Source organism: Kitasatospora sp. NPDC036934 (genome assembly GCF_055608425.1).
In genome coordinates this window covers 114482-170298 of sequence record NZ_JBVJQR010000016.1, presented here as the reverse complement: position 1 = coordinate 170298, position 55817 = coordinate 114482, and the positions used below count along the sequence as shown (strand labels likewise).

Annotated in this window: 50 protein-coding genes (2 of these 50 running past the window's edge); 23 read left to right on the top strand and 27 right to left on the bottom strand. The window is 74.5% G+C overall.

The annotated features are described in order from the left end of the window. From ACZ7BZ_RS25105 to ACZ7BZ_RS25095, 3 genes are all read right to left on the bottom strand, one after another. Positions 1-3133 carry the 5' portion of a UvrD-helicase domain-containing protein gene (locus ACZ7BZ_RS25105; RefSeq protein WP_470360234.1) on the bottom strand. 95 nt of this gene lie to the left of the window's left edge, so the window shows 3133 of its 3228 coding nt (coding positions 1-3133); it begins with the start codon at positions 3131-3133; the stop codon falls past the left edge of the window. Between the two features lie 235 nt (positions 3134-3368). After that, positions 3369-6764 carry an ATP-dependent helicase gene (locus ACZ7BZ_RS25100; RefSeq protein WP_470360233.1) on the bottom strand — a complete coding sequence of 1132 codons (3396 nt, stop codon included), beginning with the start codon at positions 6762-6764 and terminating at the stop codon, positions 3369-3371. A gap of 21 nt (positions 6765-6785) precedes the next feature. Continuing rightward, on the bottom strand, positions 6786-7163 hold the full coding sequence (locus tag ACZ7BZ_RS25095; RefSeq protein ID WP_470360232.1) for an MGMT family protein: 378 nt from the start codon (positions 7161-7163) through the stop codon (positions 6786-6788). Positions 7164-7297: 134 nt separating this feature from the next. Here ACZ7BZ_RS25095 and ACZ7BZ_RS25090 point away from each other — a divergent pair, with 134 nt between their 5' ends. Beyond that, positions 7298-10027: a flippase-like domain-containing protein gene (locus ACZ7BZ_RS25090; protein ID WP_470360231.1), complete on the top strand. Its 2730-nt coding sequence runs from the start codon at positions 7298-7300 to the stop codon at positions 10025-10027. Between the two features lie 91 nt (positions 10028-10118). Here ACZ7BZ_RS25090 and moeZ read toward each other — a convergent pair whose 3' ends face one another. The 5 genes from moeZ to ACZ7BZ_RS25065 form a co-directional block, all read right to left on the bottom strand. Then, positions 10119-11297, bottom strand: coding sequence for an adenylyltransferase/sulfurtransferase MoeZ (gene moeZ, locus ACZ7BZ_RS25085; RefSeq protein WP_380463498.1), 1179 nt, complete (start codon positions 11295-11297; stop codon positions 10119-10121). A gap of 229 nt (positions 11298-11526) precedes the next feature. Beyond that, on the bottom strand, positions 11527-12516 hold the full coding sequence (locus ACZ7BZ_RS25080) for an NAD-dependent epimerase/dehydratase family protein (RefSeq protein WP_470360230.1): 990 nt from the start codon (positions 12514-12516) through the stop codon (positions 11527-11529). A 158-nt stretch (positions 12517-12674) separates the two neighbouring features. Continuing rightward, positions 12675-13826, bottom strand: coding sequence for a hypothetical protein (locus tag ACZ7BZ_RS25075; protein ID WP_470360229.1), 1152 nt, complete (start codon positions 13824-13826; stop codon positions 12675-12677). Further along, on the bottom strand, positions 13826-15634 hold the full coding sequence (locus ACZ7BZ_RS25070) for a DUF3492 domain-containing protein (protein WP_470360228.1): 1809 nt from the start codon (positions 15632-15634) through the stop codon (positions 13826-13828). The genes ACZ7BZ_RS25075 and ACZ7BZ_RS25070 overlap by 1 nt, the downstream gene beginning before the upstream one ends. Positions 15635-15957: 323 nt before the next feature. After that, positions 15958-16860, bottom strand: coding sequence for an alpha/beta fold hydrolase (locus ACZ7BZ_RS25065; protein WP_470360227.1), 903 nt, complete (start codon positions 16858-16860; stop codon positions 15958-15960). Between the two features lie 219 nt (positions 16861-17079). Here ACZ7BZ_RS25065 and ACZ7BZ_RS25060 point away from each other — a divergent pair, with 219 nt between their 5' ends. From ACZ7BZ_RS25060 to ACZ7BZ_RS25050, 3 genes are all read left to right on the top strand, one after another. Beyond that, positions 17080-17721 carry a TetR/AcrR family transcriptional regulator gene (locus ACZ7BZ_RS25060; RefSeq protein WP_380463488.1) on the top strand — a complete coding sequence of 214 codons (642 nt, stop codon included), beginning with the start codon at positions 17080-17082 and terminating at the stop codon, positions 17719-17721. 164 nt (positions 17722-17885) lie between these two features. Next, positions 17886-18113: a DUF3107 domain-containing protein gene (locus ACZ7BZ_RS25055; protein WP_350506147.1), complete on the top strand. Its 228-nt coding sequence runs from the start codon at positions 17886-17888 to the stop codon at positions 18111-18113. Between the two features lie 138 nt (positions 18114-18251). Beyond that, positions 18252-18578 carry a hypothetical protein gene (locus ACZ7BZ_RS25050; RefSeq protein WP_470360226.1) on the top strand — a complete coding sequence of 109 codons (327 nt, stop codon included), beginning with the start codon at positions 18252-18254 and terminating at the stop codon, positions 18576-18578. Between the two features lie 11 nt (positions 18579-18589). On the opposite strand, the gene ACZ7BZ_RS25045 is transcribed toward ACZ7BZ_RS25050, so the two are convergent. After that, positions 18590-19318 (bottom strand): ferritin-like fold-containing protein, encoded by a 729-nt coding sequence (locus tag ACZ7BZ_RS25045; RefSeq protein WP_380463484.1) that lies wholly within the window; start codon positions 19316-19318, stop codon positions 18590-18592. 699 nt (positions 19319-20017) lie between these two features. On the opposite strand from ACZ7BZ_RS25045, the gene ACZ7BZ_RS25040 reads away from it, so the two are divergent. The 5 genes from ACZ7BZ_RS25040 (at position 20018) to ACZ7BZ_RS25020 (ending at position 25438) form a co-directional block, all read left to right on the top strand. Continuing rightward, on the top strand, positions 20018-22018 hold the full coding sequence (locus ACZ7BZ_RS25040; protein ID WP_470360225.1) for a DEAD/DEAH box helicase: 2001 nt from the start codon (positions 20018-20020) through the stop codon (positions 22016-22018). Between the two features lie 141 nt (positions 22019-22159). Beyond that, complete coding sequence (locus ACZ7BZ_RS25035) at positions 22160-23038, top strand: alpha/beta fold hydrolase (RefSeq protein ID WP_470360224.1); 879 nt, start codon at positions 22160-22162, stop codon at positions 23036-23038. A gap of 378 nt (positions 23039-23416) precedes the next feature. Continuing rightward, complete coding sequence (locus ACZ7BZ_RS25030) at positions 23417-23575, top strand: hypothetical protein (RefSeq protein WP_188305309.1); 159 nt, start codon at positions 23417-23419, stop codon at positions 23573-23575. 305 nt (positions 23576-23880) lie between these two features. Beyond that, complete coding sequence (locus ACZ7BZ_RS25025) at positions 23881-24519, top strand: DUF6758 family protein (protein WP_380457836.1); 639 nt, start codon at positions 23881-23883, stop codon at positions 24517-24519. Between the two features lie 58 nt (positions 24520-24577). After that, positions 24578-25438, top strand: a complete 861-nt coding sequence (locus ACZ7BZ_RS25020; RefSeq protein ID WP_380457838.1) for a PHP domain-containing protein — start codon at positions 24578-24580, stop codon at positions 25436-25438. A 34-nt stretch (positions 25439-25472) separates the two neighbouring features. On the opposite strand, the gene ACZ7BZ_RS25015 is transcribed toward ACZ7BZ_RS25020, so the two are convergent. Further along, on the bottom strand, positions 25473-26114 hold the full coding sequence (locus ACZ7BZ_RS25015) for a suppressor of fused domain protein (RefSeq protein WP_380457840.1): 642 nt from the start codon (positions 26112-26114) through the stop codon (positions 25473-25475). A 403-nt stretch (positions 26115-26517) separates the two neighbouring features. On the opposite strand from ACZ7BZ_RS25015, the gene corA reads away from it, so the two are divergent. After that, complete coding sequence (gene corA / locus ACZ7BZ_RS25010; RefSeq protein WP_470360223.1) at positions 26518-27639, top strand: magnesium/cobalt transporter CorA; 1122 nt, start codon at positions 26518-26520, stop codon at positions 27637-27639. A gap of 19 nt (positions 27640-27658) precedes the next feature. Here the strand turns inward: corA and ACZ7BZ_RS25005 are convergent, their stop codons facing one another. Further along, positions 27659-28588, bottom strand: coding sequence for a DMT family transporter (locus ACZ7BZ_RS25005; protein ID WP_470360222.1), 930 nt, complete (start codon positions 28586-28588; stop codon positions 27659-27661). A 196-nt stretch (positions 28589-28784) separates the two neighbouring features. On the opposite strand from ACZ7BZ_RS25005, the gene ACZ7BZ_RS25000 reads away from it, so the two are divergent. The 4 genes from ACZ7BZ_RS25000 (at position 28785) to ACZ7BZ_RS24985 (ending at position 32609) form a co-directional block, all read left to right on the top strand. Then, positions 28785-29324 carry a pyridoxamine 5'-phosphate oxidase family protein gene (locus ACZ7BZ_RS25000; protein ID WP_470360221.1) on the top strand — a complete coding sequence of 180 codons (540 nt, stop codon included), beginning with the start codon at positions 28785-28787 and terminating at the stop codon, positions 29322-29324. 138 nt (positions 29325-29462) lie between these two features. Continuing rightward, entirely contained in the window at positions 29463-30767 is a 1305-nt protein-coding gene (locus ACZ7BZ_RS24995) for a magnesium transporter MgtE N-terminal domain-containing protein (protein ID WP_470360220.1), read from the top strand. Continuing rightward, complete coding sequence (locus ACZ7BZ_RS24990) at positions 30757-31392, top strand: DUF1003 domain-containing protein (RefSeq protein ID WP_465740786.1); 636 nt, start codon at positions 30757-30759, stop codon at positions 31390-31392. Before ACZ7BZ_RS24995 ends, ACZ7BZ_RS24990 begins: the two co-directional genes overlap by 11 nt. A 56-nt stretch (positions 31393-31448) precedes the next feature. Next, on the top strand, positions 31449-32609 hold the full coding sequence (locus ACZ7BZ_RS24985) for an Mrp/NBP35 family ATP-binding protein (protein ID WP_470360219.1): 1161 nt from the start codon (positions 31449-31451) through the stop codon (positions 32607-32609). A gap of 184 nt (positions 32610-32793) precedes the next feature. On the opposite strand, the gene ACZ7BZ_RS24980 is transcribed toward ACZ7BZ_RS24985, so the two are convergent. The 4 genes from ACZ7BZ_RS24980 to sigE all read right to left on the bottom strand — a co-directional run bounded on the left by ACZ7BZ_RS24980 (position 32794) and on the right by sigE (position 35989). Next, positions 32794-33471: a hypothetical protein gene (locus ACZ7BZ_RS24980; protein WP_470360218.1), complete on the bottom strand. Its 678-nt coding sequence runs from the start codon at positions 33469-33471 to the stop codon at positions 32794-32796. A gap of 201 nt (positions 33472-33672) precedes the next feature. Continuing rightward, positions 33673-34107 carry a sec-independent translocase gene (locus ACZ7BZ_RS24975; RefSeq protein WP_380457856.1) on the bottom strand — a complete coding sequence of 145 codons (435 nt, stop codon included), beginning with the start codon at positions 34105-34107 and terminating at the stop codon, positions 33673-33675. Between the two features lie 125 nt (positions 34108-34232). Next, positions 34233-35264 carry an anti-sigma factor family protein gene (locus ACZ7BZ_RS24970; protein WP_470360217.1) on the bottom strand — a complete coding sequence of 344 codons (1032 nt, stop codon included), beginning with the start codon at positions 35262-35264 and terminating at the stop codon, positions 34233-34235. Continuing rightward, entirely contained in the window at positions 35261-35989 is a 729-nt protein-coding gene (gene sigE / locus ACZ7BZ_RS24965; protein ID WP_470360249.1) for an RNA polymerase sigma factor SigE, read from the bottom strand. Before sigE ends, ACZ7BZ_RS24970 begins: the two co-directional genes overlap by 4 nt. A gap of 288 nt (positions 35990-36277) precedes the next feature. Between sigE and ACZ7BZ_RS24960 the strand changes: the two genes are divergently transcribed. After that, a complete protein-coding gene (locus ACZ7BZ_RS24960) occupies positions 36278-36910 on the top strand; it encodes an O-methyltransferase (RefSeq protein WP_189915839.1) in 633 nt (210 codons plus the stop codon). Between the two features lie 117 nt (positions 36911-37027). On the opposite strand, the gene ACZ7BZ_RS24955 is transcribed toward ACZ7BZ_RS24960, so the two are convergent. Next, on the bottom strand, positions 37028-37195 hold the full coding sequence (locus tag ACZ7BZ_RS24955) for a DUF3117 domain-containing protein (protein ID WP_188303543.1): 168 nt from the start codon (positions 37193-37195) through the stop codon (positions 37028-37030). Positions 37196-37490: 295 nt separating this feature from the next. Here ACZ7BZ_RS24955 and ACZ7BZ_RS24950 point away from each other — a divergent pair, with 295 nt between their 5' ends. Next, on the top strand, positions 37491-38291 hold the full coding sequence (locus tag ACZ7BZ_RS24950) for an enoyl-CoA hydratase-related protein (RefSeq protein WP_470360216.1): 801 nt from the start codon (positions 37491-37493) through the stop codon (positions 38289-38291). Here ACZ7BZ_RS24950 and ACZ7BZ_RS24945 read toward each other — a convergent pair. Continuing rightward, positions 38288-38878: a DNA-3-methyladenine glycosylase I gene (locus ACZ7BZ_RS24945; protein ID WP_470360248.1), complete on the bottom strand. Its 591-nt coding sequence runs from the start codon at positions 38876-38878 to the stop codon at positions 38288-38290. The two genes, ACZ7BZ_RS24950 and ACZ7BZ_RS24945, sit on opposite strands and share 4 nt — an antisense overlap. A gap of 5 nt (positions 38879-38883) precedes the next feature. Continuing rightward, positions 38884-39312, bottom strand: coding sequence for a DivIVA domain-containing protein (locus ACZ7BZ_RS24940; RefSeq protein ID WP_470360215.1), 429 nt, complete (start codon positions 39310-39312; stop codon positions 38884-38886). Between the two features lie 180 nt (positions 39313-39492). Between ACZ7BZ_RS24940 and folP the strand changes: the two genes are divergently transcribed. Beyond that, positions 39493-40305, top strand: coding sequence for a dihydropteroate synthase (gene folP / locus ACZ7BZ_RS24935; RefSeq protein WP_470360247.1), 813 nt, complete (start codon positions 39493-39495; stop codon positions 40303-40305). Between the two features lie 178 nt (positions 40306-40483). Here the strand turns inward: folP and ACZ7BZ_RS24930 are convergent, their stop codons facing one another. Together ACZ7BZ_RS24930 and dapE are read right to left on the bottom strand one after the other, a co-directional pair. Then, entirely contained in the window at positions 40484-41293 is an 810-nt protein-coding gene (locus ACZ7BZ_RS24930) for an LOG family protein (RefSeq protein ID WP_380457864.1), read from the bottom strand. A 119-nt stretch (positions 41294-41412) separates the two neighbouring features. Further along, positions 41413-42489 carry a succinyl-diaminopimelate desuccinylase gene (gene dapE, locus ACZ7BZ_RS24925; RefSeq protein WP_465740793.1) on the bottom strand — a complete coding sequence of 359 codons (1077 nt, stop codon included), beginning with the start codon at positions 42487-42489 and terminating at the stop codon, positions 41413-41415. Positions 42490-42647: 158 nt separating this feature from the next. Between dapE and ACZ7BZ_RS24920 the strand changes: the two genes are divergently transcribed. Next, positions 42648-43715 (top strand): VldE C-terminal domain-containing protein, encoded by a 1068-nt coding sequence (locus ACZ7BZ_RS24920; RefSeq protein ID WP_470360214.1) that lies wholly within the window; start codon positions 42648-42650, stop codon positions 43713-43715. Positions 43716-44024: 309 nt separating this feature from the next. Further along, entirely contained in the window at positions 44025-44828 is an 804-nt protein-coding gene (locus ACZ7BZ_RS24915; protein WP_380457870.1) for a hypothetical protein, read from the top strand. A 58-nt stretch (positions 44829-44886) separates the two neighbouring features. On the opposite strand, the gene dapC is transcribed toward ACZ7BZ_RS24915, so the two are convergent. Both dapC and fdxA read right to left on the bottom strand, forming a co-directional pair. Continuing rightward, a complete protein-coding gene (dapC, locus tag ACZ7BZ_RS24910; RefSeq protein ID WP_470360213.1) occupies positions 44887-46035 on the bottom strand; it encodes a succinyldiaminopimelate transaminase in 1149 nt (382 codons plus the stop codon). Positions 46036-46055: 20 nt separating this feature from the next. Further along, positions 46056-46382, bottom strand: a complete 327-nt coding sequence (gene fdxA, locus ACZ7BZ_RS24905) for a ferredoxin (RefSeq protein WP_030287402.1) — start codon at positions 46380-46382, stop codon at positions 46056-46058. 133 nt (positions 46383-46515) lie between these two features. Here fdxA and ACZ7BZ_RS24900 point away from each other — a divergent pair, with 133 nt between their 5' ends. After that, positions 46516-47517, top strand: coding sequence for a GNAT family N-acetyltransferase (locus ACZ7BZ_RS24900; RefSeq protein WP_470360212.1), 1002 nt, complete (start codon positions 46516-46518; stop codon positions 47515-47517). A 31-nt stretch (positions 47518-47548) separates the two neighbouring features. After that, entirely contained in the window at positions 47549-48457 is a 909-nt protein-coding gene (locus ACZ7BZ_RS24895) for a SirB1 family protein (protein WP_470360211.1), read from the top strand. A 17-nt stretch (positions 48458-48474) separates the two neighbouring features. On the opposite strand, the gene ACZ7BZ_RS24890 is transcribed toward ACZ7BZ_RS24895, so the two are convergent. The 5 genes from ACZ7BZ_RS24890 to ACZ7BZ_RS24870 all read right to left on the bottom strand — a co-directional run bounded on the left by ACZ7BZ_RS24890 (position 48475) and on the right by ACZ7BZ_RS24870 (position 54485). Further along, on the bottom strand, positions 48475-49104 hold the full coding sequence (locus tag ACZ7BZ_RS24890; RefSeq protein WP_380457878.1) for a response regulator transcription factor: 630 nt from the start codon (positions 49102-49104) through the stop codon (positions 48475-48477). 106 nt (positions 49105-49210) lie between these two features. Then, entirely contained in the window at positions 49211-50461 is a 1251-nt protein-coding gene (locus tag ACZ7BZ_RS24885) for a sensor histidine kinase (protein WP_470360210.1), read from the bottom strand. An 8-nt stretch (positions 50462-50469) separates the two neighbouring features. Continuing rightward, the gene (locus ACZ7BZ_RS24880) at positions 50470-51192 is read right to left on the bottom strand and encodes an ABC transporter permease (RefSeq protein WP_470360209.1); all 723 of its coding nucleotides are present in this window, start codon (positions 51190-51192) and stop codon (positions 50470-50472) included. Then, complete coding sequence (locus tag ACZ7BZ_RS24875; RefSeq protein ID WP_470360208.1) at positions 51189-52151, bottom strand: ABC transporter ATP-binding protein; 963 nt, start codon at positions 52149-52151, stop codon at positions 51189-51191. The genes ACZ7BZ_RS24880 and ACZ7BZ_RS24875 overlap by 4 nt, the downstream gene beginning before the upstream one ends. Before the next feature lie 180 nt (positions 52152-52331). Continuing rightward, positions 52332-54485 (bottom strand): S9 family peptidase, encoded by a 2154-nt coding sequence (locus tag ACZ7BZ_RS24870; protein WP_470360207.1) that lies wholly within the window; start codon positions 54483-54485, stop codon positions 52332-52334. Between the two features lie 311 nt (positions 54486-54796). Between ACZ7BZ_RS24870 and ACZ7BZ_RS24865 the strand changes: the two genes are divergently transcribed. Together ACZ7BZ_RS24865 and mshB are read left to right on the top strand one after the other, a co-directional pair. Then, positions 54797-54991, top strand: a complete 195-nt coding sequence (locus tag ACZ7BZ_RS24865; RefSeq protein WP_030062563.1) for a DUF2304 family protein — start codon at positions 54797-54799, stop codon at positions 54989-54991. Positions 54992-55046: 55 nt separating this feature from the next. Then, positions 55047-55817, top strand: partial view of an N-acetyl-1-D-myo-inositol-2-amino-2-deoxy-alpha-D-glucopyranoside deacetylase gene (gene mshB, locus ACZ7BZ_RS24860; protein WP_470360206.1) — the 5' portion only. Its footprint extends 159 nt past the window's final position; the window shows 771 of its 930 coding nt (coding positions 1-771); its start codon is at positions 55047-55049; its stop codon lies off the right edge, out of view.

Sequence of the window (55817 nt, the reverse complement as noted above, 5' to 3'; positions counted from 1 at the left end):
ACGCCGTGACCTGCTCGGGATCGACGCCCGCCGACTCGGCCCAGGCCAGCCGGTAGACCGCGAGCTGCAGCGGGTCGGCGGTCTCCTCCCGATGGGTCTTCCAGTCCACCACTTCGTAGCGTGACGCACCACCGGATTCCGACACTCCGTCACCGTCCCGGTAGACCGCGTCGATCCGGCCGCGCACCACCCGCCCCGCCAGCACCAGTTGGAACGGCGCCTCCACCCGGTAGGGCCGGCGCTGGGCGTACGGGGTGCGCAGGAACGCCTCCTTGAGCCGCTCCAGGTCCTGCTCGTCCTCGATGCCGTCGTCGTCGGCGCCGGGCAGCGCGCCGGGCTCGATCAGCAGCAGCGGCTCGATCCGGGACTGCACCCAGGCGTGGAAGCGGGTGCCGCGCCGGGCGGCGGGCTGCGGCGGGCGCGGCATCGGGCGGGCCAGGTCGTGGGCGAAGCCGTCCGGGTCGGCGGCCAGCCGCAGCAGCTGGGTGGCGGACAGCGCGGCCGGCAGCGGCACCTCGCGGGCGGTGCGCCGGGAGCGCTCCAACTCCCCCAGCAGCGCGGTCAGGTCGCGGTCCCAGGAGGCGACCTGGCGCTGGTCCTCGACGGCCATCGGCTCCGGATCACCTGCGGGCGCCCCCGCGAGCCGCCGCCGGACCACCTCGGCGACCCGGCGGCGGGCGTGCTGGGCGGCCGGGTCCAGCGGCAGCGGCCAGGGGTGCTCGACGGCGGCGGCCAGCGCCGGGTTCCCGGCGCCCTTCTCCGGCTGCTCGGCCCAGTGCTCGACCTCGCCGGCGCCGGGCTGCTCGCAGTGCGCGCGCAGCTGCTCCAGGAAGACGGACGGGCCGCGGACGGTCTTCTGGCTGGGGCCCCACCAGTGCCCGGAGGCCAGCAGCAGGGACTTCGGCCGGGTGAACGCGACGTAGCCCAGGCGCAGTTCCTCGGTGCCCGAGTGCTCGGCCAGCTCCTTCTTGAACGCGGCCATCGACTTGGACGTCCAGCCGCCCCGCACGTCGGGCAGGGTCGCGGAGTCACCGCGCAGGGCGTGCGGGAGCACGCGCTTGGTGCTGGTCCAGCGTTCGCGCGGGGAGCCGGACGGGAACGCGCCCTTCACCAGGCCGGGGACGGCCACCACGTCCCACTCCAGGCCCTTGGACTTGTGCGCGGTGAGCACCTTCACGGTGTCCTCGCCGCCGGGCAGGCTGCTGTCCAGTCCGCGCTCGTACTCCTGGGCGGCGCGCAGGAAGCCGAGGAAGGCGGCCAGGCCCGGGTCGCCGTCCAGGTCGGCGAAGGAGGCGGCGACGTCCAGGAAGGCGTGCAGGGTCTCCCGCCGGCGGGCGGCCAGCGCCTGCGGGGAGGCGGCGAGTTCGACCTCCAGGCCGGTGACGGTCAGCACCCGGTGCAGCACGTCCATCAGCGGGTCGGCCAGCGAGCGGCGCAGCTCGCGCAGCTCGGCGGCCAGCCGGGCCAGCCGTACCCTCGCCTCGGCGGAGAACGGCAGGTCGTCGGGCTGGTCGCCCTCCCCACCGGAGGGGGCCGTCAGGAAGGTCTCCACCGCGTCGGCCAGCGAGACCACCTCGGTCGGGTCGGCCTCGGCGACGGCCGCGGCCAGCGCCTCGACGCCCTCGGGCCGCTCGGTGCGCACCAGTTCGGCGGCGCGCCGGCCGAGCAGGGCGAGGTCACGCGGGCCGATCCGCCAGCGCGGGCCGATCAGCAGCCGTACCAGGGCGGCGTTGGCGGTCGGGTCCTGGAGCACCTCGCAGACGGCCACCAGGTCGGCCACCTCGGGCAGTTGCAGCAGCCCGCCGAGGCCCACCACCTCGACCGGAACCTCGCGGGCGACGAGCGCGGCGTGGATGTCGGGGAAGGCCGCGCCGCCCCGGCACAGCACGGCGATCCGGCCGGGCGCGGTACCGGTGCGCACCAGGTGGGCGATGGAGTCGGCGAGCCAGTCGATCTCCTCGGCGTGGGTGGGCAGCAGCGCGGCCCGCGCGTAGCCGTCCAGTTCGGCGCCGGGGGCCGGGCGCAGCGCCTCGACGCCCTCGTGCATGGCGCGCAGCGGGGCGGCGAGTTCGTTGGCGAAGGCGAGCAGTCGGCCTCCGCTGCGGCGGTTCTCGCTGAGCGCGTAGCGGTCGGCGGGGCGGCCGTCGGCCTGGGGGAAGTGCCGGGGGAAGTCGTCGAGGTTGGCGACGGAGGCGCCGCGCCAGCCGTAGATGGCCTGGCAGGGGTCGCCGACGGCGGTGACCGGGTGGCCGCCGCCCTTGTGGTCGGGGCCGGCGCCGAACAGGCCCGCGAGCATCAGGCGCTGGGCGACGGAGGTGTCCTGGTACTCGTCGAGCAGGACGACCCGGTACTGGCCGCGGAGCAGTTCGCCGACCTCGGGGCGCTGCTGGGCGAGGCGGGCGGCGGCGGCTATCTGGTCGCCGAAGTCCATCAGCCCGGCGGCCTGCTTGCGGCGGCGGTAGTCCTCGACCAGGCGCAGCAGTTCCAGCCTGGCGCGGGCGGTGGCGGGCACGGCTCGCAGGTCGTCGTTGCCGAGCTTGACGGTGGCGAGGGTGTCGAGCAGCTCCTCGTCGTGGGCGCGCAGGGTGGCGGGCTCGACCAGGTGCTCGGCGAGTTCGCCGTCCAGGGCGGTGAGGTCGGCGACGAGGTTGGCGAAGGTGCCGGTGAGGGCGGGGAAGGGGCCGCGGGCGGTGCGCAGCACCTTGGCGGCGAGCTGGAAGCGGGTGGCGTCGGCGAGCAGTCGGACGTCGGGTTCGATGCCGATCCGCAGGCCGTGTTCCTTGAGCAGCCGGCCGGCGAAGGCGTGGTAGGTGGAGATCTCGGTTTCGCCGAGCGGATCGGTGTCGTCCCGGTCGGCGACGCCGGCCCTCAGCAGGGCGGTGCGGACGCGTTCGGCGAGTTCGCCGGCGGCCTTGTTGGTGAAGGTGAGGCCGAGCACCTCCTCGGGCCGTACCGCGCCGGAGCCGACCAGCCAGACGACCCGGGCGGCCATCACGGTGGTCTTGCCGGAGCCGGCGCCGGCCACGATCACGGCCGGGGCGAGCGGGGCGCCGATGGCAGCCATCTGCTCCCGGTTGAACGGGATGCCCAGCAGCTCCTTGAGCTGGTCGGGATGGCTGAGCACGGCGGTCACCCCGCAACCGTAACCGGCGGAACCGACAGGCCGGGCGCCCGGGCGCCGTGACCCCCGCTACTCCCCGCCCCGGGCGGAACGGAGCGCCCGGAGGCGAGCGGGCGAGTCACAGCAGCTGCGCGAGCGGGGCGAGTGACAGCCGTCGCGCCCCGAGCCGAACGAGGGAGTGCCGGAGCGACGACCGTCGGCACCGGAACTGGGCGCCCGGGGGCGAGCGGGCGGGTCACAGAGCGGGTTACAGCAGCTGCGCCCCGTCGCGCTGGGCGGAGCAGCTGCGGCGGAAGGAGCAGCGGTCGCAGCCGCCGCCGGTCTGCGGGACGAAGCGTTCGGCGAGGACCTTGCCGGCGGCCTTGGCGAGCAGGTCCTCGATCCACGGGTCGCCCTCGGGCGGTTCCTGGCGCTGCACCTTGGGGGCGTCCGGGTCGGCCTTGGCGGCGGCCTCGCGCAGGTGGACGAGTTCGGCGCCGCCGGTGGCCGGGGGGTGTTCGGTGAAGCCGGGCAGCTCGTTGAGGGCGCCGGCCCGGACGGCGAGCTGGTAGACGGCGAGCTGCTTGTGCTCGGGCATGGACTTGTCGGTGGGGATCTGCTTGCCGGTCTTGAAGTCGACCACGTAGGCGCGACCGGCCCGGTCCTTCTCGACCCGGTCCATGGAGCCGCGGATGCGCACCGAGACGCCGCCGACGTCGAGGGTGACGTCGAAGCCGTGCTCGGTGGCGACCAGGTCGCGGCCGCGTTCCAGGACGTGCCAGTTGAGGAAGCGCTCCAGGGCGGCGCGGGCCTCGGTCTTCTCCTGGTGGGACTTCCAGGGGGCGTCGAAGGCGAGGGCGTCCCAGACGGTGTCCAGGCGGGCCATCAGGACGGCGAGGTCGGCGGGGGTGCGGCCGGAGCCGACCTCATCGGCGAGGGCGTGCACCACGTTGCCGAAGCCCTGGGCGGCGCTCCCGGCGCCGCGGGCCTTGACCTCCTTGTCCAGGAACCACTGCAGCGAGCAGTTCTCCAGCTGTTCCAGGCCGCTGCCGGACAGCCGGACGGGCGCGTCGGCGCTGCGCAGCGGCTCGGGGGCGGTGGTGGCGTCGTCCAGGCCCCACCAGCGGTCGGGGTGGGCGGCGGGCACCAGCGGCAGCCCGTCCTCGTCGGAGGCGGCGGCGAGGACGGCAAGGCGTTCGGCGGCGGCGCGGCGCAGTTCGGGCGAGCGGGCCGGGTCGACGGTGACGGCGCGCAGTTCGGCGACCAGGGCGGCCACCGACAGCGGGCGGCGCGGGCGGTGGGTGACGTCCTCGACGGTGACCGGCGGGGTGCGGCGCACGACCTTGCCGGTCGTGGGGTCGACGTCCTCGCGGTAGAGCTCGCGCAGGAAGCGGGAGGGTTCGTCGCCGTCGTCGGCGGGTGCCTTGACGGCGGTGACGATCAGCCGTTCCTTGGCGCGGGTGGCGGCGACGTAGAAGAGCCGGCGTTCCTCGCCGAGCAGGGCGGCCGGGGAGAGCGGTTCGGCGAGGCCGTCGCGGCCGATCCGGTCGGCCTCCAGCAGGGAGCCGCGGCGGCGCAGGTCGGGCCAGAGGCCGTCCTGGACGCCGGCGACGACGACCACGCGCCACTCCAGGCCCTTGGAGCGGTGGGCGGTCATCAGCCGTACGGCCTCGGGGCGGACGGTGCGGACGGTGAGGGTGTCGGCGGCGATGTCCTGGGCTTCGAGTTCGGCGAGCAGGTCGAGGGCGCTGCGGTGGCCGGTGACCTGTTCCTCGGCGCGGGCGGCGGTCTCGAACAGGGCGCACAGCGCGTCCAGGTCGCGGTCGGCGTTGCGGCCGGCGGCGCCGCCGCGCAGGGCGGCCCGTTCCAGGCGTTCGCGCCAGCGGCGGCTGCCGTCCCAGAGTTCCCACAGGGCGTCCTCGGCGGTGCAGCCGCCGGCCAGCAGTTCGCGGACCTTGCGCAGCAGGGTGCCGAGGTCGCGGGCGCGGCGGGCGGTGGCCGGGTCGAGGGCGATCAGCCGCTCGGGTTCGGCGAGGGCCTCGCGGATCAGCTCGCCGGCCGGGCGGGGGGCGGCGGCGGGCCGGCCGTCGGCGCGCAGCGCGGCGCGTTCCTCCTCGCGCAGGGCGCGGCCGAGCCGGCGCAGGTCGGAGCCGTCGAGGCCGCCGAGCGGGCCGGTGAGCAGGGTGTGGGCCAGGTCGGTGGTGAGCGGGTCGGGGGTGTCCGGACCGGGGGTGTCGAGGAGGGCCTGCTTGTCGCGGGCGGCCTGCTCGGCGCAGACCCGCAGGGCGAGCAGCAGCTGGGCGACGGCGGGTTCCTCGCGCAGCGGCAGGTCGTCGCCGTCGATCTCCAGCGGGACGCCGGCCGCGCCGAGCGCCCGCCGCACGCCGGGGATGGAGCGGGCGCCGGCCCGTACGAGCACGGCCATCTCGCCCCAGGGCACGCCGTCCTCCAGGTGGGCGCGGCGCAGCAGGTCGGCGATCGAGTCGAGTTCGGCGCCGGGGGTGGGGTAGGTGTACACCTCGACCCGGCCGCCCTCGCGGGAGGGCAGCAGGGCGCGGTGCTGGGCGAGTTTGTCGGCGGGCAGCCGGCCCATCGGCATCCGGCGGGCGAGTTCGCGGGAGGCGGCGAGCAGGACGGCGCCGGAGCGGCGGGAGACCCGCAGCACCTTGACCTCGGCGGGGGTGCCGTCGGCGCGGCGGAAGGCCTGGGGGAAGTCGAGGATGCCGTTGATGTCGGCGCCGCGGAAGGCGTAGATCGACTGGTCGGGGTCGCCGACGGCGACGAGGTCGCGGCCGCCGCCGGCGAGCTGGCGCAGCAGCCGGACCTGGGCGGGGTCGGTGTCCTGGTACTCGTCGACGAAGACGACCTCGTAGCGGCGGCGCAGTTCCTCGCCGACCTCGGGGCGTTCGGCGAGCAGCACGGCGCGGTGGACGAGTTCGGCGTAGTCGAGGACGCCGCGCAGGTCGAGCACGTCGAGGTAGTCGGCGAGGAAGTGGGCGGCGGCGGCCCAGTCGGGGCGCTGGACGCCCTGGGCGAAGCGTTCGAGTTCGGCCTCGCCGAGGCCGAGTTCGCGGCTGCGGGCGAGGACGGCGCGGACTTCGTCGGCGAAGCCGCGGGTGGTCAGGCAGGCGCGCAGGTCGAGCGGCCAGGCGATCCGGCTCAGGCCCAGTTTGGCGTCCTCGGCGCCGCCGGCCAGCAGTTCGCGGACCATGACGTCCTGTTCGGGGCCGGAGAGCAGCCGCAGCGGCTCGGCGTAGTCCTCCGGGTCCTGGTGGGCGCGCAGCAGGGCGTAGCAGAAGGAGTGGAAGGTGGTGGCCTGCGGGGCGGCGGCGGTGCCGCCGAGCCGGCCGGACATCCGGTCGCGCAGTTCCACGGCGGCCTTGCGGCTGAAGGTGAGGACGAGGATCCGCTCGGGGTCGGTGCCGTCCTGGATCCGCCGGGCGACCGCCTCGACCAGGGTGGTGGTCTTGCCGGTGCCCGGTCCGGCGAGGACGAGCAGCGGGCCGCCGGTGTGCTCGACCACGGCGCGCTGGTAGGCGTCCAGCGCGGGCGGGTCGGGCTGGGCGAGCGGGCTGCGCACGAGCCGGTAGGGGGAACTCACGAACGTCCTGGGGTTGTGCAGAGGGGCATGGCCGGGGCGGGCCCGCGGAGGGCCCGCCCGCATCGAGCCTACGATCCTGCCCCGTCAATCCCGTCCGCGCGGACGGTTCGGTGAAATCTCCTCGCCGTCCCAGCGGGCCCGTCTGAGGTCGACCCGGGGCGGGTCGGCGAGTTCGCGCAGCGGGGTGCCCTCCTCGCCGTAGTGGGCGAGGGCGCGGTGCTCGTGGCCGGGCAGGAAGCGGCCGTCCGCGCGGATCACCCGCCACCAGGGCACCGAGCCGCCGTACAGGGCCATCACCCGGCCGACCTGGCGGGGTCCGCCCTGGCCGAGGTACTCGGCGACGTCGCCGTAGGTCATCACCCGGCCGGGTGGAATCCGCTCGGTCAGGTCGAGCACCAGTTCGGCGAACGGTGGTAGGGCGTCCGGGACGCCGTCGTCTGTTACGTCCGTCACCTGCGGCATTCTTCCTCACAGGGAAGCGCGCGAAGCCCCGTACGAACGACCCGCCGCGCCCGATCCGGCCCCTGTCCAGCACGGGGGGTCGGGGCATGCCACCATCTTCGGGGCGGTGAGTGGTGATACGAGGACAAGACCAGATGACCGGGACGGCTGACGTGGGCGTGGACAGGGACTCCGACGAGTCCGGCTCTGTCGTGCCCCCGGCGCCCGGTGACGAGTCCGAAGGGCGGCCCGGAAGCGGGCCGACGCCGGAAGTCTCCCTGATCAAGGACCTGACGATCAAGACCCCCACGCCCGAGAAGTCTCCGGAGACGTCCCCCGAGGCCGTGCCGGAGCCGCCCGCCCCGGCGCCGGCGGCCCCGCGGACCGAGTACCACGACCCGCTGGACGACGCCCCCCACCTGGACGTCGACGAGCCGCTGCTCGCCGCCCGCGCGCACCGCCCGTCCGACCTGATCCGCTTCCTGGCCGGGGTCTTCGGGATAGTCGCCGTCTTCGTCCTGGCCGGCATCGCCACCTCGACCACCACCGGCATCGAGCAGGACATCGCCACCAACGCGCCGCACTTCTCCGCGGTGCTCTCCACCATCACCGGCCTGGTCTCCAGCGTCGCGGTGCTGGCGGTGCCGCTGGCCTTCGCCGTCGAGCGGCTGATCAAACGCGACGGCCTGCGCGTCGCCGACGGCGTGCTCGCCTCGGTGCTCGCGTACGGCGTCTCGCTGGGCATCGACTGGTGGGTGGCCGAGGGCGCATCCGAGCACATCCGGGACGCCCTGACCCGGCTGCCGCTGGACAGCAACGGCACCCTCACCGACCCGGTGCACGGCTACCTCGCCCCGGTGATCGCCTACATGACCGCCGTCGGCATGTCGAGCAGACCCCGCTGGCGGGTGGCCCTTTGGGTGGTGGTGGTCTTCAGCGGGATCACCGAGCTGCTCGGCGGCTACACCACCCCGCTGTCGCTGATGCTCACCGTGCTGATCGGCTGGTCCGTCGCCTACGGCACGCTGTACGCGATCGGCTCGCCCAACATCCGGCCCACCGGCCAGCACCTGATGATCGGCCTGCGCAAGGTCGGCTTCACCCCGGACGGCGCCCACCGCGCCCCGGACGCCCCCGGCGGCACCCGCCGCTACTACGTCACCCAGCAGGACGGCCCGCCGCTGGACGTCCACATCATCGACCGCGAGCAGCAGGCCTCCGGCTTCTTCTACCGCGCCTGGCGCCGGCTGCGGCTGCGCTCGGTGGCCGTGCGCCGCAGCCCCCAGTCACTGCGCCAGGCGCTGGAGCAGGAGGCTCTGATCGCGTACGCGGCGGCCGCCTCGGGCGCCCGGGCGCCGCAGTTGGTGGCCACCTCCGAGCTGGGCCCGGACGCCGCGATCCTGGTGTACGAGAACGTCGAGGGCCGAACGCTCGACGAGCTCGCCGACGAGGAGGTCACCGACCGGGTGATGGCCTCGCTGTGGCAGTCGGTGGCCGCCCTGCACGAGCGCCGGATCGCCCACCGCCGGCTGACCGGCGAGTCGCTGCTGGTGGTGGACGACGCCACCGCCTGCCTGGTCAACCTGTCCGGCGGCGACATCGCCGCCACCGACCTGACCCTGCGCATCGACGTCGCCCAGCTGCTCACCACCTTCGCCCTGCGGATCGGCCCCGAGCGGGCCGTCGCCACCGCCAACGCGGTGCTCGGCGCGGACCGGGTCGCCCAGGCGCTGCCGCTGCTCCAGCCGGTCGGGATGAGCCGCTCCACCCGGGTCGACCTCGCCAAGCTCACCAAGGAGCGCAAGGCCGCCGCCCGGGCCAGGGCCCTGGAGCAGGTCGCGGCCGGCGAGCGCACCCAGGAGCAGGCCGAGGAGGACATCGCGGTGGCCGGCGAGGACCTGCTCAGCCGCATCCGCGGCCAGATCCTGCAGATCGCCCCCGAGGCGCCGATGGAGCCGGCCAAGCTGGAACGGCTGAAGCCGAAGAGCCTGATCATGGTGATCGCGCTCACCTTCGCCGCCTACCTGGCGCTGACCACCATCAAGCCCGCCCAGCTCAAGCTCTCCCAGATGAACTGGGCCTGGGCGGCGGCGGCCCTGCTGGCCGCCGCGTTCAGCTACGTCGCCGCCGCGATGAGTCTGACCGGCTTCGTCCCCGAGCGGCTGCCGTTCCGGCGCACCGTCGCGGCCCAGCTGGCCGGCTCCTTCGTGAAGCTGGTCGCCCCCGCCGCGATCGGCGGCATCGCGCTCAACACCCGCTACCTGCAGAAGGCCGGCATCCGCCCCGGCCAGGCGGTCGCCTCGGTCGGCGCCTCCCAACTCGCGGGCCTGGCCGGGCACCTGCTGCTGCTGTTCAGCTTCGGCCTGATCACCGGCAGCCAGACCAACGGCGACCTCTCCGCCTCCCGGGCGGTGATCATCGGGGTACTGACCGCCGCGGTGCTCGCCCTGGTGGTGGCCGCGGTCGCGCCGCTGCGCCGCTTCGTGCTGGGCCGGCTGCGCTCACTGTTCTTCGGCGTGGTGCCGCGGATGCTCGACCTGATGCAGACGCCCAGCAAGCTGGTCACCGGCTTCGGCGGCATCCTGCTGCTGACCCTCTCCTTCACCGCCTGCCTGGACTTCTCGGTGCAGGCCTTCGGCGGCGACGTCAGCTTCTCGGCCGTCGCGGTGGTCTTCCTGACCGCCAACGCGGCCGGCTCGGCGATCCCCACCCCGGGCGGCATCGGCCCGGTCGAGGTGGCCCTGATCGGCGCCCTGACCGTCGCGGACGTCTCCCCCGCGGTCGCCACCCCGGCGGTGTTCCTCTACCGGGCGCTGACCTTCTGGCTGCCGGTGCTGCCGGGCTGGATCGCCTACAACGTGCTGCAGCGCAGGCAGGCGCTCTGAGGGGACGTACGGTCCGAGCACACGTACGGGGAGGGGCCCCACCGCGCTCGTCCGCGGTGGGGCCCCTCCCCGTACGTCACGTCCCGACGGTCTAGTAGACCGGCTTGTGCGGCTCGATCTGGTTCACCCAGCCGAGCACCCCACCGCCCAGGTGGACGGCATTGGCGAAGCCCGCGGCCTTGACCACGGCCAGCACCTCGGCCGAGCGCACGCCCGACTTGCAGTGCAGCACGATCTTCCGGTCCTGCGGGAGCTTCTCCAGGGCGTCGCCCATGAGGAACTCGTTCTTCGGGATCAGCACCGCGCCGGGGATGTTGACGATCTCGTACTCACCGGGCTCGCGGACGTCGATGAGGTAGATGTCCTCCTCGTCGTCCTGCCACTGCTTGAGCTGCTTGGAGGTGATGGTCGACCCGGCCGCGGCGGCCTGCGCCTCCTCCGACACGACGCCGCAGAAGGCCTCGTAGTCGATCAGCTCGGTGACCGTCGGGTTCTCCCCGCAGACGGCGCAGTTCGGGTCCTTGCGGACCTTCACCTGGCGGTAGTTCATCTCCAGGGCGTCGTAGATCATCAGCCGGCCGACCAGCGGGTCCCCGATGCCGGCCAGCAGCTTGATCGCCTCGTTGACCTGGATCGAGCCGATGGACGCGCACAGCACGCCCAGCACGCCGCCCTCGGCGCAGGACGGGACCATGCCCGGCGGCGGGGCCTCCGGGTAGAGGCAGCGGTAGCAGGGGCCGTGCTCGGCCCAGAAGACGCTGGCCTGGCCGTCGAAGCGGTAGATCGAGCCCCACACGTAGGGCTTGCCGAGCAGCACCGCGGCGTCGTTCACCAGGTAGCGGGTGGCGAAGTTGTCGGTGCCGTCCACGATCAGGTCGTAGCCGGAGAAGATCTCCATCACGTTGGAGTTGTCGAGGCGCTCCTCGTGCAGGACCACGTCGACGTAGGGGTTGATCTCCTTGACCGAATCGCGCGCCGACTCCGCCTTGGAGCGGCCGATGTCGGCCTGGCCGTGGATGATCTGGCGCTGCAGGTTCGACTCGTCGACCACGTCGAACTCGACGATGCCCAGCGTGCCGACCCCGGCCGCGGCCAGGTACATCAGCGCGGGCGAGCCGAGGCCGCCGGCGCCGACGCACAGCACCTTGGCGTTCTTCAGCCGCTTCTGCCCGGCCATCCCGACGTCCGGGATGATCAGGTGGCGGGAGTACCTGCGGACCTCGTCAACGGTGAGCTCGTCGGCCGGTTCGACCAGGGGTGGCAACGACACGGGGACTCCGATGGGTGTCTTCTTCAGGCGGCCAGGGCCAGCCTCGGACGGGGTTGTTGCACCGCCACTCAGGTGGCTCTCTAGGCCAACAGTGTCACGCCCCGCCGGTATTCCGAGACAGCTCGTCCGATGGGCGAGACGGCCCGCGCCGGATCGTGGAACCGCCCACCGGGCCCCCGGAAGCCCCCCGGGCCCGTGGTTGCGGGCCCGGGGCGCCCCCGCGTCCGGCTCACACCCGGCAGGCCGTCTCCAGCCAGACGTCCCCGAGCGACTCCTCCAGCGGCACCTGTGTCCGCCAGCCGAGACGGTCCCGGGCGGTGCGCACGTCCGCCTGCCGCCACGGCACCGGCTCGCCCGGGGCGGGCCGGCCCTCCGGCCGGTGGCCCTCCGCGCGGTGGCCGGGCAGGTGGTGGCCGGCCAAGTGGTCGCCGCCCGGCCCGCCGACCTGCGCGGGCAGCAGGACCGGCCGGTTCTCCTCCACGATCGCCCCCTCGAAGCCCGAGGCCCGGACCAACAACTGGGCCGCGTCCCGGGCCCGCACGGCGTGCCCGCTGCCGACGTTGATCACCCCGGTGGCGGCCGAGACCGCGGCCGCCTGGATCGCCCGGGCGACGTCCCGCACGTCCACGAAATCCCGGTATCCGGACAGGTCCGGCATCCGCACCTGGTTCTCGTCCCGCTCCAGCGCCCGCCGCAGGCCCTCGGCCAGGCGCCCGAACAGCGAGGCGGTCGGCGCCCCCGGGCCCACCACGTCGAACACCCGCAGCACCGCCGCGTCCAGCCCGGAGGCCAGCACCAGCTCCGTCCCGGCCAGCTTGGAGACCCCGTACGGGCCGACCGGCCGCGGCTCGGACTGCTCGGACACCGGCACCCCGCCGGGCACCGGCCCGTACTCGGCGGCCGAGCCGACGTGCACCAGCCGGGCCGGCTCCCGGCTGCGCCGGATCGCCTCGCAGACCGTCGCGACGGCCAGCGTGTTCGACCGGATCAGGGTCCGCGAGCTGCCGTAGGTGGCGCCCGCGCAGTTGATCACCACCTGCGGCGCGACCGCGTCCAGGAAGCGGGCCAGCGCGCCCGGACTCCCGGTGGTCAGGTCGAAGCGGATGTCGGCCGAGTCGCGCCGGCCGAGCACCGTCACCTGCAACTCCTGGTCCATCAGCAGACGATCGGTCACCCGGCGGCCGATGAAGCCGTCGGCGCCCAGCAGCAGCACCCTCATCGGGGGCGTCCTTCCACGAAGCGAGGTCGGGGACGACCTGGCGAACTGAAAACAGTGAGAACAGCGAACGAGATCTGACAGGTGTTCATCGAGCGGCGGTTCCTCGGACGGGGGTTCATCGGGCGGTCCACGGCCTGGCGGGGTTCGCCGGGCCGGGCTCAGCGGTGCGAGCCGGCCCGGCCGAGCACCGCCCAGCCGTGGACCGCCAGCACCGCCGCTACCGCGCCGCCGCCCAGCAGGACGGCCGACGGCCAGGAGCGGCCCAGGGCGAGCAGCACCGCCGCGGCGGCGGGCCCGGCCACCGCGCCCAGCGCTGCGGCCGTGGCCCGGCCGCACCGGGCCAGCAGCGCGGGCAGCACCAACAGCAGGCCCAGCACGCCCTGCGCGGCCCATGCGGCGGGGCCGGCCCGCTCGGCGGCCAGGTGCAGCAGCCCGCCGCCGTGGCCGGGCCCGGGGCGCGGCGCGACGACCGCCAGAACGGCCAGCGCCGCGTAGGTCAGCACCCCGAGCACCGCCAGGTGCAGCGCGACCGCGACCGGCAGTACCGGCCGCATCCGGGCCCGGAACCCGGCCAGCGTGCGGGCCGCCCCGAGGTGGCCCCGACCGACCTGCCGGTACCAGCGGGCCGCCCGCTCGGCCGAGCCCGCCGAGACCCCGGCGGCCAGCACCAGCGCGGCGGCCAGCGGCCGGTCCGCGCCCGGCGCCGCCAGCGGGAGCAGCAGGAGCGCGGCCAGGCCCAGCCCCTGCCCGAGGGCGGTCGGGCCCGGCCCGGAGCCCGTCGGCCTGGTCGGTGTACGGGCCGGGCCGAGCGCCGCCGGGCGGGCCGGTCCGCCGGGCGGCGGGCCGGGCTCGGCCGGGGCCGGGGCGGTCAGCGCGGGCAGCAGCACCAGCGGTACGGCGGCGGACAGCAGCACCGGCCACCGGGCGCCGAGCGTCACCACCCCGGCACAGGGCAGCGCGGCCAGGGCGGCCGCGGTCAGCGCCGCCCGGGCGGCGGGCCCGCACTGCCGGGGCCCGGGCGGCTCCGGTGCCGGCGGCCGGCGGGGCACCCGGGCGTACAGTTCCTCGGCCAGCGAGAACAGGTCGACGTGCCGGCAGCGGGCGGCGGTGTCCGGGCCGTAGCCGGCCTCCTCCAGTCCGGCGGCGATCTCCAGCGGGTCGACGGCGCGCTCGCACAGCTCCCGGTGCGCGGCCATCACCTCGCGCACCGGGTCTGCGCTCGGGCCGGTCCGCGGGCCGCCGGCGCCCGCCCGGGGTGCGGGCCCCGCCTCCGCGCGGCCGGGGGTCCGCGGCTGGGCCGGGCCGGTCATCAGACGGCCTCCGCGAGGGCCGGCCCGGCCGGTCTCGCCGGATCGGGGCGGGCCGCAGCCGGGGCGTCGGCCCGCGCGGCGAGCGCGGCGGGGCGGCTCGGGCCCGGAGTGACGGCCTCGGTGGCTTCGCCGTCGTCCTCCCCGCCCTCGCCCCGCCCTTCGCGCTCCCGCCCCTCACGCTCGTCCCGCTCGCCGCGCGGGCCGTCGCTGAGCCAGTACTCGGCGGGGCGGGCGAACGGGCGCGGCCCCCGGGCGTCCCCGTCGGCGCCGCCGCCGACGGGGAAGGCCGGGTACTGCGAGACCAGTTCCAGGTAGATCTCCCGGAAGGCACCGATCACCGGCTCGGCGGCGAAGCGTTCCTGCGCCCGCAGCCGCCCGGCCAGGCCCAGCCGGGAGCGCCGTTCCTCGTCGCGCAGCAGCGCCAGGCAGGCCCCGGCCAGCGCGCGCGGGTCGCGGGCGGGCACCAGCAGCCCGGTGGGGCCGAGTACCTCGCGGGCCACCCCGACATCGGTGGACACCACGGCCCGGCCGCTGAGCATGGCGTCGGCGAGCAGCCGGGGGCTGCGCTGGGAGAGCGCGGAGAAGACCACCACCGTGCCGCCCTGCCAGGCCTCGGCGAGCGAGCCGGGCCGCCCGGCGAAGTCCACCGCCGCGGCCGCCCCGAGCCGCTCGGCGACCGCCGCGCAGTGCGCCAGGTAGCCGGGGGCCGCCTCCTCGCCGTGCACCACCAGCCGGGCCGCGGGCAGTTCGGTGCGGACCCGGGAGAAGGCGTGCAGCATCAGTTCGGTGTCCCGCCCCGGCTCCAGCGCTCCCGCCCAGACCAGGGTGGGCCGCCGCGGTTCCGGCCCGGCGGCCGGGCGGTCCACCGCCGGGGTGCCCTCGTACACCACCCGGGTGCGCGCCGGATCGGCCCCGCAGCGGCGCTGCCACTGCTGGTCGTGGGCGCTACCCGGGGTGAGTATCGCGGCCCGCCGGTAGGTCTCCTCGGTGAGCGCCCGGAAGTAGGACAGCAGCAGCGCCCGGACCGGCCACCGGTAGGGCGCCTGGTGACTCGCTCGCCGCTCGCCCTCCTCGCCCGCCGTCGGGCCGGAGGGGCCGGCGCTTCCGGCACCGGCGCGCCCCTGGGCTCGGGGCGCGCAGCCGAGGTACTGCTCGCGCAGGTGCAGCCGGTGCTCGGTGACCACGAACGGCACCCCGTGCAGCTGCCGGGCGACCAGGGCGGGCAGCACTGCCGGGCCGCCGCCGACCACGTGGCACAGGTCGGCGCCGCCGAGGCCGCCCGACCCGGTGCCGTACCAGGGCGCGGAGAGCGGGCGCAGGCACTGCTCCAGCAGGTCCGCGGCGACCAGGACGTCGCACACCAGCGGCTGTCCGGCCGAGGTGTCCGCACCGGGCAGCCGCCAGGTCCGTTCCAGCACCCGGCGGGCGTGGGCGGAGGCGAGGAAGGCGGGCAGCGTGCCCGAGGCCTCCCGGGCCAGCGCCGCCAGCCGGTACAGCCCGGCCCCGAAGCCGGCCCGCTCCCCCGGCAGCACCAGCGCCCGCACCAGCTCCTCGTACGCCCGGGCGTACTGGCGTCTGCGCAGCGCCCCGGGCGCCCGGCCGCGCGGGCGGCGCCCCCACAGCGCCAGGTCGCGGGCGCCGTGCCAGGCGGGCGAGAGCCGGGCGGCGGCGCCGGAGCCGGCCGGGCCGGTGAGCAGGTACAGCTCGAACTCGTGCTCCGGCAGGCCCTCGGCCAGCCGGTCGCACCACGGGCCGGCGCCACGGTCGGGATGCGGGCGGGCACCCTCGGTGAGCAGGGCGACGCGCACGGGAGACCTCCTAGGGTTGCTGCCCCTCCCGGGGGCGACCGGAGCCGGGGGGCCGTACGCCGGGACCCTTGCTGTCGCTTGTCACCCACCCAGTGGTCCGGTGTCTGCGGCTCTCCCCCACACCTGTTCGGTCCGGCAGCAGAACGGTAGGACCGGCTTCCGGCCGCCCATCGGTCACATGCCTGGCTGCCACCTGAACGAGTGAACCCCCGTGTCCTCGGCCCGGACCGGGGCGTTGGTGCGCGCTATACGCCGCAGCCCCCGCCCGCGGACGGGTGGGGGCTGCGGCGGTGGGCCGGACGGGGCCCAGGGCCGGACAGGGCCTAGCGGGCGGCGGCCGCGATCAGCTCGCGCACGGCCCGGGCGACCGCGTCGGGGTGCTCCATCATCGCCACGTGCCCGGACTCCGGCAGCACCAACAGCCGGGCGTCGGCGAAGGCCGTACAGGCCCGGCGGGCCGAGCGGTAGCCGACCAGCTTGTCGCGCAGCCCGTACACCAGCAGCACCGGCGCCGTCACCTGCTCGGCCTGCCGCCACAGCGCCTGGTCGCCGCGCTCGGTGTACGCGGAGACGATGCCGCGGGCCGAGCCGACCAGCGCCGGCATCGCGTGCGGCAGCTCCAGCCGGTGCCGGTACTCGGCCACCGCCGCGGCCCGGGCGGCCGGGCTCAGACCGGCCGGGTCTCCGTAGACCAGGCGCAGCAGGTCCTCGGTGGCGGCCTCGGCGTCCCGTCGGCCGGCCGGCAGCCGGCGCAGCAGGGCCGGCAGGCCGGGCACGGCGAGCAGGCCGGTGGGCCAGGCGGAGCGCTGCGGGGGCAGTTCGGGCAGGGCGGGCGAGACCAGGGTGAGGCTGCGGACGAGGTCGGGGCGCAGGGCGGCGAGCCGGACGGCGACGGCGCCGCCGAGCGAGTTGCCGAAGAGGTGGACGGGGCCGCGGCCGGCGGCCTCCAGGTAGCCGATGACGGCGCGGACGTGGCCGGAGAGGCTGAGGTTGCCGTCGGCGGGCGGGCCGGAGCGGCCGAAGCCGGGGAGGTCGACGGCCTCGCCGTCGACGAGGCCGGAGAGCCGGTCCATCAGGTCGTTCCAGTTGGCGGCCGAGCCTCCCAGGCCGTGCACGAAGAGCCCGGGCTCGCGCCCGTCGGTGCCGGTTTCCCCGCCGGGCCGGTGCACCGCGAGCACCGCGCCGGGGACCTCGACCGTACGTACCTGCTGCTCAGCGCTGCTCATGGTGGACGATGGTAGTGAGCCCCGGCCGGGGGCGGCGGGGGTGGTCCGGCCGTCCGATCCCTCGTCACACCACTGCCGACGCCGAGGTCAGCGCCGTATTGTGGGCTCCTGACAAGGGGGCGGGCAGCTTTTATCGCGTTCGCCGAGGGCCGACGCGGTTACCGAAAAGTAGAATCGGCCCTCTTGCCAGCCCCGATCAACCCCGAAGTGAGGAGCGCCGTGACGGCCATCCAGGAGGCGCAGGAGCGCCCGCGCGGTGCCCGCCTGCCGCGAAGCGCCCGCCGTGAACAACTGCTCGGTGCCGCCCAGGAGGTGTTCGTCGCGCAGGGCTACCACGCGGCCGCCATGGACGACATCGCCGACCGCGCCGGGGTGAGCAAGCCGGTGCTCTACCAGCACTTCCCCGGGAAGCTGGACCTCTACCTGGCGCTGCTGGACAAGCACTGCGACGCCCTGGTCGAGTCGACCCGCGAGGCGCTGGGCACCACCACCGACAACAAGCTGCGGGTGGCGGCGACGATGGAGGCGTACTTCAACTACGTCTCCAGCGAGTCCGGCGCCTTCCGGCTGGTCTTCGAGTCGGACCTGACCAACGAGCCGGCCGTGCGCGAGCGGGTGGAGCGGGCTTCCGAGGCGAGCGCGACGCTGGTCAGCAAGGTGATCCAGGAGGACACCGACCTGCCGGAGGCGGAGTCCAAGCTGCTGGCCGCCGGGGTCTGCGGCCTGGCCCAGATCACCGCCCGGTACTGGCTGTCGCAGGGGTTGGAGATCCCGCGCGACGAGGCGGTGCGGCTGGTCGCCAGCCTGGCGTGGCGGGGCCTGAAGGGCTTCCCGATGCACCCGGGCGACCTCGCGACCTGAGACGGGCCCCTGGGTTCCGCTCAGCGCTGACGATCCGCTGGGCTTCGCCTGAGCGGTGATCGGGTGCTCTATGGTGAAGCCGTACGGCGTGGTCGCCGCGGTCGCTTGTCCCAGGCGCTCCGGTGGCCGCGCGTGGAGGCTGCAACCCCGGAGGGACGGAAGCCGTGGAGGTCAAGATCGGCGTGCAGAACGCGCCCCGCGAGATCGTGATCGAGAGCTCGCAGACTGCCGATGAGGTCGAGAGCGCGGTCGCGAAGGCGCTGGAGGGCTCCACCAAGCTCTTCTCGCTCACCGACGAGCACGGCCGCCGCGTCATCGTCCCGGCCGAGCGCCTGGCGTACGTGGAGATCGGCGAGCAGGCCGCCCGCAAGGTCGGTTTCGGCACCACCTGAGGCGCCGCCCGCAGAGGGTCCGACCGGTGCCCCGCTCCCACCCGGGAGCGGGGCACCGTCGCGTGTACGGCCTGGTCGGCCTGGGTACGGCGACAGGAGCGGCGCCGGTGCCGCGCACCCTTCCCCGGGGAGGCCGCCATGCTGGTCGAATCGATCGTCTTCGCCCTGGTCGGGCTGGCCGCGGCCGCGGCCGCGCTGCTCGGCCTGCCGGGGTACTTCCGGGCGTCCCGCCCGCTGGTGGTGGGGACGGCCTCGGCCGCGGCGCTGCTCGGCGGGGTGGTCGCGCACTTCTGTCTGGACGGGCACCTGCCGGTGGTCTCGGTGGCCTTCTCGGCGCTGTCCGCGGGGGTGCTCACCTCGCTGCTGGCCCGGCCGGACCTCGCCGCCGGGCGGGCCCCGGCGCACCGCCACCACCCGCACCGGGCCGGCGCCCACCGCGCACCGCGGCGGCACCGGCCGGCGTGAGGGGTCGGGGCCTAGCTGGCCAGGCCGAGGGCGGCCATCCGCCGGGTGTGCGCCTCGGTGATCCGGTTGAACATCTTGCCGACCTCGACCAGGTCGAAGCCCTGCACCTGGACGCCGCCGACCAGCAGGTTGGACAGCGCGTCGCGCTCGGCGACGACCCGCTGGGCCTGGCTGAGCGCCTCGCCCATCAGCCGCCGGCCCCAGAGGGCGAGGCGTCCGCCGGCCCGCGGGTCGGCCTCGATGGCCTGGCGGACCTTGTCGACGGCGAACTGGCCGTGGCCGGTGTCGGACATGACGCCGAGCACCAGCTCGCGGGTGTCGTCGTCCAGCCGGACGGCCACCTCGCGGTAGAAGTCGGTCGCGATGGCGTCGCCGACGTAGGCCTTGACCAGGCCCTCCAGCCAGTCCGAGGGCGCCGTCATCCGGTGGAACAGCTCCAGCGGCTCGACGAAGGGGCGCATGGCCTCCTGCGGGTCGGCGCCGATCTCGGCGAGCCGGTCGTGCAGCCGCTGGTAGTGCTGGAACTCGGCGGAGGCCATCCGGGCCAGGGCCGCCTTGTCGGCGAGGTCGGGCGCCAGCTTGGCGTCCTCGGCGAGCCGCTCGAAGGCGCTCAGCTCGCCGTACGCGAGTGCGCCGAGCAGGTCCAGCACCGCGGCGCGGTAGCCCGGTTCGGCCGAGCACGCGGCCCAGTCGCCGATCGAGCCGCCCGTGCCGTCCTGCGTCTCACCTTGGGTCTCCATGACCCGCCACCTTAGTCCCGCGGCGGCGGCCGCCCCACCACCGACCGCACGCGGGTGACCTGCCGGATCGGCCTGTGGAGGGCCGGTCACCGGGGGCAATGTCAGACGCGTCACGTGTTCGAGTCGTCGCCTGACTGTATGGTGGTACGGAGCCCCGTCGTGTTCGCACGGTGTCACCGCCGTCTCGGTGGCCCGCACGAGCCCGCTCCCAAGCGGCACCGTCCCCTCGGACGTGTCCGCACCGGAGGCACGGGTACTCACGTACGCGGATGCCCGGTCGGAGAGCCGATCGGCTCCGACCATGGCTTGGACTTCAAGCCTTGGCACCGCATCAGTGGCCGAGCGAGGGCCGCCGAGACCACGCCCACCTGGCGGAGGTCCCGCGCAGGTCCCTCACGGGAAACCCTCCCCGACGCCGCCGGCGACGCGCCCCGCCATCGGGCCGCGCGCACCGGCCGGCCGCAGGGACCGGCGCGGTTGTGCGTCCGCGCAGCTGTCATCAGGGCCGCCAGGCCCGTACGCAGCCGCGCGGCTGCCCGCCCGCCGCTCGCTCTCGGCCCCTCCGAAAACGGAAGAGGCAGCACCCTGTCCACCACCGCTGAACCCATCAAGACGACGTTCCGGGACCTGGGGATCCTCCCGGAGACCGCCGAGGCCCTCGAATCCGTCGGCATCGTCCATCCCTTCCCGATCCAGGAGATGACCCTCCCGGTCGCGCTGACCGGCCACGACGTCATCGGCCAGGCCAAGACCGGCACCGGCAAGACCCTCGGCTTCGGCCTCCCGCTGATCGAGCGGGCCATCGTGCGCGCCGACGTGGACGCCGGCCGGGCCACCGAGGAGCAGCTCTCCGACTGCCCGCAGGCGCTCATCGTCGTCCCGACCCGCGAGCTCTGCACCCAGGTCACCAACGACCTGCAGACCGCCGGCAAGGTCCGCAACGTCCGCGTGCTGGCGGTCTACGGCGGCCGGGCGTACGAGCCGCAGGTCGAGGCGCTCAACAAGGGCGTCGACATCGTGGTCGGCACCCCGGGCCGGCTGCTGGACCTCGCCGGGCAGAAGAAGCTGAACCTGTCCAAGGTCCGCGCGCTGGTCCTGGACGAGGCCGACGAGATGCTCGACCTGGGCTTCCTGCCCGACGTCGAGAAGATCATCACCATGCTGCCGGCCAAGCGGCAGACCCTGCTGTTCTCGGCCACCATGCCTGGCCAGGTCATCAGCCTCGCCCGCCGGTACATGAGCCAGCCGACCCACATCCGGGCCGCCGCCCCGGACGACACCGGCGCGACCGTCGCCAACACCGAGCAGCACATCTTCCGTGCGCACTCGCTGGACAAGGTCGAGACGGTCTCGCGCATCCTGCAGGCCGACGGCCGCGGGCTGGCGATGATCTTCTGCCGCACCAAGCGCACCGCCGCCGACGTCTCCGACCAGCTGACCCAGCGCGGCTTCGCAGCCGGCGCCGTCCACGGTGACCTCGGCCAGGGCGCCCGCGAGCAGGCGCTGCGCGCCTTCCGCAACGGCAAGGTCGACGTCCTGGTCTGTACCGACGTGGCCGCCCGCGGCATCGACGTCGAGGGCGTCACCCACGTCATCAACTACCAGTGCCCCGAGGACGAGAAGACCTACCTCCACCGGATCGGCCGCACCGGCCGGGCCGGCGCCTCCGGCACCGCCGTCACCCTGGTCGACTGGGACGACATCCCGCGCTGGCAGCTGATCAACAAGGCGCTGGACCTGCCGTTCAACGAGCCGGAGGAGACCTACTCCACCTCGCCGCACCTGTACGAGCTGCTGAAGATCGCGCCGGGCACCAAGGGTGTGCTGCCGCGCTCGGAGCGCACCCGGGCCGGGCTCGGCGCGGAGGAGATCGAGGACCTCGGCGAGACCGGCGGGCGGGGCGCCCGCTCCGGCCGCGGTGGGCGGAGCGGCCCGGTCCGCACGGCCGTCGAGACCCCGGCGGCGGAGGAGAAGCCTCGCCGTAACCGTGAGCGCCGCCGCACCCGCCGTGGCACGGAGGTCGGCGCCGAGGGCGAGGCGGCCGTCACCGCCGCGGTGACCGAGGCGGCTCCGGCCGTCGAGGGCGCCGAGGGCGAGACCGCGCCGCGCCGTCGTCGCCGCCGCTCGCGCGGTGGCGCCGCCGCGGCCGAGGCCGCCCCGGTGGCCGAGGTCGTGGCCGAGGCTGCCGCGGTCGTCGAGGCCGCCGTGGTCGCGGCCGAGCCGGTGGCCGAGGAGAAGCCGCGTCGCACCCGGACCCGCAAGCCCAAGGCGGAGGTCACCGAGGTCGCCGAGGCCGTCGAGGCGGCTGCGGTGACCGAGGCTCCCGCCGAGGCCCCGGCCGAGAAGAAGCCGGCCCGCACCCGGGCCCGCAAGCCGAAGGCCGTCGCCGAGGCCGTCGAGGCCGTCGAGGCGGCTGCGGTGACCGAGACCCCGGTCGAGGCTCCGGTCGCGAAGAAGGCGACCCGGGCCCGCAAGCCGAAGGCCGTCGCCGAGACCGTCGAGGCGGCCCCCGCCGCCGAGGCCCCGGTCGAGGCTCCGGTCGCGAAGAAGGCGACCCGGGCCCGCAAGCCGAAGGCCGTCGCCGAGACCGCCCCGGAGGCCTCGGCCGCCGAGGCCGCGGCGGCCGAGGTGCCGGCCCCTCGCAAGCGGACCCGCACCCGCAAGGCCGTGGCCGCCCCGGAGGCCACTCCGGAGGGCTGACCAGTCCCACCCCCGAGGGGGGCGGCCGGACCGTCGCGGTCCGTCCGCCCCCTCGGGCGTTCCCGGGCGTTCCGGCCGGTGGGAGGGGGTGCCGGGACGGCATAGGCTCGGGGCGTCGCCTGCCCCGGAGGGAAACCGCTCATGAGTACTCCGCCGTTCCTGACCCTGCCCGGCTGCGCCCACGCGGAGCGCGTGGTGACCGCGCGCGGCGAGTTCGCGGCCCTGCGGGCGGAGCCGGACGGGCCGGTGCGCGGGTCGGCGCTGCTGGTGCCGGGGTTCACCGGCAGCAAGGAGGACTTCATCGCGCTGCTCGGCCCGCTCGCGGCGGCCGGGTACCGGGCGACGGCCGTGGACCAGCGCGGCCAGTACGAGACCGGCGGGCCGGACGACCCGGCGGCGTACGCCGTGACGGAGCTGGGCGCCGACGTCCGGGCGCTGACCGCGGTGCTGGCCGCCCAGGGCGGGCCGGTGCACCTGCTGGGGCACTCCCTCGGCGGCCAGGTGGTTCGGGAGGCGGTGCTCGCGGCCGCCGCCGAGGGCCCGCTGCCGTGGCGTTCGCTGACCCTGATGGCCACCGGGCCGGGGGCGATCGACCCGGCCGAGGCGGCCCGGACCAAGCTGCTGCTGGATGCCCTGACGTCGATGAGCCTGGAGGAGATCTGGCAGGTCATGCGGCAGCTGGACGAGACCAGCGGGGCGACCAAACCCGCCCTGGCACCGGACGTCGCGGAGTTCCTGCACCGCCGCTGGGTGGCCAACGTGCCGCGCTCGCTGGCCGTCACCGGCGCGCACCTGATGGCCGCGCCGGACCGGGTGGACGAGCTGGCCGCGGTGGCCGCCGGGGCGCTGCCGGTGCTGGTGCTCTCCGGCGAGCGGGACTACGCCTGGCCGGTGCCGGAGCAGACAGCGATGGCTGAGCGGCTGGGCGCCCGCCGGGTGATCGTCGCGGGGGCGGCCCACTCCCCCAACGCGGAGCGGCCGGCCGCCACGGCCGACGCGCTGGCCGCGTTCTGGGCCTGATCGGTCCCCGACCGGCGCCCTCTTCGAAGTGGTCTGTACCACTTCCGGGGGTTCCAACGGTATCGACGCAGGACAAAATTCGTTAGTTACGGTAATCTTTGATTCTGTCCGGGACTCATCGACGGCCTCCACCGGGGTGCCCATCAGTCGAAACCTGGACGTTACGGACGGGCAACGGCCCAGTAGCACCGCCACGGCACCGTGGTTCACGAGGCATTGGACGCACCAGGCAAGCAGGGGGAGCCCTTGCCGCAGCAGACCGCCGCACGCACGCCCCGCCCGATCCGGCCGCAGCGCCGGATCCGTAGGACCCCGAAAGGGCTGATACCGACTCAGCCGCAATCGCCCCGCCCGTCGGGGCCCGGAAAGGAGACGCCCATGACCAAGCCCATGCGCTTCGAGATCCTCCGACTGGACGACGCCAACGGCTCCGCGACCGACCGCGTGATAGCCGACGCCGAGACCGTCCGCGAACTCGTCCAGGACGCCGCCCGCACCGGCGAACGCCTGCTCATCCGCCCGTGCCCGACCGTCTGACCCTGCGCGGCGCCTCCGACCGGGAGACCCCACCCGCCGCCGCCGAGCCGGGAGCGTCCGATCCGGACGTACCGATACCCGACTGACGCCCCGTCACCGCGATCGCCGTTGACGGGGCGTCAGTGCGTCCGGCCCCGGCCCCCGGGACGTTTGCCACCGCCCGCCACGGGACATCCCCCAACGGGAGCCGCCCGCGGCGCACCCACCCGCTCAGGCCGGGCGTCACCACCGACAGGTGCCGCCGAGCCGTCCGTACGGGTGATCGTCCTTGACGCGGCGGTCCGGAGGGAGGAGCGTTGTCGGCTATGAGGGGCGAGCCAAGCTGCCCGAGGTGCGCCGGTCGGGTCCGCGCCCCCGGTCTTTTTTCGGACACCTGGCAATGCGACCGACACGGAGCCGTGCACCCGATGCAGCCCGTGCTGCCGCCGAGCGTGGAAGCCCTCGGAGTCGCCGTCGCCCGCTCGCAGGTCCCCGTCTGGCTGCCCTGGCCGCTCCCGGTCGGCTGGCTGTACACCGGCATCGCCCACGTCGGCGACGACATCTCGGGCGCCCGGGCCACCGCCGTCGCCTGCTCCGGGCCCGCCCCGCTCGGCGGCTTCGGCGAACTGGTCCTGGTCGCCGAGGAGCTGGGGGTCGGCCTCGGCGCCCGCTACGCCGGACTGCCCGGCCCCGACCCGGGCGACTCGGTCGGCCTGTACAAGCCCGCCGACGCCAAGCTGATGGCCGCCGGGCGGCCCACCCCGATGTTCCACGTCCCGGACGCCCCGGCCGACCGCGCGGTGTTCGTCGGCGAGGCCCGCGGGCTCTGGCTCTGGGCGGTCGCCTGGCCCGAGCAGTCCGCCCTGGTGATGTACGACGAACTGGTGCTCACCGACCTGCGCGAGGCCGGCGCCGAACTCGGCCTGCTGCCCTGCGGGGCGCTCACCCCCCGACTGCTCGGCTGACCGCCGCACGAACGGCCTATCCTGGGCGGCACCCCACGAGCCTCCAGGAGTCCGCCCCGTGCGCATCGACCTGCACGCCCACAGCAACGCCTCCGACGGCACCGACAGCCCGGCCGAGCTGGTCGCGGCGGCGGTCGCCGCCGGCCTCGACGTGGTCGCGCTCACCGACCACGACACCGTCGCCGGCCACGCCGAGGCCGCCGGGGCGGTGCACGCGCTGCCGGACGGCGCCCGGCTGACCGTCGTCCCGGGCGCCGAGCTGTCCTGCGTGGTGGACGGCGTCAGCATGCACCTGCTGGCGTACCTGTTCGACCCCGCGGAGCCGGAGTTCGCACGCGAGCGGGAGCTGGTGCGCACCGACCGGTTCCGGCGCGGCCGGGCGATCGTCGAGCGCTGCCGGGAACTCGGTGCGGACATCAGCTGGGAGCAGGTGCAGCGGATCGCCGGGGCCGGCTCGGTCGGGCGGCCGCACATCGCCAGCGCGCTGGTCGAGGCGGGCGTGGTGGCCACCGTCTCGGACGCCTTCACCCCCGACTGGCTGGCCAACGGGGCCCGGGCGGACGTCCGCAAGCACGAGACCGACCCGGTGCGGGCGGTCCGGCTGGTCCGGGCGGCCGGCGGGGTGCCGGTGTTCGCCCACCCCGGCGCGGTCAAGCGCGGCCGGACCGTCCCGGACCAGGTGATCGCCGACCTCGCGGCGGCCGGGCTGGCCGCGCTGGAGGTCGACCACACCGACCACGACGAGGAGACCAGGCAACGGCTGCGCGGCCTGGCCGGCGACCTCGGCCTGCTGGTCACCGGCTCCAGCGACTACCACGGCAGCCGCAAGACCGTCCGGCTCGGCGAGCACACCACCGACCCCGAGGTGTACGAGGCGCTGCTCGCCCAGGCCACCGGGGCGAAGCCGATCGAGCGCTGACGGCGGGCGGGGCGCCGGCGCACGAGGCCGGGGGTCAGTCGAGCTTGACGCCGCGCCGCTGCGGGTCGCGCAGGTCGGTGCCCTGGTTCAGCCAGCGCTCCTGCAGCGCCGCCGCGCCGTGCACCCGCTTCCAGCCGGCCTCGTTGGGCGTCATCGGGAGCAGCGGCAGGAAGCGCACCGGCTCGGCGGGCTCGGCCAGTTCCAGGTCCTCGACCAGGCCGCCCGGCTCGGCGGCCAGCACCGAGGTGAAGGGGGCGCCGTCCCAGAGCGGGGCGCCGAGGTCCAGCGAGCCGCCCGGGGCCACCACCAGGCCCTCGACCTGCGGGGTCGCGGCGAAGGTGGCGAGGCTGCGCAGCACGCCGTCGCTCCCGCCGCGCACCGTCAGCACCAGTTCGACGCGAGGGCCGCGCAGCTGGTCGGCGACCAGCGCGGTCGGGTCGGCCATCGGGGCGGCGGACATCCCGAGCGTCGCGTAGCGGACCAGTCCGTCGGCGTCCGGACCGAAGCGCAGCACCTCGATCCGGTCGGTGCCGAGGAAGGTGACGGCGGCTCGGCCGCTCGGCTCGCCGAAGGTCGAGATCAGCCGGGCCTCGACGGCGGCCAGGACCGCCTCCCGGGTGAGTTCCGGGGAGCTGCCGCCGTGGGGGTCACCGAAGGACGGGAAGTCGTGCGCCATGCCGGTGAGCGTAACCCGGGCGGATTCGCGGTCCGCGCGGGGGCGTACGGGCAAAGGGCAGGGAAACCCCGGGGCACCGATGCCCGGTCAGCTGTTAGGGTGAGCGACTGGCCACCGGGATCGTTCGTCCCGGGGCGGCGGCGCGAAGGAGGTGGTTGCGGTGGATACCGGCCGACCATGCAGTACCGGCAGCTCTGCCCGGCCCCGACTTCCCCGCACCCCTCGCCTCGCAGGCCCTGCCGGCTGATCCAGCCGTAGCGGCCCGGGCGCGGGTCGGCGGCGGACGGACCGGCCGGGAGAGCACCCTCATCCCCTTCACCGGTGTTCCTCGCCGTCGCACCACGGCCCTGCCCGCGGTTCTTCCGCGCCGCCGTGCGACGGCTCCTGCTTCAGGGAGCCTGCCATGTCGATGATCAACAGCCTGCGCGCCGCCGTCCGCACCAACCGCCGCCGGGGTGCCGCCGGGGTGTACGACGCCGTGCCCGAGGGCACCGGCTCGGCGGTCGTGGACTGTGCCGTCTACCAGCACGGCCGGCGCAACGGCGAGGCCTGCAGCCCGCGCGAGGCTGCCCGCCGGGTCAAGGCCGCGCACCAACTCACGGACACCGCAGGGTCGTTCAGCTGGATCGGACTGCACGAGCCGACCGGCGCGGAGTTCGAGGGCATCGCCCAGCGGTTCGGTCTGCACCCGCTCGCGGTGGAGGACGCGGTGCACGCCCACCAGCGGCCCAAGGTCGAGCGCTACGACGACGTGCTGTTCGCCGTCTTCAAGACCATCCGCTATGTCGAGCACGACCAACTCACGCCCACCAGCGAGGTGGTGGAGACCGGCGAGCTGATGGTCTTCGCCGGGCGGGACTTCGTCATCACGGTGCGGCACGGCGGCCACGGCTCGCTGCAGGAGCTGCGGCACCGGCTGGAGGCGGACGCGGACGAGGCCGGACTGCTCGCAAAGGGCCCGGCTGCGGTGCTGCACGCGATCGCCGACCACGTGGTGGACAACTACCTGCTGGTCGCCGAGCGGCTGCAGAACGACGTGGACGAGATCGAGTACGGCGTCTTCTCGGCCAAGGGCGCGCGCAGCGCGGACGTCGGACGGGTGTACCAACTCAAGCGCGAGGTACTGGAGTTCAAGCGCGCGGTGGTGCCGCTGCTGCGCCCGATGCAGCAGCTGTCCGAGCCGGTGCAGCGCCTGGTGGACCCGGACATCCAGAAGTACTTCCGGGACGTCGCCGACCACCTGGCCCGGGTCACCGAGCAGGTGCACGGCTTCGACGAGCTGCTGAACTCGCTGCTCCAGGCGAACCTGGCGCAGGTGTCGGTGGCGCAGAACGAGGACATGCGCAAGATCACCGCCTGGGCGGCGATCTTCGCGGTGCCCACCATGATCACCGGCGTGTACGGGATGAACTTCGACTACATGCCCGAACTGCACCACGCGTACGGCTACCCGATGGTGCTCGGCGCGATCGCGCTGATCTGCGTCGGGATGTACCGGGGCTTCCGCCGCAACGGCTGGCTGTAACCCCGCCTCCGGGAGGCGGTCAGCGCCGCCCGCCGCGGGCGACCAGGACCAGGCCGAGCAGGATCAGCACCACCGCCGGGTAGGCGGCCACCGGCGGCCACTGCCCCAGCCACAGGGCGGCGATCAGGGCCGCGCCCGGGGTCTCCAGCAGGATCGCGGTGGAGGTGATCGACGGGCCGAGGTTGCGCACCACCCGGTTGCTCAGCGAGTGCCCGAGCAGCTGTGCGGTGACCATCAGCAGCACGATCTGCCACCAGGCCCCGGCCGACCAGCCGGCCAGCCCGGTCCCGGTGACCAGGCAGATCACCAGCAGGCCGACCGCCGTGGTGGCGTAGCAGACCAGGGTGTACGCGGTGGTGCTGACGGTCTTGCGGACCTCGGCGCCGAGCAGCACGTACCCGGCCGCGGCAAGGCCGGCGGCGAGCGCCAGGGCGTCGCCGAGCAGGGCCCGCGGGGACATCGAGAGGTCCACGCCGGTCAGTACCAGTACGCCCGCGAAGGCGACGACGGTGCCGAGCCAGACCATCCGGGGCGCCCGGACGCCGAACAGCCGCATCAGCAGGATCGTCCACAGCGGGGTGGTGGTGACCAGCGCGGTGGCGGAGGCCACCGAGGTCATCCGCAGGCTGGGCATCCAGAGCGCGAAGTGCACCGCGAGCAGCACCCCGGCGGCGACCGCCAGCAGCAGCGACCGCCGGCCGATGCCGCGCAGTTCGGCGCGGTGGCGCAGCAGCGCGTACGGGCCGAGGACGCCGACCGACATGACGTTGCGCCAGAAGGCGATGGCCAGCGCGGGCGCGGCGGTGGCGGAGATCAGCGGGCCGGAGAGGGAGATGCCGCCGATCGAGACGGCGAGCAGCAGCAGGTCGAGGCTGGGGAGCGGGTGCGCGGACCGCGGGTCGGCGGCGGTGGCTGGGGCGGGGGCGGTCGCGGGCCGGGCGGCGGGCACGGCGCTCCTTCGCTGGTCGCGGGGGCGGGGCGCTCATACGGTAAGGCCCGTGGCCCGGTAATGGAACTGTCGCCCGGCGGCTGAGACATCCGGCGGGACCAGCCTGGCCGTCCGACCCGGCCACGGCGCCCGCCCGCGGGACCACCGCGCCCGTCCGGCCGACGGGGACGGACCGGAAACCCGTACGCTGTCCGCCATGGACCGCAACTCCGCCGCCCCCACCGCCGACGACTTCCTCGACCAGGCCCTGCTGGAGGAGGCCGCGAAGAAGTCCGGTCTGCTCTGGGTGCGCGCGGACGGAGAGGCACAGGCCCGCCCGCTGTGGCACGCCTGGCACGACGGCGCGGTGATGGTGGTCGGCGACGGCGGCGAGCAGCCGCTGCACGGCCTGACCGCGGGCGCCGGCGCCGTGATCACCGTGCGCAGCAAGGACAAGGGCGGCCGGCTGACCGGCTGGAACGCCGAGGTGGTCGAGCTGGAGCCGCACGGCGAGGCCTGGCTGGGCGCCGTCGAGGAGCTCAAGGGCAAGCGGCTGAACGCGCCCGACACCGACACCATCGCCGAGCGCTGGGCGCGCGAGTGCCGGGTGCTGCGGCTGCGGCCGGCCGGGGCGCTGACCGAGCGACCGGGCGCCATGCCGGACGGCTCGCACGCCGCCCAGCCGATGCCCACCCCGGCCACCACCCGCCGCCCGATCCCGGCCGGGCTGCCCAAACTACTGTTCAAGCGCCGCTAAAGGTTCACGCCCAGGACTCCTGGGGTCGCTACGGTGCCTCACCGGGCCGGGCGTACGCCGCGCGGGTAGCCTTGGCCGAACGCGCGCCGCGGCGCGCACGGTACGGCGTCGAGCAGGTCGAGCGAGTCGAGGGAGTTCATGGCAGGGCCAGGTACCCGGGTCTTCATCTCCCATCTCTCCGCCATCGCGGTCTTCGACCCGAACGGCGACCAGGTCGGACGGGTCCGGGACGTGGTCGTGTCGCTGCGCCTGGGCGGACGCCCGCCGCGGGTGCTGGGCCTGGTGGTCGAGGTCGTCGGCCGGCGCCGGATCTTCCTGCCGATGACCAGGGTGACCAGCCTGGAGTCCGGCCAGGTGCTCGCCACCGGCCTGATCAACCTGCGCCGCTTCGAGCAGCGCCCGTCCGAGACCCTGGTGCTGGCCGAGCTGCTGGACCGCACCGTCACCTGGTCCAAGACCGGTGAGGACGTCACCGTGCTGGACGTCGGCATGGTGCAGACCCGGCTGCGCGAGTGGGAGGTCAGCAAGGTCTTCGTCCAGGTCGGCCGGGCCTCCCGGCTGCGCAAGGGCAAGGGCGAGCGGCTCACCCTGGACTGGCAGGACGTCACCGGCTTCGCACTGCCCGAGCAGGACCAGGGCGCGGCCAACCTGCTCGCCACCTTCGAGCAGTTGCGCCCGGCCGACCTCGCCAGCGTGATGCACCACCTGTCCGCCAAGCGCCGCGCCGAGGTGGCCGCCGCGCTGCCCGACGAGCGGCTCGCGGACGTCCTGGAGGAGCTGCCCGAGGACGACCAGGTCGAGATCATCGGCAAGCTCAAGGGGGAGCGGGCGGCCGACGTCCTGGAGGCGATGGACCCGGACGACGCCGCCGACCTGCTCTCCGAGCTGCCCGGCGACGAGGCCGAGCGGCTGCTCGGGCTGATGGAGCCGGAGGAGGCCGAGCCGGTCCGCCGCCTGCTGTCCTACGAGGAGGACACCGCCGGCGGTCTGATGACCACCGAGCCGATCGTCCTCGAGCCGGACGCGACGGTCGCCGAGGCGCTGGCCCGGATCCGGATCCGCGACCACAAACCCGCGCTGGCCGCCCAGGTGTACGTCTGCCGACCCCCGACCGAGACCCCGACCGGCAAGTACCTGGGCGCGGTGCACTTCCAGCGGCTGCTGCGCGAGCCCCCGTACGTCCTGGTCGGCTCGCTGGTGGACGACGACCTGGACGCGCTGCCGCCGGACACCCCGCTGCCGCTGGTCACCAGCTACCTGGCGACGTACAACCTGGTGGCCGCGCCGGTCGTGGACGAGGCCGACCACCTGCTCGGCGCGGTGACCGTCGACGACGTGCTCGACCACCTGCTGCCCGACGACTGGCGCGACGCCGCGCTGCACGCCCGGGACGACGAGGACACCCGGTACGACGAGAGGGAGGAGACGGCCGGTGGACGGTGACCGCAACGGACGTCCCGGCGAGTCCGCGCGCCGGCGCCTGCAGGGCGAACTGCGGGAACTGCGCCAGCTGCGCGAGCTGCGCACCCGCGAGGGCATCGGCCGGGACCGCCTGGAGACCTCCCCCATCACCGGCTCCAACCGCACCCGCCTCGACCAGCCGCGCACCGCCCGGCCGGGCCTGCTGAGCCTGCCGTCCTACGACCCCGAGGCCTTCGGCGTGCTGTCGGAGCGGATCGCCCGCTTCCTCGGCACCGGCCGGTTCATCGTCTGGATGACGGTGTTCGTCGTGGTCTGGATAGGGTGGAACACCCTGCTGCCGGCCGGCCTGCGGTTCGACGAGTACCCGTTCATCTTCCTCACCCTGGCGCTGTCGCTGCAGGCCTCGTACGCGGCTCCGCTGATCCTGCTGGCGCAGAACCGGCAGGACAACCGGGACCGCGTCAACATGGAGCAGGACCGCGCCCGCAGCGACCGCAACATCGCCGACACCGAGTACCTGGCCCGCGAGGTCGCCGCCCTGCGGCACGGGCTCGGCGAGGTGGCCACCCGTGACTTCATCCGCTCCGAGCTGCAGTCGCTGCTCAAGGAGATGGACGAACGGCGGGGCGCGGCCGAGTCGTTGTGACCCTCGGCACGCTACCGGCCGGTTAACCGGTTCGCCGGGCGCCGTACCATCAAGGCATGGCCAACGAGACAGAGGTCGCGGCCGGCGTCACGGAAGAGTCCGTACGCCAGGCGCTGGCGACCGTCAACGACCCGGAGATCAACCGCCCGATCACCGAGATCGGCATGGTGAAATCGGTCGGGATCGCCGAGGACGGCGCGGTGAGCGTCGCGGTCTACCTGACCGTCTCCGGCTGTCCGATGCGCGACACCATCGTCACCCGGGTCCGCGAGGCGGTCGGTAGGGTGCCCGGCGTGACCGGCGTCGAGGTCGAGCTGGACGTGATGAGCGACGAGCAGCGCAAGGAGCTCTCCCAGCTGCTGCGCGGCGGCGCCCCCGAGCGGGAGATCCCGTTCGCCAAGCCGGGCACGCTGACCCGCGTCTACGCCGTCGCCTCCGGCAAGGGCGGCGTCGGCAAGTCCTCGGTGACGGTCAACCTGGCCGCCGCGATGGCCGCGGACGGGCTGAAGGTCGCCGTCGTGGACGCCGACATCTACGGCCACAGCGTGCCGCGCATGCTGGGTGTCGAGGGCCGCCCGACCCAGGTCCAGGACATGATCATGCCGCCGCAGGCGAACGGCGTGAAGGTCATCTCGATCGGCATGTTCACCCCGGGCAACGCCCCCGTGGTGTGGCGCGGCCCGATGCTGCACCGGGCGCTTCAGCAGTTCCTCGCCGACGTGTACTGGGGCGACCTGGACGTGCTGCTGCTGGACCTGCCGCCCGGCACCGGCGACATCGCGATCTCGGTGGCCCAGCTGGTCCCCAACGCCGAGATCCTGATCGTCACCACCCCGCAGATGGCCGCCGCCGAGGTGGCCGAGCGGGCCGGCACCATCGCGGTGCAGACCCACCAGAAGATCGTCGGCGTGATCGAGAACATGTCCGGCATGCCGTGCCCGCACTGCGACGAGATGATCGACGTCTTCGGCACCGGCGGCGGCCAGACCGTCGCGGACGCACTCACCCGCACGGTCGGCGCGACCGTCCCGGTGCTCGGCTCGATCCCGATCGACGTCCGGCTGCGCGAGGGCGGCGACGACGGCCGCCCGGTCGTCCTGGCCGCCCCCGACTCCCCGGCCGGCGCCGCCCTGCGCGCCGTGGCCGGCAAGCTCGGCGGCCGCCAGCGCGGACTCTCCGGCATGTCGCTGGGCCTGACGCCCAAGAACAAGTTCTGAGGCCGTACCTCCCCCGCCCCGAGCCGAAGGGGCGCGCCGGTGCCGAAAGGGAGAAGCGACCAGCGAGGGACCAGCGCCGGAGCGACGACCGTCGGCACCGGGTCCGAGCGCCCCGGAGGCGAGCGGGCGAGTGACTGCGGGCCCGGGTGGATCTCCACCCGGGCCCTCGGCGTCCCCAGGGGCCCTACGGGCGGGCGTAGCCGCCCAGGTCGGGGACGGTGGCGAAGCCGACGCCGTACGCGCTGACGCCCCGGCCGAAGGCGCCGAGCAGCACGCCGGGGGCCTCGCCGGCCAGCACCCAGCCGTACTCGGACTCGCGGTAGCGGAACGGCTGCGGCAGGCCGTTGACCGGCAGGCTCAGGGTGGACCAGCCGGGGCCGGCCAGGTCGTCGGCGAGGTCCCAGGCCAGGTTGCTCTGCTGGTCCAGCCAGTCCTGGCGCAGCGTGCGGTCCAGCTGGCCCGGCCAGGTCGCGGCGAGCAGGCCGGAGCCGGCCAGCCAGGCGGCGGAGGAGGCGGAGGTCGCCTCCAGCGTGCCGGTGTTGTCGGCGCTGCGGCGGCTGTCCCGGCGGGCGACGGTGACCACGACGGCGAACTTCCGTACGTCGCGCGGCTCGAACTGCTTGGCGGGCTCGTCGCCGTGGCCGAGGGTGCCGTAGTCGACGCTGCCGGCCGTTCCGCCGCGGGGGACGCCGGCGCCGGCCTGCATCAGGTAGCGGCGGCCGCTCCAGCCGTCGTCCAGGCCGTACCAGGGGAAGTCGGCGGACAGGTAGGGCACCAGCGGGTCCGCCGGGCCTGCCTGCCCGCCGACCACCGGGCCGCCGGCCGTGACCGTCGCCCCTCCCGCCTGACTCGTCGCGTCCATCCCCGGGCCTCCTCAAACGCACGTGTGCCTGCCGTGGCGCGCTCCCATGGTGGCGTACCTCGGCGTTCCCGGGGGCCGTTCCTGGTCCGCGCGGACGCGGATGTGACGGACGGCTCAGCGGGAACAATCAGCACAATAGCGGCGCGCACGCCGCCGCCCCGCTCAGCCGGGCGGCCGGGCGGGGCGGTGGTTTCGGTGCCGCTACGTCGCGTCGGGGTCGAACGGGGGCCGCTCGCCGGGCTGCAGCGGGGCGCCGGCGGAGGCGGGAGCCGGGGCGGCCTTGTCGAAACTCACGCTGCCCGCCCGGCCGTTCACCGGCGCGGCCGGCTTGTCGTCCAGGACGGAGCGGATGTCGAGCGACTCCTTCATGTCCTTCAGGCCCAGCGGGTCCTGCTGGTCACCGATGAGCTGCTTGCGGACGAAGGTCTTGGGGTTGAGGTCCTCGAACTCGAAGTCCTTGAACTCGGGCCCGAGCTCGCTGCGGATGTCCTCCTTCGCGTTGTCCGCGAAGGAACGGATCTTCCGGATGAAGCCCATGGTGTCCTGGATCAGCTTCGGCAGCTTGTCGGGGCCGAAGATGATGATCGCCATCACGATCAGGGTCAGGATCTCCAGCCCACCTACGTCGCTGAACACCTTTGCTCCCTAGCTCGTCGGACGACGGTTCCTACAGGGTAATGGCCACCGGCGGGTCCCTGGCCCACAGCGGGATGAAGCCGTGGTAAAGACCGGCCGGTGGCCTGGGCGAGCGAAGGGGTTCGCTAACGGATCTGCTGGCGCAGGGCGGCGATGCTGCCGGGGTAGCGCTCCGGGGAGGAGGACGGCTCCGCCTCGCGGGTGGCGGCCACCGGGCGGCCCGGGAAGTCCACCGGGACCTGGGCGTTCATCGGGACCAGGCCGGTGCGGCCGGTGGTGCCGCCCACCGGGCTGACCGTGGTGCCGTGCTGCTCCTCACCCTGGGTGAGCCCCCCGACGCCGCCGAGCGTGACCGCGGCGACGGAGAAGGCGCCGGCGGCGGCGAACACCAGTCGGCGGCCGCGGGCCGCGGAGGGGCGTACGACGGCCGCGGCGGGCTGCGGACGGGCGGCGGCGCGGTCGGGCCGGGCGACGGCCTCCGGATGGGCGGTGCGGCGCCCCATCAGCGGCCGCAGCACCGAGCCGCGGCCGAAGGCGCGCGGGTCGAACCCGGGGACGGGGGCGTCGGCGCCCAGCGCGCCCGCACCGAAGGAGGCGCCGGCGCCACGGCCGAAGGAGCCGCCGTCGAGCCGGCTGCCGCCGAGGGTGCCGGTGGCGCCCACTCCGCCGCCGGGCAGGTCGTCGTCGTCCCGGCCGCGCCCGCGCGGCGGCCAGTCGGCGTCCGCCGGGGCGTCCTCCGGGAGGCTGCCGACGGCCATCAGCCGGGCCATCAGCGCGGAGGAGGGGCCGGGGTTGTCGGTGCGGGTCAGCAGGTGTTTGACGGAGCGGCCCTCGTCGGCCTCGGCCTTGCACTGCGGGCAGGTCGCCAGGTGGGCCAGGACCCGCTCGCGGGAGTCGTGGCCGAGCTCGCCGTCCAGGAAGGCGGACAGCCGGTCGCCGAGGTGGTGCTCCTCGGCCGCGGGTTCGGCGGGCCGTACGGGGACCGTGCGCAGTGCCGTGTCGGCGGGCAGCGGGAGGGCGGGCGGCAGGGGGTCGCCGGGTTCGCCGAGCACCGGGTCCTCGGTGCCGCGACGGCCCGGCAGTGCCCAGCTCCGCCAGGCCGAGGACCGGTCGGACGCATCCGAACGGTCCGGGCCGGACCGGCTGGTTCCGCTCACGATCGCCTCCGTCCACGCCCGCCGGGCGCAGTCGCGGCCTCGCCGGCGACGCCGACCGGCACCGGCTCCTCCGAGCCGCCGCGGCGCTCGCGGCCCGGGGCCGAGCCGGGGGCGCGGTGCTTGAGCGCGGCGCGCAGGTGGGAGCGGCCGCGGTGGATGCGGCTGCGGACGGTACCGAGCTTGACGCCCAGCGTGGCGGCGATCTCCTCGTAGGAGAGGCCCTCGATGTCGCAGAGCACCACGGCGGCGCGGAACTCCGGGGCGAGGGTGTCCAGGGCCTGCTGCACGTCGGCGTCGAAGTGGGTGTCGCTGAAGTGCTGGGCCGGGCTGGGCTCGCGGGAGGCGAGCCGCTCGGCCGCGTCCTCGCCGAGCGCGTCGAAGCGGATGCGCTGGCGGCGGCGGACCATGTCCAGGAACAGGTTGGTGGTGATCCGGTGCAGCCAGCCCTCGAACGTGCCGGGGGTGTAGGTGGACAGCGAACGGAACACCCGGACGAAGACCTCCTGGGTGAGGTCCTCGGCATCGTGCTGGTTGCCCGTCAGGCGGTAGGCCAGGCGGTAGACGCGGGCGCTGTGGGCCTCGACGATCTCCTCCCACGTGGGAGGAGTCCAGGTCTGCGCGTCGGGACCTTCGGCGAAGGTCGCGAGGACAGGGGCCTCGGTGGTACCGGCGGCCGGCGTCTCGGCGGCGGGCTGGTCCAGGTCGGAGTGCGCAGGCTGGTTCATCACGGGCTTCGGCGTACGGGCCGACGCGGTGCCGCGGAAGTGCCGCCGCACAGGGACGTCGCCCTCGGCCACACCTCCTCGGTCGGCTCTTCTGCCCAGCAGGGCCACCACCATATCCACCTCACCCGTCAAGCCCGGATAAAAGTGTCCGGGAGGTCTTGCGCACCCGGTCCTCAGTGACAACGGCCCGCCGCCGTACGCGGTTCCCGCCCGGCCAGTAACCTGTGGCAGGAAATATCGACATCCCTCCGCACCGGGCCGCCACCCGGGGCTCCGAAAGAGGCAGCCATCAGCGAGTTCGGGCCCGCGCGCGCGGCCCTCGCCGACACCTACGTGGGCGAGGACGCGGTGCTGACCTACGCCCGGGCCCAGTCCGCGAGGACCGGGATACGGGCCATCGGGCCGAGCGGCGGAGCCTGCCTGCGCCTGCTGGCCGCGGCTCTGGACGCCAAGGCGGTGGCCGAGATCGGCACCGGCACCGGGGTGTCCGGGGTCTACCTGCTGCGCGGGATGCGGCCGGACGGCGTGCTCACCACCGTCGACTCCGAGCCGGTGCGCCAGCAGCTGGCCCGCGAGGCCTACCAGGCGGCCGGGTTCGCGGCCAACCGCTCGCGGTTCATACCGGGCCGGGCCCTGGACGTGCTGCCCCGGCTCGCCGACGGCCAGTACGACCTGGTGTTCTGCGACGGGGACCCGGCCGAGTCCCGCGAGTACCTGCTGGAGTCGCTGCGGCTGTTGCGGCCGGGCGGGATGGTCTGCTTCGAGGGGGTCTTCCAGGAGGGCCGGCTCGCCGAGCCCGAGCTGCAGGACCCGCAGACCGGCGCGGTGCGCGACCTCGTCCGGGACGTCCGGGAGAGCGAGGCGCTGCTGCCCGCGCTGCTGCCGGTCTCGGACGGACTGCTCTGCGCCGTCAAGCGCTAGCCGGGCACGCCCCGGGGCCCGTGGGGGGCACCGGGAGAACGCACGGGCCCGGGCCGACGTGACGTCGTACCCGGGCCCGGCAGTACGTCTCCAGGAGACGGCGAGCACCCGCTGCGGTCAGCCGGTGACCTTCTTCAGGGCATCGCCCAGGGCGTCGGCCTCGTCAGGCGTGAGCTCCACCACGAGGCGTCCGCCGCCTTCGAGCGGAACGCGCATGATGATGCCTCGCCCCTCTTTGGTGACTTCGAGCGGGCCGTCACCCGTCCGCGGCTTCATGGCCGCCATGCTCGTTCCCCTTCCTGCAACCGCTCAGCTACGCACCGGCAGTCCGTCCACCGCCGGTATCGAACGCATTGATCGGAAGCCATTATCCCGCATGCCACGGCCTGATGACCAACATCACTCTCGGTGCATCCACGGCCGGACCGGCCGCAACCGTCGCAATTGGCGTCATAAGCCCTGGCGTGGCGGCGGTGGGGGCACCACCGGAAGGTGCGATACCTCACACTCCCCAGGCGGCCCTCCGCTCCGGCATCCTGGCACGACCACCGACGCGACGACCGTTTAGGGAGCCCTCCCCATGTCCGATTCCGTGCTGTACGAGCTGGACGGCGGCCTGGCCGTCATCACCATCAACCGCCCGGAGGCGATGAACGCCCTGGACGTGGCCACCAAGGTCGCGCTGCGCGACGCCGTGACCGAGGCCGCCGGGAGCCCGGCGGTGCGGGCGGTGCTGCTGACCGGGGCCGGCGAGCGGGCGTTCTGCGTCGGACAGGACCTCAACGAGCACCTGGCGCTGCTGAAGCACTTCGAGGAGACCGGTGAGGGCGCGCTGCGGACCGTCGCCGAGCACTACAACCCGCTGACCCGCGCGCTGGCCGGGATGCGCAAGCCGACCGTCGCCGCGGTCGGCGGGGTGGCGGCCGGCGCGGGCGCCTCGCTCGCCTTCGCCTGCGACTTCCGGATCCTCTCCGACCGGGCCGGCTTCAACACCGCCTTCGCCGGGATCGGCCTGACCGCCGACTCCGGCGCGTCCTGGACGCTGCCCCGGCTGGTCGGGCACGCCAAGGCCACCGAGCTGCTGATGCTGCCCCGGACGGTCAAGGCCGCGGAGGCGATGGAGCTGGGCCTGGCCACCAAGGTCGTGCCGGCCGACGAACTCGCTGCCACCGCACGGGTCTTCGCCCGCGAGCTGGCCGCGGGCCCGACGGTGGCCTACGGCGCCATCAAGGAGTCGCTGGCGTACGGCGCCTCGCACTCGCTGGACGAACTGCTGGACAAGGAGGACGAGTTGCAGACCCTGGCCGGGGAGAGCGAGGACCACCGGATCGCGGTGCGCGCCTTCATCGCCAAGGAGAAGCCCGAGTACGTGGGCCGCTAGCGCTTCTCCGCCCCGCCGGCGCGGACGTGGCAGTCCGCCAGGTGGTCGTCGACCAGACCGCAGGCCTGCATCAGGGCGTAGGCGGTGGTCGGGCCGACGAAGCGGAAGCCCGCCTTCTTCAGCGACTTCGCCAGCGCCGTCGACTCGGGGGTGACGGCCGGCACCTCGCCCAGCGTGCGCGGGGCCGGCCGGTCCGGGTCGGCGGCGAACTGCCAGATCAGCGCGTCGAGGCCGCCGTCCAGGTCGCGGGCGACCCGGGCGTTGGCGATCGCCGCCTCGATCTTGGCCCGGTTGCGGATGATGCCGGCGTCGGCGAGCAGCCGCTCCTTGTCGGCCTCGCCGAACTCGGCGACCTTGCCGATCTCGAAGCCCGCGAACGCGGCCCGGAAGCCCTCCCGGCGGCGCAGGATGGTCAGCCAGGACAGGCCGGACTGGAAGGCCTCCAGGCAGACCCGTTCGAACAGGGCGTCGTCGCCGTGCACCGGCCGGCCCCACTCGGTGTCGTGGTAGACCCGGTAGTCGTCGGTGGAGTCGCCCCAGCCGCAGCGGCGCAGGCCGTCCGCACCGAGGACGGCGCCGTCGGTCACCGCGGTCACTTCTCCTTCACCGGTTTCGCGTCCTCGGGGGCCTGCGCCTTGGTGAGCGCCACCGCGGGCTCGACCACCGCGGCGAACTGCTCCAGGCCGGGCAGGGGTTCGGCGGCCGGGTCGGGGGCGGTGCCGGCCTCGACCGCGCCGCGCAGGTGGGCGGCGGCCTCCAGCTCGGCGATCCGCGAGTCGCGGTAGGCGAGTTCGGCACCGAGGCGGTCCAGGACGTCGTCCACCTCGTCCATCCGGTAGCCCCGCACGGCCATCGGCAGGCGCAGCTCGTCCACGTCCGTCTTGGTCAGCGGCCGGTCCTGCGGCAGCCGGGCGGCGATGCGGTCCGGCACCGCCTCCGGCATCGAGCCGCCACCGCCGAGCGCCACCAGCGCGGCGCCGCCGACCACCACGGCCATGGCGACCACGATCACCCAGAACACGAGCTGTCCTCCCGAACTCCCGGTCGGCCTCCTCCGAGGTGCCAGGGAACCGGGCTGATCATGACAGCATGGTCCCTAGTGAGGCCGGGGGCCATCATCGCACCCGCAGGAGCTGTGGAGGAGACATCGGTGGCACTGCGCCTGGGACCGCGCGAATTCGGTGACGACGAGCTGGTGATCATGGCCATCGTGAACCGGACCCCTGACTCGTTCTTCGACAAGGGCGCGACCTTCGCCGACGAGGCCGCCTTCGCCGCCGCCGACCGCGCGATGGCCCAGGGCGCGGCGATCCTGGACATCGGCGGGGTGAAGGCCGGCCCGGGCGACGAGGTCACGGTCGAGGAGGAACTGCGGCGCACCGTGCCGTTCGTGGCCGAGCTGCGCAAGCGCCACCCCGAGGCGGTGATCAGCGTGGACACCTGGCGGCACGAGGTGGGCGAGGCGGTCTGCGAGGTGGGCGCGGACCTGCTGAACGACGCCTGGGGCGGGGTCGATCCCCGGCTCGCCGAGGTGGCCGCCCGGTACGACGCCGGGCTGGTCTGCACCCACGCGGGCGGCGCCGAGCCGCGCACCCGGCCGCACCGGGCCGGGTACGAGGACGTGATGGCGGACATCCTGCGGGTCACCGTCGGACTGGCCGAGCGGGCGGTGGAGCTGGGCGTCCGCCGGGACGCCGTGATCATCGACCCGGGGCACGACTTCGGCAAGAACACCCGGCACTCGCTGGAGGCCACCCGGCGGCTGCCGGAGATGACCGCGACCGGCTTCCCGGTCCTGGTCTCGCTCTCCAACAAGGACTTCGTCGGCGAGACCCTGGACCGGCCGGTGGACGAGCGGCTGCTCGGCACCCTGGCCACCACGGCGGTCTCGGCCTGGCTGGGCGCCCAGGTCTACCGGGTGCACCAGGTCGAGGAGACCCGCCAGGTGCTGGACATGGTCGCCTCGATCCGGGGCACCCGCCCCCCGGCGGTCGCCCGCCGGGGGCTGGCCTGAGGCTGTCCCCTCCGACGCTCGGCTCGCCTCCTTCTGACGCTCGCTCGTCCGAGCATCTGGCGCTCGGCTCGCCTCCGGGGCGCTCGGGCCCGGTGCCGACGGTCGTCGCTCCGGCGCTCGTTCCTCGCTGGTCGCTCCTCGCTTTCCGGCACCGGCGCGCCCCTTCGGCTCGCTCGCGCTAGATCTCGTCGGCGGGCCGGCGGGCCTCGGCGAGGATCTTCAGGACCTCGTCGATCTCGTCGGTGATGTGGAACAGCTCCAGGTCGTGCGGGGCCGCCTTGCCCTGGGCGACCAGGGTGTTCTTCAGCCACTCGTAGAGGCCGCCCCAGTAGGCGCTGCCGAAGAGGATCACCGGGAAGCGGGTGACCTTCTTCGTCTGCACCAGGGTGAGCGCCTCGAACAGCTCGTCCAGCGTGCCGAGTCCGCCGGGCAGGACCACGAAGCCCTGCGCGTACTTCACGAACATCGTCTTGCGGACGAAGAAGTAGCGGAAGTTCAGCCCGAGGTCGACGAACTCGTTGAGGCCCTGCTCGAAGGGCAGCTCGATGCCGAGCCCGACGCTGAGGCCGCCGCCCTCCGAGGCGCCGCGGTTCGCCGCCTCCATCGCGCCCGGGCCGCCGCCGGTGACCACCGCGTAGCCGGCCTCGGCGAGGGCCCGGCCGATGGTCACCCCGGCCTCGTACTCGGGAGAGTCCGCCGGCGTCCGGGCCGAGCCGAACACGCTGATCGCGGGCGGGAGTTCGGCCAGGGCGCCGAATCCCTCGACGAACTCGGAGGTGATCCGCAGCACCCGCCAGGGGTCGGTGTGCAGCCAGTCGGTGGGACCGGTGGTGTCCAGCAGGCGCTGGTCCGTGGTGCTGGTGCCGACCTGGTCCCGGCGCACCAGCACCGGGCCCTTCTGCTTCTCGGGCCAGGCCTTCTTCTTCCGCGGCACGCCGACCTGCTCGGGGCCGTGTCCGTAGTGCTTGTCGTCTCCTGTGCCTGTCATGACGAAACCCTACGCCCGCCCTCCCCCGTTTTCAGGCAACGGGGGAAGGTCGGTTGGGGAACCGGAAGATGGCGTTCGACCCGGACGGATCGGCCTCGAACGTCTTCTGCTTCGACTGGTCAGCTGGTCAGCCAGGCGCGCAGCCGGGCCTCGGTCTCGGCGATGGCGGTCAGCGAGCAGTGCTCGTCCCGCTTGTGTGCGTAGTTCGGGTCGCCGGGGCCGTAGTTGACCGCCGGGACGCCGAGCGCGCTGAACCGGGCGACGTCGGTCCAGCCGAACTTGGCGCGGGCCTGGCCGCCGGTGGCTGCCAGGAAGGCCTGGGCGGCGGGCTGGGAGAGGCCCGGGAGGGCGCCCGGGGCGAAGTCGGTCACGGTCAGCTCGAAGCCGTCGAAGACCTCGCGGACGTGCTTCTCCGCCTCGGCCTCGCTGCGGTCCGGCGCGTAGCGGAAGTTGATGGTGATCACGCACTCGTCCGGGATCACGTTGCCGGCCACGCCGCCGTCGATCCGCACCGCGTTGAGGCCCTCGCGGTACTCCAGGCCGTCGATCTCCACCCGGCGCGGCCGGTAGTTCGCCAGCCGGGTGAGCGCCTCGGCGGCGTGGTGGATGGCGTTGTCGCCGAGCCAGCTGCGGGCCGCGTGGGCGCGCACGCCGGTGAGCCGCAGCTGCGCCCGCAGGGTGCCCTGGCAGCCGCCCTCGACCATGGCGCCGCTGGGCTCCATCAGCACCGCGAAGTCGGCGGCCAGCCAGTCCGGGTGGTCCTTGGCGAGGTGGCCGAGGCCGTTGCGGTCGGCCTCCACCTCCTCGCAGTCGTAGAACACGTAGGTGAGGTCGCGGTTGGGCTCGGGCAGGGTGGCGGCGAGCCGCAGCGCCACCGCCACACCGGACTTCATGTCCGAGGTGCCGCAGCCGTAGAGCAGGTCGCCGTCGACGTACGAGGGCAGATTGTCGGCGATCGGTACGGTGTCCAGGTGACCGGCCAGCACGACGCGTTCGGCGCGGCCCAGGTTGGTGCGGGCCACCACGTTGTTGCCGTGGCGGTCCACGGTCAGGTGGGGGTAGCCGCGCAGGGCGGCCTCGACGGCGTCGGCGAGTGCCTGCTCGTCGCCGCTCACCGAGGGGAAGTCGACGAGCCGGGCGGTCAGCGTGCCGCCGTCGAGGGTCAGGTCCAGGGGCGTCGGGTTCGGGCTGCTCATGGCGTCAGCCTAGGGCGTGTCCCGGCCCGGCGGTCGTGCACCCGGCGTGGTCGTCCTGTGACGCGGAACGCCCGTGGATCGGCAACCGGAGTGCGCCGCACATCCGTCCGAGTGGGTACGGTGTCGGATCAAGCAGGCAGGGCGCGAGAGGGGCGACGGTGGCCAGGAGAAGGCACAGCGATGAGCTGGGCGAGGAGCTGGGCGATGATGTGGCGCCCCGCCGCCGCGGTCCGGTGCGTGCGCTGTTGCTCGTGCTGGTCGGGCTGTTGGGCCTGGCGATGGTCGCGGGCCTGGCGGTGGTCGGGATCTGGTGGTTCGGGTTCCGGCAGGGCGCCTCGGAGGAGTGCACGGTGAAGACCGCGGCCGGCAGCGGCACGCTGGAGCTGCCGCAGGCCGCCAACGCGGCGACGATCGCCGCGGTGGCGCGGGCGCGCGGGCTGCCGGACCGGGCGACGGCGATCTCGCTGGCGACCGCGATGCAGGAGTCCAAGCTGCGCAACCTCGCGGGCGGCGACCGGGACTCGATCGGCCTGTTCCAGCAGCGGCCCTCGATGGGCTGGGGCACCCCGGACCAGATCGCGGACCCGGTGTACGCGACCAACAAGTTCCTGGACGGCCTGATCAAGGTGCCCGGCTACACCAGGATGCCGCTGACCGACGCGGCCCAGGCGGTGCAGAAGAGCGGCTACCCGCAGGCGTACGCCAAGCACGAGACCAAGGCGACCCTGCTCACCTCGGCACTGGCCGGCCGGGAGCCCGCCTCGTTCAGCTGCGTGGTGAAGGACTACGCCAAGCCGGACCCGGCCGACTCGCCGTCGCCGACCGCCGGCGCCTCGGCCACCCCGGCCGCCCAGCCGGACCGTGCCCAGGTGCTGTCGGACCGGGTGCGCCGGGAGTTCGGCAAGACGGTCACCCCGGCCGCCGGCTACGCCTCGACGATCAAGGGCGCGGAGAACGCCGTCGCACTGACCCCGGATCCGGCCACCGCCGCGCTGACCACCTCGGCGGACACCGGGGCCGACGCGGGGGCGGGCGCCGAGCGGGCCAGCGGCTGGGAGGTGGCCCACTGGGCGGTCGCCCAGGCCCAGCAGCTGGGCATCGCGACGGTCGCCTACGACGGGAAGATCTGGCGCAAGTCCGAGTCCGAGGACGGCTGGCAGAACCAGACCTCGGGGACGTCCACCAAGCTCGTCCAGGTCACCCTGGCCCCGTACGGGAAGGGCTGACGGACACACGTTCGGGTTGCCGCCGGACGGGTGATTCCGGTCAACTGCGGTGGACCGGCCGTCCGTTCCGGCGACCCCGGCCGGAGAACCGTCACTTCCCTTGGCCGGAGCCGGTCCGACGGCCTCCGGCAAGGCCGGGAAGGACCACCACTGCGGTCCTACGATCTGATGGTCAGTCAGGCTATTTCCTTGCACCGGCCGAAACCTTCTGGCTTCTCAAGCGGTAACAACGTCGTCCGCCAGGTCCCGTCCGCACCCGGGTCGTCCACCCGGCGGACGGGACGGACCCAGACCCCTTCGAGGAGCCTCATGTCTCACCCCCTCACGCGCCGGATCGCCCAGGCCGCGCTCGTCGTGGCGGCCGGAGCGACCCCGCTGGTCGCGGCCGGCTCCGCGTCCGCACTGGGCGGGGACGCCCTGCTTCCCAAGAGCGACCTCGCGGCGCCGCTGGGCCAGCTGACCAACACCGACACCGGTTCCACCCTGCAGCACACCACCCACCAGCTCGGCCAGGCGGCCGGCACCACCGGCGCCGCCACCGTCGCCGCGGGTGTACCGGCCTCCGCCGACGCCGCCGGCAACATCGTCGCCCACCAGCTCCCCGAGGCGAACGAGAAGGCCAGCTCGCTGACCGCGCCGGTCGACCAGACCGCCGCCACCACCGGCCAGCTCTCCGCCGTCACCCCGAAGGTCGCCTCGGCCCTGGCCGGCAAGCTCGGCGAGGCCGTGACCGGCAAGGGCATGGGCACCCGCAGCGCCGAAGCCGGCACCAGCCCGGTCGGCGGTCTCGGCCAGGCGGGCGCGCTCGCCCACGCGCTGCCCGGCGCCGACAAGCTCTCCGGCGCCGTCCCCAGCACCAACGCCGTCACCGACGCGCTGCCGACCAGCGCGGTCGAGCGCGCCCTGCCGCTCGGCCCGGTCGAGCACGCGCTGCCCGGCGGCCTGCCCGGCACCGACGTGCTGGGCCTGGCGGAGCACGGCTCGGCCAACCGGCTCGGCGGCGCCGACCTCGGCCCGAACAACCCGCTGTCCGGCCTGACCGGCGCGCTCGGCCCGGTCGGCGGCCTGCTGGGCGGCGTGAACGGCGGCAGCATCAGCGGCCTGCCGCTGTAGTCCCGACGCCGAAGGGGTCGGTGTTCCGTTCGGAACACCGACCCCTTCCGTCGTACCGTCAGCGTGCCGCGGCCAGCCGCTCCACGGCCGCGGCGACCCGCTCGTCCGTCGCGGTGAACGCGACCCGGACGAACTCGCCGCCGGCCGGCCCGTAGAAGTCACCGGGCGCCACCAGGATGCCCAGCGCGGCCAGTTCGGCCACCGTCTCCCAGCACGGGCGGTCCTGGGTCGCCCACAGGTAGAGGCTCGCCTCGGAGTGCTCGACCCGGAAGCCGGAGGCCTCCAGCGCCGCCCGCAGCGCCGAGCGCCGGGCCGCGTACCGCTCCCGCTGCTCGGCCACGTGCGCGTCGTCCGTCAGCGCCGCGACGGTCGCCGCCTGGACCGGCGCCGGCACGATCATGCCGCCGTGCTTGCGCAGCCCCAGCAGCTCCTGGACCACCACCGGGTCGCCCGCCACGAAGGAGGCGCGGTAGCCGGCCAGGTTGGAGCGCTTGGAGAGCGAGTGGACGGCCAGCAGGCCCTCGTGGTCGGTGCCGCAGACGTCCGGGTGCAGCACCGAGACCGGCTCGGCCTCCCAGCCCAGCTCGAAGTAGCACTCGTCGCTGACCAGCAGCACCCGGTGCTCCCGGGCCCACTCGACGGCGCGGCGCAGCTCGTCCGCGCCGAGCACCCGGCCGGTCGGGTTGGACGGCGAGTTCACCCAGAGCAGGCGCACCCGGGAGCCGTCCAGCTCGTCCACCGAGTCGTACTCGACCGGCTCGGCGCCGCACAGCCGTGCGCCCACCTCGTAGGTCGGGTAGGCCAGCCGGGGATAGGCGACCTGGTCGCCCGGGCCGAGGCCGAGCTGGGTCGGCAGCGAGGCCACCAGCTCCTTGGAGCCGACGGTCGGCAGGACGGCCCGCGGGCCGATCTCCGCGCCGCAGCGGCGGTGCAGCCAGCCGGCGATCGTCTCGCGCAGCTCCAGCGGGCCCCAGACGGTCGGGTAGCCGGGCGTGTCGCTGTGCGCGGCCAGCGCCTTCTGGATCACCTCGGGGACGGGGTCCACGGGGGTGCCGACGGAGAAGTCGCAGAGGCCGCCGGGGTGGGCGAGGGCGGTGGCCTTGTACGGCTCCAGCTTGTCCCAGGGGAACACGGGGAGCCGGTCGGAAACGCGGCACGCCGCCCCCGGGTGGCCCGGGAACGGCGCGCGCGTGCTGTTGGTGTTCACAGCTCAGTAGCCACCGATCGTCAGTGGTCGGCGTTCTGCGGCGGCAGAGCGGCGATGAACGGGTGGTCCCGCTCGATCAGGCCGAGCTTCGAGGCGCCACCGGGCGAGCCCAGGTCGTCGAAGAACTCGACGTTCGCCTTGTAGTAGTCCTTCCACTCCTCCGGGGTGTCGTCCTCGTAGAAGATCGCCTCGACCGGGCAGACCGGCTCGCACGCGCCACAGTCGACACACTCATCCGGGTGGATGTAGAGGGAGCGCTGGCCCTCGTAGATGCAGTCAACCGGGCACTCTTCGATGCACGCCTTGTCCTTCACGTCGACACAAGGCTGCGCGATGACGTAGGTCACGCTGTCGTTCCTCCTCGGAAGGGCCTGGCGGCCCGTTCTGTTCTGCTGCCGTGCGCGGTGAGCGCGGCGTCGTCGATGCCCGCCCCTAGTATCGCGGGTCGGAGCAGGCAAATGCACAGGAGGTGGCCGGATCATGACCCGAGACCAGCGGGAGAGCCGTCCGGAAGTCCGGATAGATCGCTCTGACGTGGGACTTCGAGTCTCCGTGCGACGCCTCTCGGAGTTCGTGGACGACCGCCCGGTGTTCCGCGATGTGATCGGCGTGCTCACATCGTGGGACGATCAAGGACTGACGGTCGAGCCCCGCTCCGGCGGGCCGGCCACCTTCCCGGAGAAGCTGCTGGTCGCGGGCAAGGTCGTGCCGCCGTTCCCGGCCCGGCGCGCGCCGCTCCCCGCCGCCACCCCGGTCGAACTGCAGCGGACCGCCGGGCGCGGCTGGCCCGGGGCCGAACAGGAGGCGCTCGGCGCGTGGACGCTGCGCGCCGCGGCCGGGTTCACCCAGCGGGCCAACTCCGTCCAGGCGCTCGGCGACCCGGGCATGCCGCTGCCCGGGGCGCTGGCCGCCGTCCGGGACTGGTACGCGGCGCGCGGACTGCCCGCCCTGGTCGAGGTGGTCACCCCCGGGACGGCCGACGAGCTCCGGCCGCTGCTCGGCCCGCCGCGCTCCCCCACCACGGTGCGCACCGCCCCGCTGGCCGCGCTGGCCCGGACCGGCGCCGGGAACGGGCGGGTGCGGCTCTCGCGGACGGCCGACGACGGCTGGCTGTCCCTGTACGGGAAGCTGAGCGAGGACCCGGCGGTGCGCGCGGCGGCCCGGCACGTCCTGCACGGCGGCCCCTCGGTCTGGTTCGCCACCGTGCCCGGCGCCCCCGGACAGCCGCCGCTGGCGATCGGACGCTGCGTCATCGACGGCCCGTGGGCCTGCTTCGGCGCGATCGAGGTGCAGCCGTACGCCCGCCGGGCCGGGCTGGCGACGGCGGTCATGGCGGTGCTCGCGGCCCGCGCGGCGGAGGAGGGCGCGAGCGGCGCGTACCTGCAGGTCGAGGCCGGGAACGAGGCCGCGATCGCGCTCTATGACGGACTCGGCTTCACGACCAGTCACACTTACCACTACGCGCTCCTTCCCCAGGAGTAGCCGCCCGACCGTTCCATCCTGGTATGTCCGCTTGTCCGTCCGTCGTACGAAGGCCGTCGCCGTCACCGTGACCGAGCAGAGCAGAGACCGCTTCCGGACCGCCGCCCGCGCCGAGCAGCCCGACCCGGTGCTGCTCTGCCTGCTCGCCGCCGCCGAGCACGACCCCGTCCTCGACCCGGGCGATCCGGGCGAGCCGCCCGGCGTGGACGCCGTGCTGGCCGCCTGCGAGGCCGCCCTCGACCGGCACGCGACGGCCGTCCGGCAGGCCGTGGCCGAACGCTCACCGTCCGGGCCGGAGGAGACCGCCGCCCTGCTCGCCGCCGTGCTCGGCGGGCGGGAACGCTTCCACGGGCGGCAGTCCGACTACCGGCGGTTGGAGTCCTCACTGCTGCCGGACGTGCTGCGCCGGCGGCGCGGCCTGCCGATCATGCTCTCGCTGGTCTGGGCGGCGGTCGGCCGGCGCGCCGGGCTCACCGTCCACGGCATCGCCCTGCCCGGCCACTTCATCGTCGCGGTCGGCGGCCCGGGCGGCGGCGAGGAGTACGTCCTCGCCGATCCGTTCCACGGCGGACGGCTGCTCGACCCGGCCGACGTCGAACGGCTGGTCGCCGCCTCCGGGCACGACTTCACCCCCACCCTGCTCACCCCCGCCCAACCGCTGGACATCGTGCTGCGGGTGCTCGGCAACATCCGGGTCTGGGCCGCCGACCGGCCCGAACAGGCCCGCACCCAGCTGTGGGCCACCGAACTCGCCCTGCTGCTCCCCCGGCACCCGGCCCAGCTCCGCCTGGAGCGGGCCGAACTCCTGGTACGGATGGGCGACTTCCTCGGCGGCGCGGCGGAGATGGACGACTACGCGCGGATCCTGGACGCCTTCGACCCGGACACCGCCGCGAAGGTCCGCCAGGAGGCCAGGGCGGCCCGCCACCGGCTCAACTGAGCCGCAACCCGACGGAGTTACAGCCAGCCCTTCTCCCGGGCGATCCGGACCGCCTCGGTGCGGTTGCGGGCCTCGGTCTTCTGGATCGCCATCGAGAGGTAGTTGCGGACCGTCCCCTCCGACAGGTGCAGCCGCCTGGCGATGTCCGCGTTCACCGCGCCGTCCGAGGCCGCGCCCAGCACGTCCCGCTCGCGCGCGGTCAGCGGGTTGGCGCCCTCCGCCAGCGCGGCCGCCGCCAGCGCCGGGTCGATCACCCGCTCGCCGCGCAGCACCCGGCGGATCGCCTCGGCCAGCTCGGAGGCGGGCGCGTCCTTCACCAGGAAGGCGTCCGCGCCGGACTCCATCGCCCGGCGCAGATAGCCGGGCCGGCCGAAGGTCGTCGCGATGACCACCTTCGTCCCGGGCGACCGGCGGTGCAGTTCGGCGGCCGCCTCGATGCCCGTCATCCCCGGCATCTCGATGTCCAGCACGGCGACCTGCACGTCGTTCGCCAGCACCGCCGCCACCACCTCGTCCCCGCGGCCCACCTGCGCGACGACGTCGATGTCCCCCTCCAGCCCGAGCAGCGCGGCCAGCGCCTCCCGGACCATCCCCTGGTCCTCGGCGAGCAGCACGCGGATCGAGGGACTGTTCTCTGCGTTACCCATGGCCAAGACCTTATGGCCTGTCACCCGGCGGAACGGGTGGGGATGTTCGGGCGCTCATCGACGACTGCCACGCCGTCCGCCACCACCGCGCCCCGGCACCGGGGAGCTAGGGAACCTGCGGGGACGGCGCCGGCACCGTGCGCAGCGGCACCGAGGCCCGGACCCGGAAGCCCTTGCCGCGCGGTCCCGGGCCGGTCTCCAGCCGCCCGCCGACCAGGGCGAGGCGCTCCCCCAGCCCGGAGAGCCCGTTCCCCGGCTGGGACTTGCCCGGCCCGCGCCCGTCGTCGGTGATCTCCAGGACGGCGTACCGCTCGCCGCTGCCCTCCCAGCTCTCGTCCGCCGTCACGGTGCAGACGGTGGCGCCCTCGCCGTGCCGGACGATGTTGGTGACGGCCTCGCGCAGCGCCCAGGCCAGCGCGCCCGCCTCCTCGTTGGCCAGCGACGGCCAGGCGTCCACCAGTTCCGGCGCGGCCTCCAGTCGGACCTGCGCGGCGGACAGCGCGGTACGGGCGGCGGCCAGTTCGACCGGCAGGGTGGGGCGGCGGAAGCCGGTCACCGCCTCGCGCACGTCGATCAGCGACTGCCGGGCGACCTGCTCGATGTCGGCGACCTGGGCCCGGGCCGCCTCGTCCTTGCCCGCGTCCATGAACCGGCCGGCCAGCTCGCTCTTCAGGGTGATCAGCGAGAGCGAGTGCCCGAGCAGGTCGTGCAGGTCGCGGGCGAGCCGCAGCCGCTCCTCGGAGGCGGCCAGGTGGGCGACGGCGGCCCGGGCCTCGCGCAGCTCCTTCATGGTGGCTACCAGCCGCTGCAGGCCGGTCATCGCGAGGCCGGAGAGGAAGGCGCTGAACGCGAAGGTGGTGACGTTGTCGCTCCCGGCGTGGATCAGCACGCCGGTCGCGGCGGTGAGAACGGCCATGCCGACGAGCGCGCGCGGCGCGAGGTTCGGCGGGGTGACGACCGCGAGGCAGACCGAGGCGTAGATGAACATGGTGAGGAACGCGCCGCCGAGCGCGAAGGAGGAGCCCACCGCGAGCACGATCATCGTCCCGACGATCACCTGGCAGGCCCGCGGCTTCATCCCGGCCTGCGAGCGGAAGAACACCAGCAGCACGTAGGCGACCACGAAGACCGCCAGGCAGACCCAGCCGATCGCCTGCCCGGCCGGGCTGTGGCCGCCGTTGACCAGGTCGCTCGCCGGGTAGGCCAGGTAGATCATCCACAGCAGCATCCAGGCGACCTTGACCATCAGCTGCCGCCGGGTCTCGACCGGGGCCCCGGGGACGTTCATGAAGGACGCGCGCGCCGGACCCGCCTCCGTCGACTCGTCGGGGCGTCGGGTCCGGCGCTCGTCACTCATGTGGATCATCATGCCTGGCGGGTGTCACGCCGGTACAGGACCGTGGCGGCGGCCACGAACACCGCGAAGAAGGCGACCAGCCCGGAGACGGCGGCCAGGTCCAGTGAGTGGCCGGGCTGGGTGAAGGTGGCCAGCTTGTTGTACAGGAACACCGGGTTGAACCGGGCGAACTTCTCCAGCGAACCGCTCACCGGGAACCAGGTGCCGCCGAGCAGCGCCATCGCCATGTAGGTGATCATCACGATCGGCTGCACCGCGTCCGGCGCCGCCGCGTAGCCCAGCGCCACCCCCAGCGCGGCGAAGACGAAGCTGCCCAGCCAGAGCGCGACCGCCAGCCCGATCCACTGCGGCACGCTCAGCGAGACGCCCTGGCTCGCGCCGACCGCGAAGACCACCAGGATCGCCGGCAGCGTGGTCACCGCGGTCGCCGCGATCTTGCCGACGGTGTACGCCCGGCCCGGCAGGGCGGTCAGCCGCAGCTGGCGCGTCCAGCCGCTCTTGCGCTCCAGCGAGATCCGCTGGGCGCTGCCGGTGAGCACCGCGCCGACCGCGCCGAAGGTTGCCATCGAGACCATGAAGTAGGTCTTCACGGGCAGGCCGCCGGCCTGGTTGCCGGAGCCGTAGGCGTTGATGAAGAAGACGTACATCAGCGCCGGGTAGACGACGGTGAAGAACAGGTAGCGCCGGTTGCGGAGGGTCCGCAGGATCTCCAGCTTGATCAGGGTGGTCATCGCGCGCTCTCCTCTGCCAGGTCCTGCTTGTCCAGCTCGCCCGTGATGGTCAGGAAGGCCTGCTCCAGGCCCACCCCGGCGACCTCCAGCCCGCGCGGGTACAGGCCCGCCCGGTAGATGCCGGCCATGCTGGCGTCGGCGTCCGAGGTCCGGATCCGTACCGTCCGCACCCCCGGGACGCGGGCGGTGACGTCCAGCGACTGCACGCCCGGCAGGGCCCGCAGCGCGGCCTCGTCGAAGCGGGCGGCGTCCGCGGCGACGTCGGCGTCGTGGAGCTCGAAGGCGATCCGGCGGGCCCCGGCGCGCGCCTTGATCTCCGCCGAGCTGCCGTCGGCGATCAGCCGGCCCCGGTGCAGCACCAGGACGCGGTCGGCGATCGAGTCGGCCTCCTCCAGGTAGTGGGTGGCGAACAGCACCGTACGCCCGGCGTCGGCCTGGGCCCGCATGCTCGTCCAGAACGCCTGCCGGACGCTGACGTCCATGCCCGTGGTCGGCTCGTCCAGCACGATCAGGTCGCTGTCGCCGGCGATCGCCAGGGCGAAGCGGACCCGCTGCTCCTGGCCACCGGACAGCTTGTCCACCCGGCGCTCGGCGAGCTCGGTGATCCCGGCGTCGGTCAGCACCTCCGTGACCGACCGGCCGCGCGGGTGCACCTGGCAGGCGAGTTCGACCAGTTCGCGGACCTTGACGTCGGTCATCAGCCCGCCGCTCTGCAGCATCGCGCCGACCCGGCCGTCCTCGATCGCCGCCCGCGGGGTGCCGCCGAACAGCGTGACGCTGCCCTGGTCGGGCTCCCGCAGCCCGAGCAGCAGGTCCAGGCTGGTGGACTTGCCGGCGCCGTTCGGGCCGAGCAGGGCGACGGTCTCGCCCGGCCGCAGCACGAGGTCCAGTCCGTCCACGGCGCGCACCCGCCCGTAGCTCTTGCCGACGCCGCGGAAGGCGGCCACCTCGGTAACCATTCGCCCGGCTCCTCTTCCCTGGTGGTGTCGCGTGCGGTGCTGTCCGCACCACTTCAGGGTCCCGCCCGGGCGGGGGCCGGCGGCAGTGTCGGCCGTCGTGCCTTCGGTATGACGGATGTCATGCCGGCGGCCGGCACCCCGTCCACGGGTGCCGGCCGCCGGATCGGCTGGTCAGGGGTGCTACAGCCCCAGCGAGCGCTTCACGAAGTCGACCTGGAGCAGCAGCAGGTTCTCCGCGACCTCCTCCTGCGGGGTCATGTGGGTGACGCCGGAGAGCGGCAGCACGGTGTGCGGGCGGCCGGCGGCGAGCAGCGCCGAGGAGAGCCGCAGGGTGTGGGCGGCCACCACGTTGTCGTCGGCCAGGCCGTGGATGATCATCAGCGGGCGCTCCAGCCCGGCCGCGTACCCGGTCAGCGAGTTCGCCCCGTACACCTCGGGCCGCTCGGCCGGGTGGCCCAGGTAGCGCTCGGTGTAGTGGGTGTCGTACAGCTCCCAGTCGGTCACCGGCGCCCCGGCCACCGCCGCGTGGAACACGTCGGGGCGGCGCAGCACCGCGAGCGCGGCGAGGTAGCCGCCGTACGACCAGCCGCGGATCGCCACCCGGTCGAGGTCCAGCGGGAACTCCCCGGCGAGCGCCCGGAGCGCGTCCACCTGGTCGTCCAGGGTGGCCCCGGCGAAGTCGAAGGCGATGGACTTCTCCCAGGCCGGCCCGCGCCCGGGGGTGCCGCGGCCGTCGGCGACGACCACCGCGAAGCCCTGGTCGGCGAACCACTGGGAGTTGAGGTGGGGGTTGTGCGCCTGGACGACGCGCTGGCCGTGCGGGCCGCCGTACGGGTCCATCAGGACGGGCAGCAGGCCGTCCCGCTCGCGGTCGTAGCCGGTGGGCAGGAAGACGGCGGCCGGGATGCGGCGCTCCCCGGCGAAGCGGAAGACCGGGCGGGCGGTGAGGACCGGGGTCTCGGCGTACGAGGTGACGGTGGCGACGTCGTCGACCACCAGGCCCTCCGGGAGGTCCCGGGCGACCTGCACCAGGGTGCCGGGCAGGTCGGGCTCGGCGGTGGCCCGGACGGTGATCCCGCCGGCGTGCACCGCGCTGGTGACGGAGGTGAACGGGCGGCCGTTGGCGGACTCCCAGGCCAGTTGCTTGCCGTCGTGGCTGATCCGGCCGACGGCGATCCAGCCGGGCTCGGGGTCGGTCTCCCCGGCGCCGCCGGCGGCGCTGAAGAACACCTCCCGCTCGGTGACCGCGACGACCGAGCGGACGTGCAGGTCGGCGCCGGTGACGGCCTGGTCGCCGACCACCAGGGCGCGCACGCCGTCCTGGTCGGAGATCCGGACCAGCTTGCCGTCCGGGGTCCACGCGGGCACCCCCGGGAAGGCCTCCAGCCAGGCCTCGTCCTGCTCCTCGAACAGCACCTCGGTGGCGCCGGTGGCCACGTCCAGGCCGAGCACCCGCTGGCTGCGCTGGTCGCGGGACTGGACCAGCAGCAGCGGCACGCCGCCCTCGGACCAGTGCACCCGGGCCAGGTACGGGAAGGCCTCGTGGTCCCAGACCACCTCGGTGCGCCCGCCGTGCAGGTCGAGCACCCAGAGCCCGACCTCGGCGTTGGCGGTGCCGGCCGCCGGATAGGCGACCTCGGCGGGCTCGCGGTCCGGGTTGGCCGGGTCGGCGATCCACCAGCGGCGCACCGGGCTGTCGTCGGCGCGCTCGGCCAGCAGCCGCTCGCCGTCGGGGGACCACCAGAAGCCGCGGTCGCGGTCGATCTCCTCCTGGGCGATGAACTCGGCCTGGCCCCAGGTGACGTTCGGGCCGTCCGGCTCGGCGAGGGCCCGGTCGCCGCCGCCGTCGCTGCGGGTCAGCCGCAGTTCGCCGGCCGTGTTGGCGTAGGCGACGTGGGTGCCGTCCGGAGACAGCCGCGGGTCCAGCAGCGGGCCCACGGCGGGCAGTTCGGCGGTGCCGCCGGAGGCGAGGTCGGCGGTGAACAGCCGGCCGGACAGCGCGAAGGCGGCCCGGGCGCCGGCCGCGTCCAGGGCGTAGCCGACGATGCCGGCCGAGCCCTCCCGGCTGCGCTCGCGGCGGGCCTTCTCGGCCGGCGAGAGGTCCTCCTCGCCGCCGCCGAGCAGCACGGCCGGGTCGGCGGCGATCCGCTCCTCGCCGGTGGTGGTGTCGAGGGTCCAGAGCAGGTTGGCCCGGTCGCTGCCGGATCGCGAGCGCAGGAAGACGACCCGCGAGCCGTCCGGGGCGACGGAGAAGGAGCGGGGGGCGCCGACGGTGTAGCGCAGGGTCCGCGCGTACTGCCGGGGGAAGGTGTCCGCAGGGGTGTGGGAGGTCATGGCACCAGACCCTACGACGGCCGACTCCCACAGTCGGGTGACTGGCGATCACTCGTTCGGAGCATCACCCCCGGGTACGCCCCGAAGGGGCCCGCACCCCCTCCGACCGGCCCATGCGCCCCGCCAGTGCCCCTGTGCCCCGGCGCGCGCGGACTCACTGAATGTAACGCTCCCCTTACTCATCGGGTATGACTGGTCAGGCGAGTGATCGTCGGCCCCGTCCCGGGCCCCGGTCACCCCACCCCGGTTCCCGTACGGTCCCACCGCCGCCCTCCCCAGCGGGCGGCGCCCGAGAAGGGGTATGAGCCCACATGGCCATGAACATCTCCGCAGCCGTGCTGATGCTCGTCATCGTGGTGGTGCTGATCCGCCGCTCCGGCCTCAAGCTGGCGCACGCCATCGTCTGCGCACTGCTCGGCTTCTACCTGGCCTCCAGCTCGATCGCACCGTCGATCAGCCAGGTCACCAGCAATCTCGCCGGAATGATCAACGGCCTGAAGCTCTGACCCGCTCCGGCCCGTGGACAAGGGCCTGCCGCCCGCAGGCCCTAGGCTTCCTCCCATGACCGCGACTACCGGCCGCCGCCTCCTCCTGGTGCACGCCCACCCCGACGACGAGTCGATCGGCAACGGCGCCACCATGGCCAGGTACGCCGCCGAGGGCGCCCGGGTGACCCTGGTGACCTGCACCCTCGGCGAGGGCGGTGAGGTGATCCCGCCCGCGCTGGCCCACCTGACGGCCGATCGGGACGACACCCTCGGCGCGCACCGGATCGGCGAGCTGACCGAGGCGATGCACGCCCTCGGCGTCACCGACTTCCGCTTCCTCGGCGGCCCGGGGCGCTACCGCGACTCCGGGATGATGGGCGTGCCCGACAACGACGCCCCCGGCTGCTTCTGGCGGGCCGACGTGGACGAGGCGGCCGACCACCTGGTCGCGGTGATCCGCGAGGTGCGCCCGCAGGTGCTGGTCACGTACGACGACAACGGCGGCTACGGGCACCCGGACCACATCCAGGCGCACCGGGTCGCGATGCGCGCCCACGAGCTGGCCGCCGATCCGGCGCACCGACCCGAACTCGGCGCCCCCTGGCGGATCGCCAAGGTGTACTGGAACCGGATGCCCGGCTCGGTGCTCGACGCCGGGCTCGCCGCGACCGCCGCCGAGGCGTCCTTCCCGGGCGTCGCCCAACCCGCCGACGTCCCCGGGGTGGTGGCCGACGAGGTGGTCACCACCGTGCTGGACGGCACCGGTTACGCCGAGCGGAAGGCCGCGGCGATGGCCGCGCACGCCACCCAGATCACCGTGGCCGGCGCCTCCTTCGCGCTCTCC

Coding starts and splice junctions, on each gene's coding strand:
- ACZ7BZ_RS25080 (WP_470360230.1), bottom strand. CDS start 12,516: ATGAGGGTGCTGCTGCTGGGCGCCGACGGCTTCATCGGCCGCCGGGTG.
- ACZ7BZ_RS25015 (WP_380457840.1), bottom strand. CDS start 26,114: ATGGCGCACGACTTCCCGTCCTTCGGTGACCCCCACGGCGGCAGCTCC.
- ACZ7BZ_RS24995 (WP_470360220.1), top strand. CDS start 29,463: ATGGCAGGGCCAGGTACCCGGGTCTTCATCTCCCATCTCTCCGCCATC.
- folP (WP_470360247.1), top strand. CDS start 39,493: ATGGCCATCGTGAACCGGACCCCTGACTCGTTCTTCGACAAGGGCGCG.
- ACZ7BZ_RS25045 (WP_380463484.1), bottom strand. CDS start 19,318: ATGGAGACCCAAGGTGAGACGCAGGACGGCACGGGCGGCTCGATCGGC.
- ACZ7BZ_RS24870 (WP_470360207.1), bottom strand. CDS start 54,485: ATGACCTCCCACACCCCTGCGGACACCTTCCCCCGGCAGTACGCGCGG.
- ACZ7BZ_RS24915 (WP_380457870.1), top strand. CDS start 44,025: ATGTCTCACCCCCTCACGCGCCGGATCGCCCAGGCCGCGCTCGTCGTG.
- ACZ7BZ_RS25095 (WP_470360232.1), bottom strand. CDS start 7,163: ATGCCGCAGGTGACGGACGTAACAGACGACGGCGTCCCGGACGCCCTA.
- ACZ7BZ_RS24890 (WP_380457878.1), bottom strand. CDS start 49,104: ATGGGTAACGCAGAGAACAGTCCCTCGATCCGCGTGCTGCTCGCCGAG.
- ACZ7BZ_RS25040 (WP_470360225.1), top strand. CDS start 20,018: ATGACCCTCCCGGTCGCGCTGACCGGCCACGACGTCATCGGCCAGGCC.
- ACZ7BZ_RS25035 (WP_470360224.1), top strand. CDS start 22,160: ATGAGTACTCCGCCGTTCCTGACCCTGCCCGGCTGCGCCCACGCGGAG.
- sigE (WP_470360249.1), bottom strand. CDS start 35,989: ATGAACCAGCCTGCGCACTCCGACCTGGACCAGCCCGCCGCCGAGACG.
- ACZ7BZ_RS25030 (WP_188305309.1), top strand. CDS start 23,417: ATGACCAAGCCCATGCGCTTCGAGATCCTCCGACTGGACGACGCCAAC.
- ACZ7BZ_RS24985 (WP_470360219.1), top strand. CDS start 31,449: ATGGCCAACGAGACAGAGGTCGCGGCCGGCGTCACGGAAGAGTCCGTA.
- ACZ7BZ_RS24980 (WP_470360218.1), bottom strand. CDS start 33,471: ATGGACGCGACGAGTCAGGCGGGAGGGGCGACGGTCACGGCCGGCGGC.
- ACZ7BZ_RS25000 (WP_470360221.1), top strand. CDS start 28,785: ATGGACCGCAACTCCGCCGCCCCCACCGCCGACGACTTCCTCGACCAG.
- ACZ7BZ_RS24900 (WP_470360212.1), top strand. CDS start 46,516: ATGACCCGAGACCAGCGGGAGAGCCGTCCGGAAGTCCGGATAGATCGC.
- ACZ7BZ_RS25065 (WP_470360227.1), bottom strand. CDS start 16,860: ATGAGCAGCGCTGAGCAGCAGGTACGTACGGTCGAGGTCCCCGGCGCG.
- ACZ7BZ_RS25090 (WP_470360231.1), top strand. CDS start 7,298: ATGACCGGGACGGCTGACGTGGGCGTGGACAGGGACTCCGACGAGTCC.
- ACZ7BZ_RS25100 (WP_470360233.1), bottom strand. CDS start 6,764: ATGCGGGCGGGCCCTCCGCGGGCCCGCCCCGGCCATGCCCCTCTGCAC.
- ACZ7BZ_RS25025 (WP_380457836.1), top strand. CDS start 23,881: ATGAGGGGCGAGCCAAGCTGCCCGAGGTGCGCCGGTCGGGTCCGCGCC.
- corA (WP_470360223.1), top strand. CDS start 26,518: ATGTCGATGATCAACAGCCTGCGCGCCGCCGTCCGCACCAACCGCCGC.
- ACZ7BZ_RS24930 (WP_380457864.1), bottom strand. CDS start 41,293: ATGACAGGCACAGGAGACGACAAGCACTACGGACACGGCCCCGAGCAG.
- ACZ7BZ_RS24880 (WP_470360209.1), bottom strand. CDS start 51,192: ATGACCACCCTGATCAAGCTGGAGATCCTGCGGACCCTCCGCAACCGG.
- ACZ7BZ_RS24865 (WP_030062563.1), top strand. CDS start 54,797: ATGGCCATGAACATCTCCGCAGCCGTGCTGATGCTCGTCATCGTGGTG.
- ACZ7BZ_RS24955 (WP_188303543.1), bottom strand. CDS start 37,195: ATGGCGGCCATGAAGCCGCGGACGGGTGACGGCCCGCTCGAAGTCACC.
- ACZ7BZ_RS25050 (WP_470360226.1), top strand. CDS start 18,252: ATGCTGGTCGAATCGATCGTCTTCGCCCTGGTCGGGCTGGCCGCGGCC.
- ACZ7BZ_RS24950 (WP_470360216.1), top strand. CDS start 37,491: ATGTCCGATTCCGTGCTGTACGAGCTGGACGGCGGCCTGGCCGTCATC.
- ACZ7BZ_RS25075 (WP_470360229.1), bottom strand. CDS start 13,826: ATGACCGGCCCGGCCCAGCCGCGGACCCCCGGCCGCGCGGAGGCGGGG.
- dapE (WP_465740793.1), bottom strand. CDS start 42,489: ATGAGCAGCCCGAACCCGACGCCCCTGGACCTGACCCTCGACGGCGGC.
- ACZ7BZ_RS24875 (WP_470360208.1), bottom strand. CDS start 52,151: ATGGTTACCGAGGTGGCCGCCTTCCGCGGCGTCGGCAAGAGCTACGGG.
- ACZ7BZ_RS24885 (WP_470360210.1), bottom strand. CDS start 50,461: ATGAGTGACGAGCGCCGGACCCGACGCCCCGACGAGTCGACGGAGGCG.